Here is a 56,735-nt window from a genome sequence, read left to right on the forward strand (position 1 = left end):
TCCGGCACTCCGCTTCGCTCCGTGCCGTCATGAGGCACCACCGCACTGAGCCCGATGATTCGTTCGCTGCGCTCACTCATGCCGGCACTCCGCTTCGCTCCGTGCCGTCATGAGGCACCACCGCACTGAGCCCGATGATTCGTTCGCTGCGCTCACTCATGCCGGCACTCCGCTTCCACCTCGTAGCTGCCCGCAGATCGTACCGGTCGGCGTGACGTAGCCGACATCCCGCCCGGCGTCAGGCATTGGGGCGTACCGTCCGGGCAGCTCAGGCGGGTGCGGCGTCGCCGGCGCGCTCGCGGGCCTCCTGGCGGTCCAGCTCGCGGTCGACCCGGCGGGCCTCCCGCTCGGACTGCTTGATCCACTGCACCACCAGCACCGCGAGCATTGTCACACTGACGAACTCACCACCGGCCCAGAGGATGCCGCCGGCGACCACCTGGTCCGCCCGGGGGTCAGACCAGCTCAGGTTGAGTGACGGGTACCAGTCGCCACCGAGGAGGGTGGTGCTCTGCATGATGGTGAGGCCGAGCACTGTGTGGAACGGCACCGAGAGCAGCATCAGGAGGGCCCGCGCCGGGTACGGCCAGCGGCCGGGCAGCGGGTCGAGGCCGAGCAGCGGCCAGAAGAACACACAGCCGGTCATGATGAAGTGCGCGTGCACCAGCTCGTGCGCCCAGGCGTGTTCGAGGGTGAACTGGTACAGGTTGCTGAAGTACAACACGAACGGGTTGACCACGAAGATGGCGAACGCCACAAGCGGGAAGCTGTAGATCCGGGCGACCCGACTGTGCACGATCGCCAGCAGGCGTTTGCGTGGCCCGACCGGCAGGGTGCGCAGGGCCAGGGTCATCGGCGCGCCCAGCGCCAGGAAGATCGGCGCCACCATGGACAGCACCATGTGCTGGATCATGTGCACGGACAGCAGTGCCGTGTCGTAGGCGTGCAGCCCGCTGACCGTGACCAGCGCGATGCCGCCCAGCCCGGGGCCGAGGAAGAACACCGTACGGGCGACCGGCCAGCGGTCGCCGCGCAGGCGCAGCCGGTACACCCCGTAGAGGTACAGGCCGGCGGCGAGCACCAGGCCGAGGGCCAGCCAGCTGTCCAGCCGGGTCTCGGTAAGCACCGCGCCGACGGTGAACGGCGGCGGTGCCGAGGTGGCGGCGAAGATCGGATCGACGTGCAGCACGCTTTTCAGGCTAGGCCAGGCGAACCGGACCCTGACGCTCGGGCCACGGAAGGCGCAGGTTTGCCACCCCGCTGATCGCCGGCCCCGGTCAGGGGCAATAATGACGGCGTGACTGCGGCCCCAGCCATTGACAAGAGCCGGATCCACTCTCTGACCCGACCGAACATGGTCAGCGTCGGGACGATCGTGTGGCTCTCCAGCGAACTCATGTTCTTCGCGGCGCTGTTCGCGATGTACTTCTCGATCCGCGCGGCTGCGCCGGAGCAGTGGGAGAAGCACACCGAGGCGCTGAACATCCCGTACGCGACCACCTTCACGGTGATCCTCGTGCTGTCCTCCATCACCTGCCAGCTCGGCGTCTTCGCGGCGGAGAAGGGCGACGTGCACGCGCTGCGGCGCTGGTTCACCGTCACCTTCGTGATGGGCCTGATCTTCGTGCTCGGCCAGCTGAACGAGTACCGGCACCTGGTCGAGGACGGCATCAAGATCAACGGAGACGGCTACGGGTCGGTGTTCTACCTGACCACCGGCTTCCACGGCCTGCACGTGACCGGCGGCCTGATCGCCTTCATCATCTTCATGGTCCGTACCACCATGGGCCGGTTCACCCCGGCGCAGGCGACCTCGGCGATCGTCGTGTCGTACTACTGGCACTTCGTTGACGTCGTGTGGATCGGGCTGTACTTCATGATCTACTGGCTTCAGTGATCTTGCGCGTCACATCCCGCGCTGCTGCTCCGTCCCCTGAGACAGGTCCAACCGGTTAAGGACACCGCTCATGACTTCTGACAACGACCGCCGACGCGGTCTGCTCGCGCGGTTGCGTGAGCGGCCCGCCGCGCGCAGCAGGGGCCGCCGCCGGCTGGGCGCCGCGGTCCGGCTGATCGCCGCGCTGATGCTCGCCGGCGGCGCCTACACCGTCTTCGCCCCGGGTGCCCAGGCACAGGACAACCCGCCGCTGACCGGTGCCGCCGCCGAGGGCAAGGCGCTGTTCGACGTGAGCTGTGTGACCTGTCACGGCCGTAACGCCCAGGGTGTCGAGGGTCGCGGGCCGAGCCTGATCGGCGTCGGCGCGGCCTCTGTCGAGTTCCAGGTCAGCTCCGGGCGGATGCCGCTGGCCCGCCAGGAGGCCCAGGCGCACCGCAAGCCCCCCGTCTTCACCGACGAGCAGACCCGTCAGCTCGCCCAGTACATCCAGGAGCTCGGTGGCGGCCCGGTCGTGCCCGAGGGCGACGACCTGCGCGAGGACGGCAACGTCGCGGCCGGCGGCGAGCTGTTCCGGATCAACTGCTCGCAGTGTCACGCGTTCGGCGGTGGCGGCGGCGCGCTCTCCTCGGGCAAGTTCGCCCCGAGCCTGCACCCGGCCACCGACCGGCAGATCTACGCGGCGATGTTGAGCGGCCCACAGAACATGCCGGTGTTCGGCGACAACCAGCTCCGGCCGGAGCAGAAGGCCGACATCATCGCCTACATCCAGGAGACGCTGAAGCACGACCAGGACCCGGGCGGGTTCAACCTCGGGCGGTACGGCCCGTCCACCGAGGGCCTGGCGATCTTCCTGGTGGGCATCGTGGCGCTCGTCTTCGCCAGCCTGTGGATCGCGGGCAAGTCGTGACCGGGCGGATCAACCGATTCAGTGCTGTGGCGCCGCTCGGCGCCACCCGTAGCGAGGTGACGGCATGAGCACCCACACCGAGCACCAGGCCCCGCAGGGCCGGGAGCCGCTCGACGTGAATGACCCCAAGCTGACCCGTTTCGACATCGTTCGCGAGGGTGCGCGTCGGGACGACATCGAGATCGTCCACTACGAGCCGCAGGTGCAGCCCGGCACCAAGGCGGAGCGTCGGCTGACCCGGGTGGTCGCCGGGTTCTTCCTGATCACCGGTCTGGCCGCGACCGCGTTCCTGGCCATCTACATCTGGTGGCCGTGGCAGTACGAGCCGGGCCGTGGCGGCGACAAGTGGTATACCCCGCTGCTGGGCGCCACCCTCGGCATCGCCCTGCTCGCCGTCGGCTTCGGCATCCTGACCTGGGGCAAGAAGCTGCTGCCCAAGGAGGTCTCGATCCAGGACCGGCACGAGGGGCAGGTGGACTCCGAAGGCCGCACCATCACCGGTCAGACCATGCTCTACATGGCGGACGAGCTGGGCGTGAAGCGTCGCCCGTTGCTCGGCATCTCGCTGCTGGCCGGTCTCGCGCCGGTCGCCGCGGTCGCCGCCGCGCCGCTGGTCGGCGGTCTGATCTCCCAGCCGCACAAGAACAACCAGATGTTCACCACCGGGTTCGCCGCGGCCGATGGCGGCGACCGGATCCGCCTGGTGCGCGAGGACGGCCGGCCGATCCGTCCGGCGGACATCAGCGCCGGTGGCCAGTTGACCGTCTTCCCCGGCATCGAACACGGCGTGAGCAACCGACACGCGGACTCGCCGACGCTGCTGATCCACCTCCGGGACTCCGACGCGCAGGAGTCGCGTCGGGCCAACGAGAGGATCGGCCACGGCGACTACATGTGGGGCAACTACGCGGCCTTCTCCAAGATCTGCACGCACGCCGGCTGCCCGGCCAGCCTGTACGAGCAGCAGACCAACCGGCTGCTCTGCCCGTGCCACCAGTCCCAGTTCCTGATCACCAGGAACGCCGAGCCTGTCTTCGGCCCGGCCAGCCGGCGGTTGCCACAGCTGCCGATCGAGGTGGACTCCGAGGGCTTCTTCGTGGCGAAGTCCGACTACACCGAGACCGTTGGGCCTGACTTCTGGGAGCGGCCATGAAGCGTCGAAAGTTTGACCTTGCGGCGACACCGGGCAAGGCCGCGGTGGGAGTGGACGACCGCTTCCAGGTGGCCACCCCGCTGCGCAAGCTGCTGAACAAGGTCTTCCCGGACCACTGGTCCTTCCTGCTCGGCGAGATCGCGCTGTTCTCGTTCATCGTGCTGCTGCTGACCGGTGTGTTCCTCACCTTCTTCTTCGAGCCGGCGATGACCGAGGTGGTCTACAACGGCAGCTACGCGCCGTTGCAGGGCACCCCGATGTCCGCCGCCTACGCCTCCAGCCTGGACATCTCGTTCGACGTCCGGGGCGGTCTGGTGATGCGCCAGATGCACCACTGGGCGGCGCTGCTGTTCATGGCCGCGATCGTCGTGCACATGCTGCGGGTCTTCTTCACCGGTGCCTTCCGCAAGCCGCGCGAGACCAACTGGATCATCGGTTCGCTGCTGTTCTGGGTCGGCTTCCTGGCCGGCTTCACCGGCTACTCGCTCCCGGACGACGGCCTGTCCGGCACCGGCCTGCGGATCGCCTCGGCGATCATGCTGTCCATCCCGGTGATCGGCACCTGGGTCACCTCGTCGATCTTCGGTGGGGAGTTCCCGGGCACGATCATCATCAGCCGGTTCTTCATCGCCCACGTGCTGCTCATCCCCGGTCTGCTGTTGGCGCTGATCAGCGTCCACCTCGGCCTGGTCTTCAAGCAGAAGCACACCCAGTGGCCCGGCCCCGGCCGGACCAACAACAACGTGGTCGGCGAGCGGATGTTCCCGCGGTACGCGCTGAAGCAGGGCGGCTTCTTCATGGTCGTCTTCGGCGTCATCGCGCTGATGGGCGGTCTGTTCCAGATCAACCCGATCTGGCTGTTCGGCCCGTACGAGGCGTGGGTGGTCTCGGCCGCCAGCCAGCCCGACTGGTACGTCATGTTCCTCGACGGTTCGACCCGACTCATGCCGGCCTGGGAGATTTCGATCCCGCTCGGTGACGGGTACGTCATCCCGCCGCTGTTCTGGCCGACTGTCGTGCTGCCCGGCATCCTGGTGGGCCTGTCGACGATGTACCCGTTCCTGGAAGCCCGGCAACTCAAGGACCGCAAGAACCACAACCTGCTCCAGCGGCCCCGCGACGCGCCGGCACGCACCGCGGTGGGCGCCATGGCCGTCGCGTTCTACATCGTGCTGACGCTCTCCGGCGCCAACGACGTGATCGCCGACAAGTTCCAGATCAGCCTGAACGCGATGACCTGGGCCGGCCGGATCGGTCTGCTCGTGGTCCCGCCGCTGGCGTACTACGTGACGTACCGGCTCTGCCTGGGTCTGCAGCAGCACGACCGGGAGGTGCTCGCGCACGGCGTGGAGACCGGCATCATCCGGCGCCTGCCGGACGGTCGGTTCGTCGAGGTGCACCAGCCGCTCAGCGCGTCGGACGGGCACGCGGACGGCCACGGCGAGTTGGAGTACGTCGGCTGGGTCGTGCCGAAGAAGATGAACCGGCTCGGGGCACTCGGCCCGGCCATCCGGGGCTTCTTCTACCCGATCGAGAAGCCGGTCGAGGCGCCGGTCTCGCCGGGGCACCCGCCGGTCGAGGCCCGGCCGGAACGCGAGGAGATCGCCAGCGGCGACAGCCGCCGCTGACCAGCCTGAACGCACCAGCACGTGGCGCCCGCCGGATTCCGGCGGGTGCCACGTCGTCTGGGCACCCACCGCCCATCCGGCCAGGAGTCGGACGGCCACGGCGGGACCGGTCGACCCCGTGCGACTGGTGATCGCAGGAATAACCCCGGTGAGCCGGGTATCCGTGCGGTCCAACGTCTCAAGGGGGGGAAGCATGTTGGGTATCAAACGCCTCGGCCTGTTGGCCGCGCTGGTACTGGTCGGGGTCGCGCCGGCTGCGGCCGCGCAGGCCGCGGCACAGCCGTCAACGCAGGACACCCAGTACCTGCAGGCGGTACACCAGGTCAACCTGTTCGAGATCACCGCCGGTGACCTGGCCCAGCAGAAGGGCCACGACCAGGGGGTCAAGGACCTGGGCGCGATGCTGAAGACCGACCACACCCAGCTGGACCAGACCGTGCAGCAGACCGCGTCCCAGCTCGGGGTGGAACTGCCGAACGAGCCGAACGCCGATCAGCAGGCGGTCATCGACAAGCTGAACAACGCCAGCGGCGCGGAGTTCGACCGGCTCTGGGTGACAAGTGAGCTGGCCGGCCACGTCCAGGCCATCCAGGCCACCCAGACGGAGATCTCGCAGGGCTCCGAGCAGTCGGTGGTCCAGTTGGCCCAGACGGCCCTGCCGACGCTGCAGGCGCACTATGACGAGCTGGTGCAGCTCGCCAACAAGCTGGGCATCCCGGTTCCGCAGACCAGCGCCAGCGGTACGCCCAGCCCGGGTGGCACCGGCACCGAGTCGCCGGCTCCGGGCGGCACCGGCACCGAGGCCCCGGCTCCGGGTGGCGGCACCGAGGCTCCGGCCCCGGGTGGCGGCACCACCGAAACGCCGGCTCCCAGCGAGAGCTGACGTAGCGACAGCAGACGGCCGGTCCACGCCTGCGGGGGTGGGCCGGCCGCCGTGCGTGTGCTCGTCAGTCGGCGCTGGAGAGGCCGATCGCGAACGCCTCTTCCAGGTCGTGCTGGGAGTACGCCCGGAACGCGATGTGCGACTCGGTGTTGAGCACGCCCGGCACCTTGGAGATGCTGCCGGCGATGACCTGGGCGATCTGGTCGAACTCGCGGACCCGGACGATGGCGATGAGGTCGACGTGCCCGGCCACCGAGTAGACCTCGCTGACACCGGGAAGGCTGGCCAGGGTTTCCGCCACCTCGGGGATCGCGTCGGTGGCACAGTCGATCAGCACGATGGCGGTGATCACGGGACATTTCTCCGTTCGTCGGCGTCGTCGCCCATGCTAGATGTTCCGCCGCCGCCCGTCGGCGGCCGGGATTAAGTAGCGGCGTCACCGGCCCGCCGGCCAGCCGGCTCGGGTCAGCCGGGAGCGGTGGCGGGCACTGTCAGGTCCCCGGCCGCCCGGATCACGTCCCGCAGCCGTTCGCCGACGCGCACTGTCGCGCCCGGCCACACGACCGTCCGGCACACGTCGCCGTCCACCCGCGCGCCCGCGCCGACCACCGACTCCGCACAGCGACCGGTCACCGTGGCGGACGGGTCGACGAGGGCGCTGCCGTTCGCGGCGTGCAGGTTGGCTGCCAGGTAGTCGGCGGGGGTGCCGGTGTCGTAGAAGGTGCCCGGATACGGCACCACCTCCAGCGCACCCGCCGCCTCCGCCGGGCGCCAGAGGACGCGGACCAGGTCGGAGAAGACCACCGGCAGGTCGCGGACGAGCCGCCAGGGCAGCAGCGAGAAGCCGGTGAAGCTGTGCCCGGCGAAGGTGCCAGGTGCCGCCGGGTCGGCGGCGGCCTGACCGAGCAGGCGTACGGTGTGGCCGTCCCACCCGTCGAGCAGGGCGGCCACGTCCGGGCCCGGCGGAGCGGCCGGGTCGGCGAGGTACGCGTCGGCGTTGCCGACAAGCACCGGCCGGCCGTCGATCCAGTCCCGCAGCTTGGCCACCCCACCCGCGGTGCCCAGCGGCTCGCCCGGCTCGACGGACAGGTGTGCGCGGTCGCCGACGTGCGCGACCACCTGGTCACCGAGATAGCAGGCGTTCACCGCGACCCGGGCGGAGCCGACCAGGCCGAGCCCGGCGAGCCGGGCCAACGCCCGATCCAGCAGCGGGACGTTGCCCACCGGGCAGAGCGCCTTGGGCACCTGTTCGGTGAGCGGACGCAACCGGGTGCCCTCGCCGGCGGCGAGCACCACCGCGCACAGCTCCGTGGGCACCGCAGCCGCCCCGGTCATGGCAGATCGTCGGGGACCGGCGGCGGGAACTTCCCGGCCAGCGGCCCGATGTTGTAGTAGGCGAGCAGCCGGGCGGTCGGCCAGGTCAGCTTGGGTAGGTCGTCCAACGGGTGCCACCCGGCCTCGAAGACCTCCGCGCCGTCGACAGTCAGCTCAGTGCCCGACGCCGGCACCTCCGTCTCGAAGACCATGTCCACCCAGCCCTTGGCGTGCACTATCGCGTTCGGCACCGCCGGACGTAGCCGGGACGGGGGGAGCCGGATGCCGGACTCCTCGAACAGCTCGCGGGCCGCGCCCACCACCGGGGTCTCGCCACGGTCCAGCAGGCCGGCCGGCAGCGACCAGCCTTTGCCCGGCGGCTGGCGCAGCATCAGCAGCCGCCCGGCGCCCGGTGCCTCGGAGTCGCGGACCAGGGTGACCGCACCGACGATGTACTTCGGCATCGCCAGCTTGACCAGGCGTCGACGCACCGGCAGCGGCAGCCGGTAGAACGCCTGGTAGAAGATGGCCCGACCGGTGGCGCGGGAACGGGGGATCATGACCCCAGGCTAGTGGTCACGAATGTCCCTCGGACGCGCTGGGCCGGCCCGGTCACTGTCGATGGTCGACCAGGTCGATGAGCTGGCGTACCACGGTGTCCGGTTCGATCACCCGGTCGAAGACGGCGACCAGCAGGGTCTCCAGGTCGGGGTAGCCCAACTCCTCGGAGAGGCGCAACAGCGGCAGGTCGCTGGCGAGGCCCCGGTTGTGCTGGCGCAGGGTGAGCCCGATGGTGGCCCGCCCGAGACGGACCTTGTCGCTGATCGTGATGCCCGGCTCGGTGTGCTCGGCGAACCACTTGTTGATCTGCATCTGCGCGTGCGGCGACTTGACGAAGCCCAACCACTCCCGGCGGGGGCCCCGCGAGGCGACCCCGGCCTCGAAACCGTTGTCGCCGTCGTTCTCGGTGAAGATCTCCACCACGTCGCCCTCGTCCAGCTCCGAGCTCAGCGGGGCCAGCCGACCGTTGATCCGCGCCGCGAGACAGTGGTCGCCCCGCTCGTTGCCCAACTCGTACGCGAGGTCGACCGGGGTGGCGCCGCCCGGCAGCACGACCTGCCGCCCCTCGGCGAAGACCTGGATCTGGCCCTCGGCGAGGTCGCAGCGCAACGACTCGAGGAACTGCGCCGGGTCGGCGGCGGCCGGCTCCCAGTCGAGCACCCGACGCAGCCAGTCCAACTGCTCGGCGCGGGCTGCCGCGCTGCTGCTGCCCGAGCGGGGAAAGCGGAAGTCGGCGGCGATGCCGTACTCGGCGGAGCGGTGCATCTCCTGGGTGCGGATCAACACCTCCACCGTGCGGTCCTGCGGGCCGCAGACGCTCGTGTGCAGCGAACGGTAGAGGTTGTTCTTCGGTGAGGCGATGAAGTCCTTGAAACGGCCGGGAATGGGCCGCCAGGTGCCGTGGATCGCGCCAAGCGCGGCGTAACAGTCGGTGGCCGGACCGTCGACCACCACCACGATGCGGGGCAGGTCGAACGGGGCGGTGTGGCCGCCGGCGACGGTGTCCTTCCAGATCGAGTAGAGGTGCCGGGGGCGGGGGCTCACCTCGGCGTCGACCCGGCTGCGCTTCAGCGCCACCCGGGCCCTGTTGACCACCGCGTCGAGGTACGCGTCCCAGCCCGGCCGGTCGTGCACGTGCCGGGCCAGCCGGGCGTGCTCGTCCGGCTCCAGGTGCAGCAGCACCACGTCGTCCAGTTCACGCTTGAGGGTCTGGATGCCCAGCCGGTCACAGAGCGGGACCAGCACCTCCTGGGTCTTGCGGGCGATGCGCTCCCGCGACGACGCCGAGCGCACCCCGAGCGTGCGCATGTTGTGCAGTCGATCAGCCAGTTTGATGATCAGCACCCGGACGTCCTTGGCGGCCGCCACGATCATCTTGCGGATCGTCTCGGCCTCGGCGGCCTTGCCGTAGAACGCCTTGTCGAACTTGGTCACCCCGTCGACCAGGTGGGCCACCTCGTGGCCGAAGTCCTCGGCGAGCGCCTGGAGGGTGTAGCGGGTGTCCTCCACCGTGTCGTGCAGCAGTGCCGCGACCAGGGTGGTGGTGTCCATGCCCAGCTCGGCGCAGATCTGCGCCACCGCGAGCGGATGGGTGATGTACGGCTCACCGCTCTTGCGGAACTGCCCGCGGTGCATGTTTTCCGCGATCGTGTATGCCCGGCGCAGCACCGCGGGATCGGTGCCGGCGTGGATGCCCCGGTGGGTGCGAACCAGGTGGGTGACCGGATCGGAGTCGGTGGTGGGCCAGCTGAACAACGACCGCAGCCGGCGGGCGAGCGGCAGCTCGCCCGGCTGTGTCGGCAGGGCGCCCCCCAGGGCGGCGCCGTGTCCGGCGTCGACGTCCACGAGGGACACCTCCTCACCCCGGCTCCGCCACGCCGGGACCCGGCGATCGGAGCAGGCCCACGAATCGGGCAGGACTGCACTTCTCTAACAGCCTAAGCGAGTCGACGTAGTCCGATCGGTCAGTTGGTCATGAGCGTTCGGTCGAGAGTTGGTGGGACGCGCCGCTCTCGGCCTTCGCCAGCAGGTCACGGAACCGCCCCGCGCCTCCCACCGGGGAGGACCAACCGGAGGACATCTCGACAAGTCGGGTCTCCGGTCGTTCCAACCAGGACAGGATCCGCTCGGACTCCTCGGCGGTCGCCGCCGGCACCGGGCCGTGTCCGCCCGCCACCGTCTCGGCCGTGGCCCGGATGGCGGTCAGCGTCGGTCGCGGGTGCACGCCGGGCGGCGACACCCCCGCGCCGGCCAGCCGGCCGTGCCGCACCAACGCCAGCTCCCAGCCGCCCCGGGCGGCCGGCCGGGCCGCGGCCAGCTCGACGATCCCGGTCAGCGCGGCCAGCCGCTGCATCCGCACGGTGGCCCGCAGCACCGCCGCGAGCCGGGACCGCACCACCGCGGCCTCCTCGTAGCGCTGGTCGGCCGAGAGCACGTCGATCCGGGCGAGCAGCGCGTCCACCACCGGCTGCGGGTCGCTCGTGGTGGCGGTGCGGAAGGGTCGGGCCGCGCTGTCGTCGTACTCCTCGGGGGTGATCTTGTGTTCGCAGGGTGCCGGGCAGCGACCCAGCTCGGCCAGCGCGCAGGCCGGCGTGACGGTGCGCAGCGAGAGCCGGTGCGTGCACTGGCGCAGCGGCACCGCGTCGTGGAAACCGGCGGCGGCCAGCTCCGCGGCACGCCGGGAGGTGAACGGCCCGAGGTACGCGGTGTCGGTGGGGGAGAGGTCGCGGACGATCGAGAGCCGGGGATAGGGACCGTCGGTCAGCTTGAGCCAGACCATCCGCTCCGGGTATTTCGACCGCCTGTTGTACGGCGGGGCGTGCGCGGCGATCAGGCGCAGCTCGCGGACCTCCGCCTCCAACGAGTGGGCACACTCCACCGCCTCGACCCGTTCGGCCGCGGCGAGCATCTCGGAGATCCGCGCCCGCTTCTCGCCGGCGGTGAAGTAGCTGCGCACCCGGGTGGCGATGTCGACTGAGGTGCCCACGTAGAGCGGACGGTCGTCGGCCGCCCGGAAGATGTAGACCCCGGGGACCTTGGGCAGCCCCTCGGCCAGGTGCCGCTTGCGGCGTTGCGTCGGGGTGACCGCCCGGGCGAACTCGATGGCGTCGCCGACCGTGTCCACCCGGTGCCCACCGAGCCGACCGATCAGCCCGTGCAGCACGTCGACGGTGGCCTTCGCGTCGTCCAGGGCACGGTGGGTGGGCTGGGTGGCGGTGCGGAAGTAGGCGGCCAGGGTGCCCAGCTTGCGGTTGGGCACCTCGTCGCTGGTGAGCACCCGGCGGGCCAACGCGGCAGTGTCGAGCACCCGGGGGTTGGGCCACCGGTAGCCGTGCTTGACGCAGGCGGCCTTGAGGAAACCCACGTCGTACGGGGCGTTGTGGGCCACCAGCACCGCGTCGGCGATGAACTCCAGGAAGCTCGGCAGCACCTGCTCGATCGGCGGCGCCGGCACCAGCATCGCCTGGGTGATGCCGGTCAGCACGGTGATGAACGGCGGGATCGGCTGCCCCGGGTTGACCAGGGTGGCGAGCACCCCCAGCTGCTCGCCACCGCGCACCCGCACCGCGCCGATCTCGGTGATGCCACCGCCGTCCGGCGCGCCGCCGGTGGTCTCCAGGTCGACCACCACGAAGGTGGTCGCGTAGAGCGGCAGCGCCGGATCCACCCCGCCCGCCGTCGGGTCGAGACCGGCAAGTGACTCCTGGACGTACTCCGCCTGTGCCATCGCCGGCACGTTAACGCGCCGGTCCGACACTCCCGTCACAGCCGTCTCACCAGTCACCATGGGGCTAGGATGAGAGATCGGCTCACTCACCGGGCGGTGGGCCCGGTCGCGGTGGGAGACTTGCCACATGCCCCTCACCGAGCCGTCCGACGACCACCTCCCGCAGGAGGATCTGGTCGCGTACGCCGGTGCTGCGGGCAATCCGGACGACAACGTCGTCAGCGCGACATCCGGCGCAGCCGACCCGACGGAGGCAGCAGACGGCGCCGCTGCCGAGCCGGAGCCGGCGCTGCCCGAGCCGGTCCGACAGCGAATCGTGACGCTCACCGCCGCGGTGCTGCCCACCCTGCCCGCCGACGAGGTGCCGGTGCCGTTGCGACGGGTGGCCAAGTTCGCCCCGAACCGGCGGGCCCGGCTCGGCGCCCCGGTCATCGCCGCCCAGCTCACCGCCGACCCGCTGTTCCGGCAGCGGGTCACCGCCCGGGTCCTGAGCGACGCCGGCGACCTCGGGGCCGCCGTCGTGGCGGGCACCGCGCCGGCCGCCGCCGATCCGGTCGAGGTCGCCGCGCTCGCCTACCTGGCCCGGCCGCGCGGCTGGCGGGAGCTGATCGACGCCAGCGGCGCCGCCGTGCGCGCCGAGGCGGACAGCGCTGTCGTCGCCGAACTGGTCCGGGAGGCCGAACAGCGGGCCACCCGGGCCGAGCACGACCGGGCGGTGGCCCGGGTCGAGGCGGAGAAGCTGCGTGACGAGCTGGCCCGCGTCCGCGAGGAGCTGGGTCAGCTCCGCGAGGAGTCCCGGCAGGTCGCCCGTACCCTGCGGGAGACCCAGGCCCGCGAGCGCAAGGCCACCGAGTTGCTTGCCACCGAGCGGGGCCGGGCCGCCCGCGCCAGCGCGGACGTCGACGCCGAGCTGCGCCGCGCCCGCGCCCGACTGGCCGAGGCGGAGGCCGCCGCCGGGGTGGCCCGAGCCAGCGCCAAGGAGGCCCGCTCGGTCGACGACGCCCGGCTCTGGCTGCTGCTGGAGACGATCGGCCAGGCCGCCGTCGGGCTGCGCCGCGAGCTGGCGCTCGACCCGGTCGACAAACTCCCCGCCGACTTCGTCGCCGACGCGTTCGCCGAGCAGCCGGGCACCGCTCCGGCCAGCCCCGCCGCCCGGGCGCGGGACACCGACGACCCGGCCCGACTCGACCAACTGCTCGCCCTGCCCCGGGCGCACCTGGTGGTGGACGGCTACAACGTCACCAAGCGCGGCTTCGGCGAGATGTCCCTGGAACAGCAGCGCAAACGCCTGATCACCGGCCTGGGCGGGATCGCTGCGCAGACCGGCGACGAGGTCACAGTGGTCTTCGACGGTGCCGAGCGGATGCACGGGCTGCCACCCGCGCCACGCGGCGTACGGGTGCTCTTCTCCCGCAAGGGCGAGACCGCCGACGAGCTGATCCGTCGGCTGGTGCGCGCCGAGCCCGCGGGTCGGCCGGTGGTGGTGGTCTCGTCCGACCGCGAGGTCGCCGACGGGGTACGCCGGCACGGCGCGTACCCACTGGGCGCGGACTCGCTGTTGCGGCGGCTCGCCCGCTCCTGAGGTGCACCGGTTCGAGCGGGTAGGCGCGCTGCTCCGAGAGGCGGTCACCGATCTGGATCCTGGTTCTCTTCTTCTGGCGGCCGATGGTCCTGTCGTAGCCGAGCGTTAGCATCGCCGCTATCGCCGCCGGGAGGAGGGTCGCCATGACCCAGGACAACGTCAAGGTCTTCGTCGACAAGGACCTGCGAGGTGCCCGGTTCACCAGGTCGACGCTTGCCGGTGCGGTGCTGCGCGGCGTCGATGTGAATGCGCTGGACATCGATGCGCCGTGGCTCGCCAAGGGCACGCTCCTGGTCAACGGCGTCGATGTCGCGCCGCTCGTCGAAGCCGAGCTCAACAGCCGGTTCCCCGGGCGCGAGCTGCGGCAGGCCACGGATCCCGACGGGCTGCGCCGGGCGTGGGCGGCGCTCGAAGGGGCCTGGGCGGCGGCGCTCGACCGGGTCCGGTCCATGCCCCCGGGGGCGGTCGACTTCTCGATCGACGGGGAGTGGTCGTTCGCGCAGACCCTGCGCCATCTCGCGTTCGCCGCCGACACCTGGCTCGGCAAGGCGATCCTGCGCCTGCCGCAGCCCTTCCACCCGTTCGGCCTGCCGCACGTCGAGTACGAGACCGACGGCTTCGACATGTCGATCTTCGCCGCGGAGCAGCCGACGTTCGCCGAGACCCTGGAACTGCGGGCCGAACGGCAGGCGATGGTGCGCGACTTCGTCGCGGCCGTCACGCCGGACCTGCTCGCCGAGCCCCGACCGGCAGCCTGGTCGCCCGAGCACCAGGTGTCCGTCCTGCACTGCCTGCACGTGATCTTCGACGAGGAGTGGCAGCACCTCCGCTTCGCCCTGCGGGATCTCGACGCGCAGCAGTGAGTCAGGTGACCGGTAGCCGACGGGCCAGCTCACGACGCAGCACCTCGCGGTCCGGCGTCATCCAGGCGAGCTGGACGACCAACTCGTAGCGTCCGCGTCCGAGCGCCGACCACTGGCCGGGCCGCATCGGCGGGCGGGTCTGCTGAGGGTCGATCGGTGTGACCACGAGCCTCGGCTCCAGTCGGCCACGGATCTCGGCGCTGGCCAGGTTGGCCCAGTCGATGCTGAGCGTGGTGCCGTCCGGTCCGGTCAGGTGCAGCGCTTCGTCGGTCAACCGCAGCGGCAGACGAGGCCGCCGGCGCAGTTGCCAGGCGGTGGCCAGCGCGACGACGACGCCGATCGTGCCGAATCGCAGCAGCACCTGCCACCACGGCTTGTCGAACAGCGCCGAGTAGGCGGCGAGGAGAGCGGCGGCGCCCAACAGGACGACGAGCATCTGGGCGGCGCGGTGTCGCGGCGAGTAGCGGAAGTCCACGACTGACGACGCATCATCGAGGGTGGCCACCGCCACTCGGTGCCCGAGCGGCCCGCCGACTAAACGACGTCGGCGCCCGACGACACGAGTTCCTTGAAGTCGGGCGTTCCGGCCGGTCCGGATGGCCCGATTTCACTGAGCTGGAGTCGATCTCGACCCCAAACGGTCGGTCGGACGTGGTTTCTGTCGTACCCGGTGGTTAGCGTCGATGTCACCGATGGTGTTCGGATGGCGACGATCGGGCGCGAGCGGGCACCGCGAGCCGATCAGGAGGGGCAATGCTCATCGACTGTGACGGGTGCGCACAGCGGGTCGACGGCTGTTCCGGCTGCCCGCTGACCGCCCTGTTCGACGAGACGTCCCCGGCGGCGGCGCTCGTCGCCGCCGAGGTCGAGGCCATCGAGGTGTTCGCCCGGGCCGGCTTCGACGTGGAGGTGCTGGCCGCGCCGGCGCGCCCCGAGGTGCGCCGCCGTGCTGTCCGCCGGATCGCCTGAGCCCCACACCGCGCCCGGAAGCGGGCTCCGCGCGGGCCATAGGATGAGCGGTCACGACGGGAGGACGGCGCGATGAGCGGGACACGACGGGATGACGGCGGGCTCGTCGGGGCTGGGTGCGGCGGCGCGGCGTGCCGTACGGCGGTGTCCCGTTGACCCCGCGCGGGTGGGCGCTGCTGACCCTGGCCGGGTTGACCATCGCGCTTGTCGTGATCGCCGCGCTGCTCATCCCGTGGCACCGACCGCCGGCCCCGCGGGCCGATCAGCTCGCCGCGCTGCGTGAGCTGCCGGCCGAGCAGGTGGCCAAGGGGCGGGAGTTCCGAGCCGCGCTGCGTCCGGGCGGTTACGCCGCGCTCGCCGTGGGGCTGGTCGTCGCTCTCGGGCTCGGGCTGACCCCGCTGGGCAGCCGCCTGGTCGAGCTGGTGGGCCGGCCGTTCGGCGGGCACTGGGCCGCGCAGGCGGTGCTCGGCGGGCTGGCCGTGCTGCTCGTGGCCGACCTGGTGACGCTGCCGTTCGCCGCCTGGCGCCAGAGCGTGCTCACCCGCTACGGGATGAGCACCAACGGCTGGAGTGGCTGGACGGTCGACCTGCTCAAGTCGTACGCGGTGAGCGCGGTGATCGGCGCGGTGGCGCTGCTCGGCTTCTACGCCGTGATCCGGTTCGCGCCGCGCTGGTGGTGGGCGTTCGGCGCGGCGGGCGCGGCCCTGCTGGTGGTGCTGCTGTCGTTCGTGCTGCCGGTGCTCGTGGAGCCGGTGTTCAACAAGTTCACCCCGATGGAGCAGGGCCCGCTGCGCACCGAGCTGATGAGCATGGCCGCCCGCGACGGGGTGCCCGTGCGTGACGTGCTGGTCGCCGACGCGTCCCGGCGCACCAAGGCGGTGAACGCGTACGTCTCCGGTCTGGGGCCGACCCGGCGGGTGGTCGTCTACGACACGCTGCTGCGCGAGGCGACCCCGGCCGAGGTGACGGCGGTGGTGGCGCACGAGTTGGGGCACGCGAAGGACTCCGACGTGACAGTCGGCACGTTGACCGGGGCGCTGGGAGCCGCAGCCGCAGTGGTGGCGCTCTATCTGCTCGGCTCGTGGGTGCCGCTGCTGCGGCTGGCCGGCGTCGACTCGGTCGCCCAACCCCGCGCCTTTCCGCTGCTGCTGGCACTCGTCACGGTGGCCGGGCTGGTCGCCGCGCCGGTGCAGGCGCTGATGTCGCGACTGGTGGAGGCTCGGGCCGACGCACACGCGCTCGCGCTGACGCGTGACCCGCAGGCGTTCGAGTCGATGCAGCGCCGGCTCGGTTCGGTGAACCTCGGCGACCCCGATCCGCCGCGCTGGGAATACCTCTACTCGGCCTCGCACCCGTCCACCGTCGAGCGGATGGCCGCCGCCCGCGCGTACGCCCGGGAGGCCGGCCGATGAGCCGCACGCTGTTGATCACCAACGACTTTCCGCCCCGTCCGGGTGGCATCCAGTCCTTCGTGCACAACCTCGCGGTGCGGCAACCGGCCGGCTCGGTGGTCGTCTACGCGTCGAGCTGGCGCGGGGCCGAGAAGTTCGACGCCGACCAGCCGTTCGAGGTGGTCCGGGAGCGCACCCGGGTGCTGTTGCCCACCCCGTTGATCGCCCGGCGGGCGGCCCGGTTGGCGCGGGCGTACGACTGCGACACTGTGTGGTTCGGTGCGGCGGCCCCGTTGGGGTTGCTCGCCGCCGGCCTGCGTCGGCGCGCCGGCGTCCGCCGGGTGGTGGCGCAGACCCACGGCCACGAGGTTGGTTGGGCGGCGGTGCCGGCGGCCCGGCCGGCGCTGCGCCGCATCGGTCGGGGTGTGGATGTCACCACCTATCTCGGCGAGTACACCCGCAGTCGGCTGGCCCGGGTGCTGGGCGGGGTGACCGAGCTGAGTCGGCTCGCCCCCGGGGTCGACGTGGACACCTACCACCCGACGGTGGACGGCGAGCAGGTCCGGGCCCGGCTCGGGTTGACCGACCGTCCGGTGGTGGTCTGCGTGTCCCGGCTGGTGCCGCGCAAGGGTCAGGACATGCTGATCCGGGCACTCCCGGAGATCCGTCGTCGGGTGCCCGAGGCGGCACTGCTCATCGTCGGTGGCGGACCGTACCGGGCGACCCTGGAGAAGCTGGCCCGACAGACCGATGTGGAGCGGGACGTGGTGTTCACCGGTTCGGTGCCGTCGGCGGAGTTGCCGGCGCACTACGCGGCCGGCGACGTCTACGCGATGCCGTGCCGCACCCGCAACCGGGGCCTCGACGTGGAGGGGCTGGGCATCGTCTACCTGGAGGCGTCCGCGACCGGCCTGCCGGTGGTGGCCGGTGACTCCGGGGGCGCGCCGGACGCGGTCCGCGAGGGCGAGACCGGGTACGTGGTACGCGGGCGGGACGTGGCCCAGCTCGCCGACCGGGTGGCCCGACTGCTCGCCGACCGGGATCTGGCCCGCCAACTGGGCGCTGCCGGCCGGGCGTGGGTGGAGCGGGAGTGGCGCTGGGAGGCTCAGGCGGAACGGATGGCGACGCTGCTCGCCGGCTGAGCGCCCCGCCGGTCAGCTCTCCCGGGCCGGCGCGTAGTGCGGCACGTACTCCTGGCCGGTCAGCTGCTGGATCGCCGGGGCCTCGAATCCGAGGTGGATGGTGGGGCCCGGAAGGTCAGCGGATGCGGGCCAGGATCCGGTCGGCGGGGGCCGGCCGCCCGAAATGCCAGCCCTGGCCGGCGTCGCAGCCGATCGCCCGGAGCCGCTCGGCCTGCCCGGCGGTCTCCACACCCTCGGCGGTGACCGTCAGGTCCAACGCGTGCGCCAGCGAGACGAGCGACGCGAGGATCCGTTCGTCGGTGCGGCCGACCGAGGGCGACCGCAGGCCGGCGACGAACTCCCCGGCGACCTTCAGTTCGGTCACCGGCAGGTCCCGTAGATAGGCCAGGTTGCTGTAACCGGTGCCGAAGTCGTCGATGGCGATCCGTACCCCGAGGTCGGCCAGCACCCGCAGGGCGCGCACCGGCTCCTTGGCGGTGCTCATCATCGTGCTCTCGGTGATCTCCAATTGGAGCCGCTCCGGCGGCAGGCCGGTCTGCCGCAGCAGGGCACGAACCTCCTGCACCAGCCCGGGCCGGTGCACCTGCCGTACCGCCAGGTTGACGCTGACGAAGGGGGCGGCGACGCCGCCGGCCGCCCACGCCTCCGCCTCGCGGCAGGCCTCGGCCAGCACCCAGCCGCCCAACTGGACGATCAGGCCGGTCTCCTCGGCCAACCCGATGAAGCTGTCCGGATGCAGCACCCCCAGCTCCGGGTGGCGCCAGCGGACCAGCGCCTCGACGCCGACCAGGCTGCCGTCGCGCAGTGAGGTGAGCGGCTGGTAGTCGAGGTAGAACTCGCCCCGTTCCAGTGCGGCGGGGATTGCCGCGGAGAGCGCGTACCGTGTCAACTCGCGCTGGCTGCGCTCGGCGTCGTACAGCGCCCAGCGTGCACCGCCGGCCGACTTCGCCCAGTGCAGGGTGCTGTCCGCGGCCCGCATCAGGTCACTGGGGTCGGCCCCGGCCACCTGACGCTCGACGATGCCGATGCTCGCCGAGATCTGCAGCTCGTGCCCCTCGACGAGCGCCGGTGTCCGGACCGCGACCAGCGCGGTCTCGGCCACCGCCACCATGTCGTCGGTGCCGCCGCTGCGTTGCACCAGGATGACGAACTCGTCCCCGCCGAGCCGGGCAACCAGGTGCTCACCCATGGCCTGGCGCAGCCGTTCGGCCACCGTGACCAGCAGCCGGTCACCGATCTGATGTCCCAGGGTGTCGTTGACGACCTTGAAGCGGTCCAGGTCCAGGAAGCACACCCCGACCCGCTGCGCGCCCCGGCCGGGCTCGTTGAGCGCCGCGGTGAGCCGCTCGGTGAACAGCGTCCGGTTGGGCAGGCCGGTGAGCGGGTCGTGGGTGGCCTGATGCCGGAACCGGGCCTCGCTGGCGCGCAGCGCCCGCTCGGCCTGCGTCCGGGCCCTCATCGCGGCCCGGCGGATCGACTCCTGCTCGTCGAGAGTGCGGTCGCGCAGCGCGCGGGCGTAGCCGGTCGCCACGGCCGCCAGCAGGCGGGCCATCCGGTCCTCGACCTCCTCGGCCACCAACCCGAGGTCGCGCACCAGCCGAAGCTGGATGACCTCGACGGTACGACCCAGCCCCTCCGCCGAGGCGATGTGCGCGGCGACCAACTCGGCACCGACCCGGTGCCCGGCGCGCAGGTCGAACGGTTCGTTGAGCAGCGCGGCGGCCAGTTGCCCGGTGAGCCGGTCCAGCATGGTTTCCAGCTGGGCCTGGGTCATCGGCAGGTAGCTGGTGCCGGAGACCGCCTTCGCCCAGGCGCGGGCGAACGTGCCCGGACGGGCGGCCGCCTCGGGCGGCTCAGCCACCGAGTCGCCCGACGCCGCCCATGAAGACCGCGCGCTCGGCGTTCTGCGCGCTCTCCGGGGTGTCCGGTCGCCACTGGGGCACCCACACCACACCGGGGTCGAGCAGCTCGAACCCGTCGAAGAGCGCTGTCAACTCGGCCCGACCGCGTATCCACAGGGGATTGTCGGTGCGCCGGTAGACCCGTTCCGCCTCGGCCCGTTCGTCGTCGCTGCGCCCGTCGTCGCTGGCCTGCGACAGCACCAGATAGCTGCCGGGGGCCAGTGCGTCCCGCAGCGTGCGCAGCAGCTCGGCCGGTCGGTCGTCGTCCGGGACGAAGTGCAGGACGGCCACCACCATCACGGCCACCGGTTGGCTCAGGTCGAGCAGCCTGTGGACCTCCGGGTGGGCCAGGATCGCCTCCGGGTGCCGCAGGTCCTCCTGCACCACCACCGCCCGGTCGTTGCCGGCGAGGATCTCGCGGCTGTGCGCCACCGCCACCGGGTCGACGTCCACATAGACCACCCGCGACTGCGGGTCGAGCCGCTGGGCGATCTCGTGCACGTTGCCGACGGTCGGGATGCCCGAGCCGATGTCCAGGAACTGCCGGACCCCGGCCTCGGCGAGGTGGTGCACGGCCCGGCGCAGGAACGCCCTGTTGGCCTGGGCCATCAGCGGCGCCTCCGGCACCGCCGCGACCATCGCCTGGGCCGCAGCGCGGTCCGCGGCGAAGTTGTGCGAGCCACCAAGGTAGTAGTCGTACATGCGGGCGACACTCGGGCGCTCGATGTCGATGGTGTCGGGTGCCCAGTCCGGCCGCTGCATGCGATTCACCCCTTGAGTCCGCGCCGCGGACGTCGTCGCCCGCGCGGGTATTGTGCACCCCGTCACGTACGCCAGACCATAGCGTGCGAGAGGGTGCCCGCCGACGTCAGCCGATGCGCGACGGCCCGCGCCGGCCGAAGCTGGCACGGACCGTCGGTGGTGAAGTCCCGCTGCCCGAGCGGGGCAGGTCAGAACTTCGGCGCGTCCGGTGCTTCGAGCAGGCCGAGCCGCAGCGCGGTCATCAACGCCTGGGCCCGGTTGGCCGCGCCGAGCTTCTCGTAGAGCTTCGAGATGTGCGTCTTGGCGGTGGACTCGCTGACGAACAGCTGCTTGGCGATGCCGGCCACGCTCATCCCGTCGGCGAGCAGCCGCAGCACCTGCCCCTCCCGGGGAGACAACTGCGGGCCGGACGGCGCGAGGCGGCGCTTCATCGCCTCGGCCAGGTCGGCGGCGGTGAACGCGCTGGGGGAGGAGGCGGCGTGCCGCGCGGCGGCCACCACCTCGTCGGCCGGGGCGGTCTTCGGCACGAAGGCACTCGCACCGGCCTCCAGGGCACCGAAGAGCTGGTCGTCGCCGGCGTACATGGTCAGCACCACGATGCCCATCGACGCACTCGACTTGCGCAGCGCACGGGTGGCCTCCAGGCCGCTGCCGTCGGGCAGCCGCAGGTCCATGATCACCACGTCCGGCTGGAGGGCGCCGGCCTGGCGTACCCCCTCTGCCGCCGTGGCGGCCTCACCGACGACCTCGAACTGCCGGTCGCGCTCGAAGGCGTGGCGCAGGCCCTTACGAATCAGGTCATGATCGTCAACAAGGAGGACCTTGGTGCGGGTGGCCGGTGTCGGACTTGTGGTCATCCTCGGGTTACTCCCCTTCTGGTGCTGCGCTGTCGCGCACGTTATCTCGGCGGGACGAGGTGCCGACAACCACGGCCACTGTCGTGCCACTGGGTTGCCGCGGCCTGATCTCCAACCGGCCCCGGATACGTTCCGCCCTCTCGGCCATGATCGCAAGACCGTACCGTCCGTCGGGGCGCTGGTCAGCCATCCCCTGACCGTCATCCGACACTTCTATTTGCGCGTACGGGGGGTCGACCTCGCAGGTGACCCACAAATTCGAGGCGCCGGCGTGCTTGCGCGCGTTGGTAACCGCCTCCTGGGCGATGCGCAGCAACTCGGCCTCGGTGGCGGCCGGCAGCCGGGCGGTGGACTCGTCAAGCGAGAGGTGTACGCGCAGCCCGCCGGACGCGCCCACGGTGCGCGCGTACTCGGCGATGGCCGCGGCCAGCCCACCCTGCCGGTCCACCTCACTGCGCAGCTCGAAGAGGCTCAGCCGCAGCTCGGTGATCACCCGGGTCACCTCGCCGCGCAGCGTACGCAGGGCCTCGGCCGTCTCGTCGGCGTCGTCGAAGACGGTGGCCATGGCGTTGTCGATGCCGTAGCCGACCATCACCAACTCCTGCGCCACCCCGTCGTGGATCTCCCGGGCCAGCCGCTGCCGTTCCTCGTTGGTGGCCAGCGAGCGCACCTCGTCGAAGAGCAGCGCCGCCTCCAACCGCAGCGCGGCCGGGCGGGTCAGCGCGGTCACCCGGGACACCACCGGCGGTGGGTACGCCTGCGCGACGTCCGCCTCCAGCACCACCAGCCCCACAGTGCGCACCCCTGCGACAAGCGGAACGATGAGCGCTGACACGTCCGGCCCCCGGTGCGAGCGGGACTGCGAGCGGGCGGCCGTCGTGGCCTGCTGGCTGGCCCAGGCGTCGGCGATCGCCGAGTCCGCGTCGAGCGTCGTCTCCCAGTCCACCCGGTCGACGCCGGATTGGGCGAGCACCACCAGCCGGCCGCCGCCGCTTGCCGACAGCACCGCGCCGCGGTCCGTCTGGGCCACAGTGCGCAGCTCCTCCAGCAGGTGCTCGGAGATGCCGCCCGGATCCAGGGTGGCGCCGGGCAGCTGGCGGGCCACCGTGCGCAGCTGGGTCAGGAGCCGGGTCGCCTCGGCGTACGGCTGGGGCTTGCCCTCACCGCGGACCACCATCACCCGGTGCAGGGTGCCGGCCGCGTAGAGGCCCAGTGCCGCCAGGATCAGCCACTGCGCGCAGACCGCGAGGTATCCCGGCTGGCCGAGCTGGAGTTCCCCGCCGACGGTGGTGAGCGCACCGCTGACCAGCAGGGTGACGGCGGTGACGGCGAGCAGGGCGGCGCCTTCGCGGAAGTGGCGGCGCAGCGCGGTGACGGTCACCGGGACCGCCAGGTAGGGCAGCACCGCCGAGGCGCCGAGCCCGTCGACGGTGCCGATCGACGCCACAGCGGCCACCTGGCTCGCGGCCAGGCCCAGCACCACCACCTCGGCCACCCGACTCAGCGGGGCGATCAGCCGGTGCTGCGGGGCCAGCAGGGACGGCAGCCCAGCCACCGCCAGCAGCGCGATCCACCACAACTGGGTGACGTCGCGGGTGGCGAAGAGGGTCAGGATGGCGACCAGCGCCAGCATCACCAGGCGGGCGGCCGCGGCGAGGGGATGCGGGTGCGGTGCGGTGGCTGTGGATGCGGGCACGTGACGGATGGTAGTCAGCCTCGGTAGATATCGGCGATGTCCGCCGCGTACGTCTTGTGGACGACCTGGCGCTTGACCTTGAGCGACGGGGTCAGCTCGCCGGTCGCCTCGGTGAAGTCGCGCGGCAGCACCCGGAACGTCTTGATCGCCTCGGCCTTGGAGACGGCCTGGTTCGCGGTGTCGATCGCGGTCTGGATCTCCTTACGCAGGGCCTCGTGCTCCCGTAGCCGCTCGACCGGGGTGTCGGCGGGCATCCCGGCGCCCTCCAACCAGGCCGGCAGCGCCTCCTCGTCGACAGTGACAAGCGCCGCGATGAACGGCTTGCGGTCACCGACGACGACACACTGGCTGATCAACGGGTGCGCCCGGACCAGGTCCTCAAGCACCGCCGGGGCGACGTTCTTGCCGCTGGCGGTGACGATCAGTTCCTTCTTGCGCCCGGTGATGCTCAGGTAGCCGTCGGCGTCGAGCTGGCCCAGGTCGCCGGTCCGGAACCACCCGTCGGCGCTGAGCGCCTCGGCGGTCGCCGCCTCGTTGCGCCAGTAACCCTGGAAGACCAGTTCGCCGGAGATCAGGATCTCGCCGTCGTCCTCGATCCGCACTGTCACCCCGGGCAGTGGGCGGCCGACGGTGCCGATCCGGGTGCCGCTCGGCAGGTTCGCCGCGGCGGCGGGTGAGGTCTCGGTCAGGCCGTAGCCCTCCAGGATCGTCACGCCGATGCCTCGGAAGAAGTGCCCGAGCCGGGCGCCGAGCGGCGCCCCGCCGGAGATGGCGTCACGGCACCGCCCACCGAGCGCGGCGCGCAGCTTGCCGTAGACCAGCCGGTCGAAGACCACGTGCTGGGCGCGCAACGCCAGGCCCGGTCCGCCCGGGGTCTCCAGAGCCTCGCTGTACGCGATGGCCACCTGCTCGGCACGGGCGAAGATGCCGCCCTTGCCGTCGGCCTCGGCCTTCTGCTTGGCGGCGTTGTAGACCTTCTCGAACACCCGGGGTACGGAGAGCACGAAGGTGGGCCGGAACGCCTGCAGCTCGGCGACCAGGTTCTTGGTGTCGGAGCAGTGCGCCATGGTGGCCCGCGCCTGCACGACGCCGATCTGGATCAGCCGGGCGAAGGCGTGCGCCAGCGGGAGGAAGAGCAGGGTGGACGCGCCGGCGTTGAACAGGTTCGGCAGCACCGGCACCGCGTTGGCGATGTCGGCGTACATGTTGCGGTGGGTCAGCACGCAGCCCTTGGGACGGCCGGTGGTGCCGCTGGTGTAGATGATGGTGGCCAGGTCGTCGGCACCGACCGCCTTGCGCCGCCGCTCGACCTCGGCCAGCTCGACAGTGGCGCCGGTGCTGACCAGCTTGTCGACTCCGCCGAGGTCGATCTGCCAGACCTGGGCCAGCTCGGGCAGGCGCTGTCGGACACCGGCGATCAGGGCGGCGTGCGCAGCGGTCTCCACCACGACGGCGACCGCGTTGGAATCCTCGATGATCCACGCGGCCTGTTCGGCGCTGGACGTCTCGTAGATCGGCACGGTGACCGCTCCGACGGTCCAGATGGCGTAGTCGAGCAGCGTCCACTCGTACCGGGTGCGGCTCATCAGCCCGACCCGGGCACCCGGCTCGATGCCGGCGGCGATCAGTCCTCGGGCCACCGCGGCCACCTCGTCGCGGAACTGCCGGCAGGTCACCTCGGCCCAGGCGGTGACGGTGCCCTCGGCGCCGGGGACGGGGCGGGCGAACTGGACGACGTCGGGCGCGGCCTCGGCGTTGTCCCAGACCGGATCGGTGAGGTTGGCCGCGTCGCCAACTGTGACGATCGGCGGGACGGAGAACTCGCGCACCTGCACTCCTTCGTGCTCGCACTGGCCGGGCCGGCCACCGCCGATGGACGATGGCTGTGTCGAAACCTACCCGGTGAGCACCGGCACACTGCCAAGGCCCGGCGCGGTCCCGGCCTCCGGCGGGCCCCGGGCGGCCCGGCGGGTGCGCGGCGACGCGGCGGGGCGAGGCGGCGCGAGACGGCGCCGGGCGGGGGCGCGGGGCAAGACGGCGCGGGGCGAGACGGCGCGCGGCGGCGCGGCGAGGGCGGCGCGGCGTGCGGCCGCGGCCCGCCGGGTAGCCTCCCCCCATGGCGGACTCCTCCACCCAGTCGATCATCATCGGCGCCGCACCGGAACGGGTGACGGCGGTCATCTGCGACTTCGCGGCCTACCCGGAGTGGACCGACGCGGTCCGCCGTGCCGAGGTCGTCGAGGAGTACGAGGACGGCTACGCCAGTCAGGTGCGCTTCACCATCGACGCCGGGGTGATGGCCGACGAGTACGTGCTCGCCTACGAGTACGCCGAGGACGTCTCCCGGATCGAGTGGCACCTTGTCGCTCCCTCGAAGATGCAGAAGTCCCAGCGTGGTTCGTACGACCTGGTGGGTAACCCGGACGGCAGCACGACGGTGACCTACACGCTTGAGGTCGACCTGTCGGTGGGGATGCTCGGGATGTTTCGGCGCAAGGCCGAAAAGATGATCATGGACACCGCGTTGAAGCAGCTCAAGCGCCGGGTAGAAGCAACCGGTGCGGCGCAGTGACGGGTCCGGTGGCACGGTAGAGGAGCCGAGGGTGGGCGGAACGGATCCGGGTTCGGCCCGGGAAGAGGCGGAGCGCTTGGTCGCCACGCTGCTCGCGGGGGCGCGACTGGCCTCCGCCGGCTCGGCGGGCGGCGCGTTCGGCTCGCTGGGCGGGGTGTTGGCCGGTGTCCTCGGTCACAGTGACGACGCGGACGGGCGGCGCGGCACCGGCGGCACTTTCGCCACCGGATCGCCCGAATGCTGCGTCTGCCCGGTCTGTCGGGGCATCTCCGCATTACGTGAGCCGAGTCCAGAATTCGCCGAACGGCTCGCGACCGGCGCCGGTGATCTCGCGGCGGGCGTCGCCAGCCTGCTCCGCGCGTTCTCCCCGGTGTCGGCGCCCCCGACGAGCCCACCCGGTTCGGGCCCCGAGCCGACCACCGCGCGACCGTCGGCACCCGCCGCGAGCACCGAGGACGTGCTCTCCGAGCCAGCCCCCGACGACAGGTCCCGCGGGACCGGCGACGAACACGTGTGGCGCGATGCCACCCGCAGCGGGCATGATTCTCAGCCGGCGCCGGAGCGGGATGTCTGGTCGGTCGCCACCCGGACGGCGGACCCACTCGCCCCGGCCGCCGTACCACCCGTCGACGACGCCGGGCCGGCGACCGTACCGGCACCGACCACTCATCCCGCGGTGCCCGCTTCGCGGGTGCCGGACGACACCGGAGCGCAAGCTCCGGGCGACGGCGCCTGAGCGCGGGACATCCCGACCCGGACCGGCATGCCGCCGGGACACGGGCCGGACAGTAGAGGGGAGCGGCAGCGGTGACGCTGACCATCGGAGTCGACGTCGGTGGCACGAAGGTGGCCGGCGGTGTCGTGGACGACACCGGCACGGTCCTCGTGCAGACCCGACGGGACACCCCTGCCGATGACGTCGGCAAGACCCGCGACGTCATCATCGAGCTGGTCGGCGAACTGGCGGCCGGGCGGACGATCGAGGCCGTCGGCATCGGCGCGGCCGGCTGGATCGACGCCAGCCGCTCGACTGTGCTCTTCGCCCCCAATCTGGCCTGGCGGGACGAACCGCTGCGGGAGTACGTCAGCGAGGCCGTCGGCCTGCCGGTGATCGTGGAGAACGACGGAAACGTGGCCGCCTGGGCCGAGTTCCGCTACGGCGCGGCCCGCGACGCCGACGACTCGATGATCATGTTCACGATCGGTACGGGGGTGGGTGGCGGCATCGTCCTCGGCGGCGACCTGATGCGCGGCGCGCACGGCATCGCCGCGGAGCTGGGCCACATGCTTGCCGTGCCGGACGGGCACCAGTGCGGCTGCGGCCGGCTCGGCTGCATCGAGCAGTACGCCAGCGGCAGTGCCCTGGTGCGCTTCGCCCGAGCCGGCGCCCGGCAGGAGCCCCACCGGGCCACCGCGCTGCTCGACCTGGCCGGCGGTGAGGCCGAGGCGATCACCGGGCCGATGGTGACCGCCGCCGCGCAGGGCGGCGACCCCGTCTCCGCCGAGGCGTTCGCGCAGATCGGCCGATGGCTGGGCACCAGCCTCGCCGACATGGCGCAGATCCTCGACCCGCAGACCCTGGTGGTCGGCGGCGGTGTGATCGACGCCGGTGACCTGCTGCTCGGCCCGACGCGCCGCTCGTACCTCGACGCGCTCTCCCAGCGCGGTCGCCTGCCGGTGGCCGAGGTGCTCCCGGCCGAGCTGGGCAACAGCGCCGGAGTGATCGGCGCCGCCGATCTGGCCCACCGGATCTGAAGCGGTCCGCGATGGGTGTGCCGCTGCGCGTGGTGTCGTACAACATCCACAGCCAACGCGACGACACCGCCGCGCTGGCGGCGGTGGTCCGGGCCGCGCGGCCCGACGTGGTGATCGTGCAGGAGGGGCCGCGCCGGTTCCGGTGGCGGCAGAAGTCCGCCACGCTGGCCGAGTCGTTCGGTCTGGTGGTGGCCGCCGGTGGGCTGCCCGCGCTTGGCAACCTGCTGCTGACCAGCCTGCGGGTGCGGGTGTCGGGCACCCGGTGCCAACGCTTCCCGCTGACCCCCGGCCGGCACCTGCGCGGCGCCGCGTACGCCGACTGCCGGATCGGCGACGCCCGGTTCACAGTGGCCGGCTCGCACCTGTCCACCGACCCGGCTGAGCGGCCCACGCAGGCCGCCGAGTTCAAGCGCGGCCTGGACGCGGCGACCAGCCCGGTGCTGGCCGGGGCGGACCTCAACGAGGGCCCGGACGGGCCCGCCTGGGCCACCGTGTCGCGTGGGTTGACCGACGCCGCGGTGGCGGCCGACCGGGCCGAGCGGCTCACCTACTCCTGCGCCGACCCGCGCCGACGCATCGACGCGCTCTTCGTCGACCCGCGGATCACCGTTGTCGACTACGACGTGGTGGACACTCCGCAGACCCGCCGGGCCAGCGACCACTTCCCGGTCCTCGTCGACCTGCTGCTGCCCACCACCGGCTGACCCCCGACCGGCTCGACAGTCGACCCATCCGGGCCAGGACTGGACATCCGGCCCGGTTGTGGAGAGGATTTCGCGGCGACCGGCACGCCTGCCGTACCAAAAGGAGATGTCCCGGTGTCCACCTCCACCGACCACGGCCGGCCCGACCCGGAGGCGACCTCCTCCGCGCCCAGCGGCGACGGCCGCCCGATCTCCGACCGGGGCGACACGGTGTGCGTCATCGGGGCCGGGGCCAGCGGCCTGACGGCCATCAAGAACCTGCGCGAGCACGGCTTCGGCGTGGACTGCTACGAACGGGAGACGGGCGTCGGCGGCGCCTGGAACTGGCGGCACGACCGCAGCCCGGTGTACGCCAGCACCCACCTGATCTCGTCGAAGCCGTTCACCCAGTTCCCGGACTTCCCGATGCCGGACTCCTGGCCGGACTACCCGCACCACAGTCAGGTGCTGTCGTACTTCGAGCGGTACGCCGACCACTTCGACCTGCGCTCGCACATCTGGTTCGGCACCGAGGTGGTCCGGGTCGAGCCCGCCGAGGGGGAGCGGTGGGACGTGACCACCCGCTCCACCGGCGGATACGGCCCGGAGCGCACCTCCCGGTACGCCGCCGTGGTGATCGCCAACGGGCACAACTGGTCGCCGAAGCTGCCCCGCTACGAGGGCCTTGAGGAGTTCCGCGGCGAGATCATGCACGCCTCGTCCTACAAGGACCCGGCGCAGTTGCGCGGTAAGCGGGTGCTTGTGGTCGGCGCCGGCAACACCGGCTGTGACATCGCCGTCGAGGCCGCCCAGCAGGCGTCACGTTGCTGGCACTCGACCCGGCGCGGCTACTGGTACGCGCCGAAGTACGTGCTCGGCCGCCCGGCCGACCAGGTGAACGACAGCCTGCTGGCGCTGCGCGTGCCCCTGCGGGTGCGGCAGTGGCTCTACCACTGGACGCTGCGGTTGACCGTCGGCGACCTGACCCGCTTCGGCCTGCCCAAGCCCGACCACCGGGTGTACGAGACGCACCCGATCGCCAACAGCCAGCTCGTCTACTACGTGGGCCACGGCGGGATCGGCCCGGTGCCGGACATCGCCCGGTTCCACCCGTACGCCGTGGAGCTGGCCGACGGCCGCGAGATCGACCCCGAGGTGGTCATCTTCGCCACCGGCTACCTGCCGCGCTTCGAGTTCCTCGACGCGTCGGTGTTCGCCGACAGCGCCGGGGCGGGCCGGCCCACCCTGTGGCTCAACGCGTTCACCCCGGGGCACCCGACGCTTGCCGTCGCCGGCCTGGTGCAGCCGGATTCCGGGTTGTTCACCCTGTCGCACTGGCAGACGGTGCTCTTCGCCCGGCTCCTGCAAGCCCGCCGGGATCGGCCGGAGCGGGCCGCCGCGTTCGCGCGGCGGGTGCGGGAGCGGGCCGGGGAGCGCTACTCCGGTCAGGTCAAGGAGAGCAGCCGGCACTGGTTCGAGGTCGGTCACGCCGACTATCTGCGCGCGGTGCAGCGCGCGCTTGTCGAGCTGGAGGGCAAGTGAACCGGACCGGTAGTCGCGAACGAAGGGCAGACAAGTGACTGAGCTGCGGATCATGCGGGGCCGGGAGTGGTCGCGTCCGGTCCGACCGGCTCGGCGGGAGGTGCTCAGCGCCGTCCCCGAGGTGGAGCAGGGTCGACCTCCGCTGCTCTTCGTTCCCGGGTTCGGGCACGGCGCGTGGGTGTTCGCCGAGCACTGGCTGGGTCACGCGGCGTCGCGGGGCTTCCCGGCGTACGCGGTGAGCCTGCGCGGGCACGGGGGCAGTGAGCCGGCGCCGGAGGCGACGCTGCGCGCGTACGCGCACGACGTGGTTCAGGTGGCCGCGAGCCTGCCACGGCAGACGGTGCTGGTGGGGCACGGCGCCGGGGCGCTTGTGGTGGCGCACGCGATGGCCCGTTATCCGGCGCGCGGCGCGGTGCTCGTGGCGCCGGTCTTCGGCGGCTGGGGAGCGTTGGGTACGGCGTTGCGCCGCAACCCTGGGGGCACGTTGCCGGCGGTGTTCGGTGGGCCGTTGCGGCTCAACAGTGGGCAGTTGTTCAGCCGCGAGTTGCCCGACGAGGAGGCCCGGAGGTACGTCGGACGACTCGGTCGGGCGGGCCGGCGGGCGCAGTGGGAGCTGCTGGGCGAGCCGGCGGCCGAGCCGGCCGTGGGCAGCCCGCCGGTGCTGGTGCTGGGCAGCCCGGACGACCGGGTGGTGCCGGCGTCGACGTTGACCCGGGTGGCCCGCCGGTACGATTCGGCCCCGTTGCTCTTTCCCGGGATGGGCCACGACCTGATGCTCGACGCGCGGTGGGTGGAGCCGATCGACGCGATCCTGGACTGGCTGGAGAAGGAACCCACCGCGCACTGAGCGCACGGGCCGGTCAGCCGCTGCTCTGGCGGATGGCCGAGCCGGCGGTGGGGGTGGCGGGTCGGGGCACCACGGCGTCGCCGGCGGAGGTGGCGGCGTCCGGGTCGACGTCGCCGGGGATGACGCCGCCGGGATCGACGTCGGTGCTGGTCAGGCGGTTGACCAGGGCGCCGTGCTCATCCAGCGCGTGCAGGTAGGAGCGGGCCCAGGCCCGGATGTCGTGCTCCTCCAGGTGGGCGCGCATGGCCCGCATCCGTTGCGTGGTGTCGGCCGGGTCGGCCCGCAACGCCGCGCAGAGGCCCTGCTTGAGCCCCTCCAGATCGTGCGGGTTGACCAGGTACGCCTGGGAGAGTTCGGCGGCGGTGCCGGCGAACTCGCTGAGCAACAGGGCACCGGTGTCGTCCACCCGGGCGGCCACGTACTCCTTGGCGACGAGGTTCATCCCGTCGCGCAGCGGGGTCACCGCCATCACGTCGGCGACCCGGTAGAGCGCGGCCAACTCGGCTCGGTCGAAGGGCTGGGTGAGGTAGTGGATCGCCGGCTCGCCGACCCGGCCGAACTCGCCGTTGATCCGACCCACCTCGCGCTCGATCCGCTCCCGCAGGATCTGGTATTGGCCGACGCGTTCCCGGCTCGGCATCGCGACCTGCACCAACACCGTGTCGCGGACCTTGACGTCGCCGCTGGCGAGCAGTTCGCTGTACGCCTTGAGGCGCTGCTCGATGCCCTTCGTGTAGTCCATCCGGTCCACGCTGAGGATGACCTGCCGGGGGTCGCCGAGGTCCTGGCGTAGCCGGCGGGCGCGGGCGGCGACGTCCGGGCGGGCGGCGAGCGCACCCATCTCGGCGGTGTCGATGGAGACCGGGAACGCGCCGATGCGCACGACCCGGTCGTCGATGCCGATCCGGCGGTCGGTGGCCGGCAGCTCAAGCACCCTGGTCACCAGTTGGGCGAAGTTGTGCGCCGCCTGCACGCGCTGGAAGCCGACCAGGTCGGCACCGAGCATCCCGCGCAGCAGTTCGGCCCGGCGCGGCAACTGCATGAACAGCTCCGGCGGCGGGAACGGCACGTGCAGGAAGAAGCCGATGCGCAGGTCCGGACGGAGCGTGCGCAGCAGACCGGGGACCAGTTGCAGGTGGTAGTCCTGCACCCAGACCACCCCGCCCTGCTCGGTGACCTCGGCGGTCGCCTCGGCGAAACGTTGGTTGACCCGTTGGTACGCCTCCCACCACCGCCGGTGGTGCTGCGGCTGCTCGACGGCGTCGTGGTAGAGCGGCCAGAGGGTGGCGTTGGCGAACCCCTCGTAGTGGTCGCGGAGGTCTTCCGGGCTGAGTGCGACGGTGTGCATCCGGACGCCGTCGACGTCCGGTAGGGCGGGGGCCGGGCCGGTGCCGCCGGCCCAACCGACCCAGGTCGCCGGAGTGTGCCGCAGGAGTGGATGCAGCGCGCTCACCAACCCGCCGGGGCTGCGCCGCCACTCGCAGGCCCCGTCGGGTGCCTGGCTGTCGTCGATGGGGAGGCGGTTGGCCACCACCACGAGAGAACTCTGTCGCATCTCGGGCATTCCGATCAGCAGAGGACTGACCGCCACGAGGAAGGGAAAACCGGTCAGTCAGCGGGGGAAGTGACGTACAGCGGTATTCCTACTGACAGTAAGTTACACCACTGTTACGCGATCGGCGGGTCTGCGCCGTCCCGGGATGCGGGCCGGGATCAGACGACGGCGCCGTTGTCCGGGTCGTCCTCGTCCTCGTCGCCCGGGCGCAGCCGCCAGATCAGCGTGACGAAACCGGCCAGGATGCCGGTGAACCCGAACAGGGTGACCGCCGAGCGGTCCACCGGGAGCAGGCCCGGGAAGAGGAAGAGCACGAACCCGACGATCACGCCGAGCGCACCGACCACCGCGTACTTGCTGACCCGGGGCAGCGGCGGCGGCGGGGGCGGGTGGTAACCCTCGTCGTCCTCGTCGTCGGGCAGGTCGGCCCCGAAGGTGTCCAACCCGTCCAGCAGCGACGGCTCGTCCGGCCGGGTGCCGCGCCCCACCGAGATCCCGGAGATGTCGGTGGCGGAGGGCAGCCGGCGGGTGTCGGTGGCGGTCGGGCCGGGCTCGTCGGTCCCCGAGCGGGTCAGCGGGCCGGCGGTCGGCTCGTCCCGTTCGTCGACGTTCTCCGCGGCCGGCCACGGGTGCTCGCCGGTGGTGGAGGAGGTGTGGAAACTCGCCACGATCCGCGCCCACTCGGCGTCGATGTCCGGTTCGTCGCGGGCGGGCGGCTGCTCGGGGGTGGTCTCGTCGGCGAGCTGGGAGAGATAGTCCCGGGCGGTGGTCAGGTGCGAGCGGTCGACGTAGAGCCTGTCGACCGGCCGGGCCGGCACTGTGGTGGTGCGGGTGACCGGATTGAGATCGGCCGAGGGTTGCAGGTAGGCGGCGATCCCACCGGCGGCCAGCACGTCGAGCAGGTGCTCACCGACGCGCGGATCGACGTCGCCGACGACGGCGTACTCGTTCGCGTCGAGCCCGTTGTCCCGCCGTCCCCGGCGGGCACCACCCGCTGACACCCGGACATCCCCCTTAACGCGCCTCGCGGCGCGACCCTCGACGCCCGTCCGCACGCCGTGCTCTGAATCGTGACACGTCAGGGCATGGTTCCGGGAGTGCGTTGTGTCGCGTCTTCCAAAGTCACGGCCGCCGCCGCAGGTCGTGACCGGGGTTCTTTGTCCGTTCTTGCGCGACCAGCGCCATCTCGGTGGCCGTTGGCATACCGGCGGCCGACGCCCCGTTCGACAGCTACCGGCGGGGCCGGGACCCGCCCGCTCAGCAGGCCAGCGCCGGTCCGGTCGGGCTGATCGGCCGACCGGCCAGGGCGAGCAGGCCGGGGGCGTCGTTACGCAGCGCGAAGGTGCGTACCTCCGCGCGGGTCGCCCGCGCGCCGGCCGGGTCGCCGGCACGGGTCAGCTCCGCCGCCGCGAGCGCGAGCGCCAACACCTGGTCGCTGACGTCCGGGATCCGCCCGTAGGTCTCGGCGGCGGCAAGGTGCAGCTCGGCGGAGCGCCGGTGGTCGCCGTCCGCCGCGGCCAGGGCCGCCGTCACGGTCCGCAACGCCGCCTCCGACCAGGGCGTGCGGTGCCCGACCCGGCCCAGCATCGTGCGGACCCGCACCGCCGCGCTCCGACCGCTCAGGGCGGCGGCGTACGCGGCCGCGGCGATCCACTCGCCACTGGCCAGGGCCGGCACCGCCGACCAACTCGTGTCCAACTCCTCGATCAGCTCCGCCGCCTCGGCGTCGCGCCCCTGCAACGCCCGACACAGCGCGGCCATGCTCAGCATCGTCCAGAGCAGCCGGTAGAACCCGCTGCGCCGCGCGGTGTCCAACGCGTCGATCAGGTCGTCCGGATCCTCGTCGTCGCGCAGCACCAACAGACAGCAGCGCAACCCGCGCACCTGCATGTCCCAACTCCCGGTGGGCGTGTCCACGAACGCCTCCGCCGCGGCGAAGAGCCGACCGAAGTCGCCGTCGAACCAGGCCCGCATCGCCTCCGCCGAGTAACTGGTGGTCAGGGTCTGCCCGCTCGCGGTCCGCGCCGGCGCGGCCGAGAGCAGGGCGTTCGACCGCAGCCAGTCGCCCTCCTCCCGGATCGCCCAGGCGAGGTTCTGGGTGGCCCGGGGCAACGCCAGCAGTTGATTGGCCCGGGCGAACTCGACGATCGCGTGCAGCTCGTCCAGGCCGGCCCGGTCTCCGGACTGGTAGCGGGCGGTGGCCGCGGTGATCCGGGCGTTGGTCTGGGTCTCGGCCAGACCCAACTGCTCGGCGATCTCGGCGGCGGTGTCCGCCGCGGCGACGGCCGGGTCCCGCTCGTAGTTGAGCATGTGCAGCCGGCCCATCTCGGCGTACGCGTCCGCCTTCTGCGGACTGTCAGGTAGTGGCTCGAACAGCTGCACCGCGCGCTCCAGGCAGGCAAGCGCGTCGCCGCGGTCGGCGCGCAGCCAGGCGGCCTGGCCGAGCAGCGTCCACGCCCGCGCCGCGCAGGCGTTGTCGCCGTGCGACAGCAGCCGGTCGGCGAGGGTGTGCACCTGCTCCGGCCCACCGCCGGAGAGGAACGCGTTGCCGTCCCGGTAGAACGAGATCTCCGTGCTGAGCAGCTCCAACTGGAGCCGGTCCACCGGGTCGCTGTCGTCGGCCAGGCCGAGTGCCCGCCCCGCGTGGCTGGCCGCCGCGTCCAACCCGTGCAGCGCGTACGCCCGGCGGGCCGCCCGGTGCAGCGCCTGCCGCGCCGGCCCGGCGTAGCGGCGCACCTGCATGCCCAGCGAGCGGGCGATCTCGTGCGCCGCCCAGCGGTGGTGCGCGAGCACCTCGGCCAGGTCGGTGTCGCGGGAGTGCGACAGCGCGTCGAGCCAGTCGGCGGCCCGCTCGTGCCGGGCCACCCGTTCGGTGCGCGGCAACCGTTGGTAGCAGACGTCGCGGACCAGCACGTGGCGGAACCGGAACTCCGCCTGCCCGGCCATCGTCGACCCGGCCTGCTCGTGCACGAAGTCGCGTTGTTCGAGTCGGCGCAGCGAACGCTCGACCGACTCGACCTGTTGCCCGAGCGCGGTGGCGACCGCGCCGGGCCAGAACTGCACGCCGACCACCGACGCGGCAAGCAGCACCGCCCGGTCCTTGGCGTCCAGCAGGTCCACCCGGTTGGCGATCACCGCGTGCACGCTCTCCGGCATGGCCAGTTCGAGTTGCTTGTCCAGCGACCACCCCCGCCCGGACTGGCGCAGCGCCCCCTGCTCGATGAGCATCCGGACGTACTCGTGTGCGTAGAGCGGGTTGCCGCCGGCCACCTCGACCAACGGGGTAAGCATGTCGGCGGAGAACGCCGCCTGGCCGAACAGGTGCGCGTACAGCGCGGCGATGCCGGTGTCCCGCAGGGGCGGCAGGGTGATGGTCACCGAGCCGGTGATGGTTCCGGCCCAGCTCGGGTCCCGGTCGACAAGCTCCGGGCGGGCGGTGCAGAGCAGCAGCAGCGGCACGTCGCGGGCCGCCGCCCCGAGCAGCTCCACGAAGCGCAGCATCGCGTCGTCGGCCCAGTGCAGGTCCTCGAAGACCAGCACTGTGGGACGCTGGGCGGCCAGCGCCAGCAGGAAGCGACGCCACGCCGACTCCGCCTCCTCGGCCGGCAGCGGCGTGCCGGGCAGCCCGACCAGCGGGCGCAGCGCGTCCACCACCCGGTCCCGCTCGCCCGGGCCGACCAGCTCGCCGACGGCGGCGGTCAGCCGCTGCGCGGCGCTCGTCGCCGGGTCGGTGTCGAGGATGCCGGCTTCGGACTTCACGATGTCGGCGAGCGCGGCGAAGGTGACGTTCTCCCCGAACGGCGGGCAACGCCCGGTGCGCCAGGTCAGCGGCTCGTCGACCAGCCGGCCGGTGTGCCGGTAGAGCTCCCGCAGCAGCCGGCTCTTGCCGATGCCGGCCCGGCCGAAGATGGTGACCACCTGCGGTCGCCGATCGCGCAGCGACCGGTGCAGGGCGTTGACGAGCATCCCCAGCTCGTGTTCCCGGTCGACAAGCGGTGTGGTGTCCGGCTCCCGGTCGGTGGGTTGGCGACGCAGCGGGGACAGGGCGAGCCACACCTCGGTCGGCGACGACCTGCCGCGCAGGGTGACCGGGGGCTGCTCCTCGTAGCGGATCGCGTCCTTGGTGAGCGCGTGGGTGGTGCCGCAGACCAGCACCCCGCCGGGTGGGGCGACCGACTGCATCCGGGAGGCCGTGTTGACCACGTCGCCGGCCACGATGGCCTGTCCGCCGTCGCGGGCGGCGGCCACGTCGACGAGCGCCTCCCCGGTGGACACCCCGACCCGGAACCGCAGCTCGGCGCTGCCGGTCGGCGCGAACCGGGTGAGCACCCGTTGCAGTTCCAGGCCGGCCCGTACGCAGCGCAGCGCGTCGGTCTCGGTGGCGATCGGGGCACCGAAGAGCGCCATCACCGCGTCCCCGATGTACTTCTCCACCACCCCGCCGTACTGACTGACCACCCGCCGGGCGGCGGCGAAGAACCCGGTCTGCATGCCACGGACCTGCTCCGGGTCGGTGCGCTCGACGTACGGCGTGAAGTCGATCAGGTCCACGAAGAGCACGCTCACCCGGCGGCGGTCCTCCTGCGGGCTGACCGCGGCCGGTCGGTCCGCGCCCGGTCGCGGCGACCCGCAGGACGTGCAGAACGTGACGTCCGAGGCGAGCGGGCGCAGGCAGTGCGGGCACACCGCGCCCAGCTCGGCGCCGCAGCCGCCACAGAAGCGGTCTCCGTCGGCGGCCGTGCGTCCACAGCGTTCACACTGCGCGGCGATGACATCCCCCCGAGAGGAACGGGTCGACGCCGACGGCGTCCCCTGACCGGAATTATCGCCCCTCGGCCGTTGCCAGCCACCAGCCTGTTGGTTTGTGGACAGTCACCGACGGTGTTGACCGACTAGATTCAGGCGGCCAGATATCGATCAGGGACCGGAGGGGACAGGGCAATGGTGTACGTCAAGCTGGAAAGTGACTGGACCGACGGCAACGGGGTCAACCACTCTGCGGGCGACTCGGTGGACGTCGACGCCGCCACGCTCGCCACGTTGGAGGCCAAGGGCATCGTCAGCGAGCAGACCCACGGCCCGGGTGGCGACGGCAAGGGCCCGGACAAGTGGGCCGGGCCGGGCAGCTCCGGGGTGTGACAGTACGTCCATGACGCCGAACCGGCCGGGTCGCCAGCGGGCGGCCCGGCCGGTTCGTGCTGTCGGTGGGTGTCAGCGGTCGTTCATGCCGGCGCGGCGGCGCAGCGCGGCCACGTCGGTCACCACGATCCGGCGCCCCTCGGTACGCAGCCAGCCCCGGCTCGCGAACGAACCGATCGCCTGGTTGACGCTCTGCCGAGAGCCACCTGCCATCTCGGCCAGTTGACTCTGGTTGAGCTCGATCGTGATCATCGGTGCCTGGCTCTCGCCAGCCAACCGGACAAGCGTCTTGGCCACCCGGCCCGGCAGGTCGAGGAAGACGTGGTCGGCGTTCTGCTCGGTCAACCGACGGATCAGCCCACCCAGTGAGCGCATCACCGCGTCCAGGATGCGGGGGTTGGAGTGCACCAGCTCCATGAACGCGCCCCGCGACAGGGCGAGCGCCGCGCAGTCCTCGATGGCCTCGGCCGAGGCGGACCGGGTGGACGCGTCGAGCAGGGAGACCTCGCCGAGCACGTCGGGTGGACGGATTACCGACAGCACGGCCCGCTCGCCGGTGGGTGCGGTGCGGAAGACGGCCACCGCGCCGCGGCGCAACACGATGAGCGACTCACCCGGGTCGTTCTCCACGAAGAGCAGCTGGCCCTTGCGGTAGGTGCGCGGAACGGCGGCGGCGATGACGCGCTGCCGCACCTCGGGCTCCAAACCAGCGAACATCTCGACACCCGTGAGCGCGTCACCCGGCTCTGGCAGGCGCATCTCCACGGCCCAACCCCTCCCCGGTCATGGACCACAAACTCGCTCACCGGGTGAACCTGATGGCCCTGACAAGGTGAACTGACACCGATTCGGCATCCGGTAGCGGTACACATCAGATCATGACGGTCCGGTCGCTTGCTGTACACCCCTCGAAGCACTTCCGTAACCGTCGCGCGTCGCGGCGGCCCGTCACCAGCGGTTCGACGGCCCCCGCCGGGCGCGGCCGGGGGACGGTGGGCGAGGATGGCCGGAATGGTCTACCGCTATTTCTACGACTGCGAGTTCATCGAGGACGGCACGACAGTCGACCTCGTCTCGATCGGTGTCGTCGACGAGTACGGCCGCGAGTTCTACGCGGTCTCCACGGAGTTCGACGACTCCCGTGCCGTGCCCTGGGTCCGGCGCAACGTGCTCGACAAGCTGCCGTCCCCGGCGGACCGGGCGTGGCGCTCGCGTGAGCGCATCCGCGACGACCTGTACGACTTCCTCGTCGAGCCGATCCGGGACCGGCCGGGGGAGCAGTTGGAGCTGTGGGCCTGGTACGCCGCGTACGACCATGTGGTGCTCGCCCAGCTCTGGGGTGCGATGCCGGCGCTGCCCCGGGAGATTCCCCGCTACACCAAGGAGCTGCGGCAGCTCTGGGACGACCGCGGGCGCCCGACCCTGCCGGACGCGGACGCGGCCCGGCACGATGCGCTCGTCGATGCCCGGCACAACCTGGCCCGCTGGCGGGCGATGACGCCTGGCGGGCGGTGACGACCCGCTCAGCGGCGGCCGTACCGTCGCGGGTTTGACCGGTTCTGTCCCGGGCATCGGTTCGACCAGCCGATCCGAGGGAGAGTGCAATGAGCAACCAGCCGACAAGCGCCGCCGACGCTCGGGCCCGGGTCACCGAGCTGGCCCGGGCCGCGCGCATCTGCATGCTCACCACGACCGCGCTGGACGGGCGGCAGGTGAGCCGGCCGATGGGGCTCCAGGAGGCCGAGTTCGACGGCGAGCTGTGGTTCTTCGCCAACGCCGACTCGGCCAAGGTCCGCCAGCTCCGGGTCAACCCGGAGGTCAACGTCGCCTTCTCCGACCAGAAGCACAACGCCTGGGTGTCGATCTCCGGCACCGCCACCGAGGGGTTCGACCGGGCGCGGGCCGAGCGGTTGTGGAACCCGCTGCTCAAGGCATGGTTTCCTGATGGGCTGGACACCCCGGGCCTCACCTTGATCAAGGTGCACGCCAGCTCCGCCGAGTACTGGGACTCGGCCAGCAGTGCCGTGGTCAACCTGCTCGGCTACGCGAAGGCCGCCGTCACCGGCCGGCCGCCGGAGGGCGGCGAGAACCGCGAGGTGACGTTCTGAGCAGCGCTGGTCGGCCCGTCGACCCGGGGCGCGCTGTCGTCGCACCGGCGGGCCGACTACAGTGCGCAGTGACGGCCCGCCCCGGGCCGGCAACGGCGCCGATGGTCTGATCTGACACATATCCTGGGGCAATTCGGGCTTTACCTGATGCTCCAGGAGGATGAGCGGATCATGCGTATCGGCGTGCTCACCGGCGGCGGCGACTGCCCCGGTCTCAACGCGGTCATCCGGGCGGTGGTCCGCAAGGGCGTCGCCACCTACGGTCACGAGTTCGTGGGCTTCCGGGACGGTTGGAAGGGCCCGCTCGAGGGTCTGTCCCGTCCCCTGGGCATCGCGGACGTCCGTGGCATCCTGCCCCGTGGCGGCACCATCCTCGGTTCGTCCCGGACCAACCCGTTCAAGATCGAGAACGGCGTCGAGCGGATCAAGGACAACCTGGCCAGCCAGGGCGTCGACGCCCTGATCGCGATCGGCGGCGAGGACACCCTCGGCGTGGCCACCAAGCTCTACGAGCTGGGCGTGCACGTGGTCGGCGTGCCGAAGACGATCGACAACGACCTCGGCGCCACCGACTACACCTTCGGCTTCGACACCGCTGTCAACATCGCGATGGAGGCCATCGACCGGCTGCACACGACCGCGGAGAGCCACCACCGCACCCTGGTCGTCGAGGTGATGGGCCGGCACGCGGGCTGGATCGCCCTGCACGCCGGCCTGGCCGGCGGCGCCAACGTGATCCTGCTGCCCGAGCGGCAGTTCGACGTCGACCAGGTGGCCGGCTACGTCGAGAAGCGCTTCCAGCACCAGTACGCCCCGATCGTCGTGGTCGCCGAGGGCGCCCAGCCGCTGGACGGCCAGATGGTCCTCGCCAACCAGGAGCTGGACTCGTTCGGCCACGTCCGCCTCGGCGGCATCGGCCAGTGGCTCGCCGAGCAGCTGGAGGCCAAGACCGGCAAGGAGGCCCGCACCGTGGTGCTGGGCCACATCCAGCGCGGTGGCACCCCGACCGCCTTCGACCGGGTGCTCGCCACCCGCCTGGGCCTGCAGGCCATCGACGCGGTGAACGACGGCGACTGGGGCAAGATGGTCGCGATGCAGAGCACCGACATCGTCCGGGTGCCGCTGGTCGAGGCCACCCGCGAGCTGAAGACCGTGCCGCTGGAGCGGTACGCCGAGGCCGAGGTCTTCTTCGGCAGCTGATCGACGGTTGGTGGCACGGCGGGCCGGCGGGTCCGCCGTGCCACGAACCAGACGCGAGGGGGTACGGGCCGACATGTCCGCCGGGATGCACACTGTCGCGGTCATTGGCGCGGGCAAGATCGGCGAGCTGATGCTCTCCGGGCTGCTGCGCTCGGGATGGCCGGTGGACCGGCTGCTGGCCACCGCCCGCCGGCCGGCCCGCGCCGAGGAACTGACCGCCCGCTACGGGGTACGGGTCGTCGACAATCTGACAGCGGTGGACGAGGCGGCGGTGCTCGCGATCTCGGTGAAGCCGCAGGACGCCGCCGCGCTGCTCGACGAGATCGGCCCCAAGGTGCCGGCCGACAAACTCGTCATCTCGCTCTGTGCCGGCCTGACCAGCAGCTTCTTCAACCGCCGGCTGCCCGAGGGCACCCCGGTGGTCCGGGTGATGACCAACACCCCGGCGGTCGTCGACGAGGCCATGACGGCGATCTCGGCGGGCGCGTACGCCACCGGGGCCCACCTGGCGTTGGCCGAGGAGATGTTCAAGCCCCTCGGCCGGACGATCAGGGTGCCCGAGTCGCAGCAGGACGCGGTCACGGCGCTCTCCGGCTCCGGACCGGCCTACTTCTATCTGCTGGTCGAGGCAATGATCGACGCGGGAATCCTGCTCGGCCTGCCCCGACAGGTGGCCCACGAGCTGATCGTGCAGACCGCCATCGGTGCCGCCGTGATGCTGCGGGATTCCGGGGAGCACCCGGTCAAGTTGCGCGAGGCGGTCACCTCGCCGGCCGGCACCACCATCTCCGCGATCCGCGAGTTGGAGAAGCACGGCGTACGGGCGGCGCTGCTGGCCGCGCTGGAGGCCGCCCGGGATCGCGCCCGGGAGCTGGCGGCACAGGCCGACTGACTCCGGTCGCCGGGCCGGGGTGATTGGCCGCATTCCGCGTGGGTGGCCGTCGGGGTGCGTCGCGGGGCCGGGTGTGCCGCATACTTGCCCGGTGTTCACACTTGCCCAGGCCCGGCACCTGGTGGCCACCCTCCAGCCGCGCGTCGACGAGTTGATCCGGGTCCGGGCCGACCTGGCTGAGCTGCGCGTCGACCTGGCCGACCACGGGGTCAGCGCGCTCGGCGGGCGGGCCGAGGTCAAGGGGCTCGAAGCTCGACTGCACGCCATCGTCGACGAGCTGCACCAACACGACATCCAGGTCAAGGGCATCGCCCCGGTCCTGCTCGACTTTCCCGGCGAGCGCGCCGGCCGCGCCGTGCTCTGGTGCTGGCTGGAGGGCGACTCCGACGTGCGCTGGTACCACCGCGCCGAGTGCGGCTTCGCCGGCCGCCGCCCGCTCTGACGCCACCCGCCGGTCTGCCGCCGCCGGCCGGTCTGCCCGCCCCCGGTCTGCCGCCGCCGCCCGCTCTGACGCCACCCGCCGGTCTGCCGCCACCCGCCGCTCTGCCGCCGCCGGCCGGTCTGACGCCGTCCGCCGCTTGGCGTCGGCGCGGTGGGGGCCCGGCTGAGCGCTCGATCCACTCGGGCTCCTGCAAGTCGCGGTATCAGAGCCCGCCGGACACCGCGACTTCTGGGAAACCGAGTTGATCAAGCGTGCGGCGGGCGTCGGGGGCCCTGGTCAGCCGGCGGCGGAGTCCGGCAACCCCGCACTGGCGGCCTCGGTGACCGCGAATACCACGATGTTGTCCCGGTAGTGCCCGCTCCGCCGATCGAAGTCACCCCCGCAGGTGATCAGGCGCAGCTCCGCGCCGGGCGTCGGCCCGTAGACCGCCGCCGTCGGGAAACGGTCTTTGCGGGTACGCAGCGAGCCGGTCACCCGGAACGGCAGCCGCTGCCCGCCGCGCCACACCTCGACCCGGTCGCCGGGGCGTAGCTCGCCGAGCCGGGCGAACACCGCGGGTCCGTGCCGCGAGTCCAGATGCCCGGCGAGCACTGCCGGGCCGGTGTCGCCGGGGGCCGGGCCGCCGCCGTACCAGCCGGCGGTGCCGAAGTCGACCGGCGGGATCAGCGCACCTGCTGAGTCCAGGCCGAGCACGGTGAGGGCGGAGTCGACACCGATGCGCGGCACGCGTACCCGCGTGGGTGGACCGTGTGGCGCGGGCGCGACGGCCGTCGGTGAGCAGTCGTCGGTGCAGCCGGGGTGCCAGGTCGTTACCGGCGGCGGCGGATCGACGTCGGCCAGCCCGACGCCGGCGCCGACGGCCAGGCAGACCGCCGCGCCGGCCGCGGCCAGCGCGGCCGGCGGTATCCGGCGGTCACGGTGCCGCCGGATCGACGGGTCCGGCCCGGGGTTCACCAGGTGGTGCGCCGCCGCCGGCGCCACAGCAGCAGGGTCACCGCGACGGCCGCCGCGGCAAGACCACCGGCCACCAGGGGGTACGCGCCGAGTCCGGCACTCGCGGTGCCGCCGGCGCCGGTGTCCACCCCGCCGGCGGGAACGACGGTGCCGCCCTCGGCGTCGCGGCGCAGCTCGGCGGTGAGCCCGCCCTGCTTCGCGTCGAGCACCAGCAGCGAGTAGACCGCACCGCCGGTGAGCCGCACCTCGGCGTCGGTGCTCGGCCCGTCGGCACCCGCCAGCCGCAGCCGCCAACTGCCCGGCTCGACCTGTTCGTAGTCGGTGGTGGAGGCGAACTGCACGTCCTCGGCGATCATCGGACCGTCCGCGGCGGCCACGTCCAGCACGGGGGTGCGCACGGAAGCCTGCACGACCCGCACCTTGGCCCGGCCCTGCGCGGGCGCGCTGAGGTCGTCGTTGAGCACCCGCAAACCCAGGTCCGCGTGCCGGCCCACACCGGCCACCGTGTACGCCTCCCCGCTGGTGACCGCGACCTCGGTGGTGAGCACCGGCGGGTCGTTGGCCGGAGCGCCGGCCTCCCGCATGGCCACCGCGTACCGGCCGGGCGCCAGTTCGAGGTAGTCGGAGACCACGCCGTAGCCGACCCCGGGGAAGACCCTCGGTTTCGCGGCATTCGGCGCGGCCAGGTAGACGTCGACGGCCGGGGTGTCCGGGGAGAGGTGGGCGAGCCGGACGTATCCGACGGTGTCCGCGCCGGTCGCGGCGCCAGCCGACATCGGCGTGCCGGCGACGAGGGCGGTGCTGAGGAGAAAAGCGCCGGAGCCGGCGAGGAGCCGGCGGGGGGCGGTACGGAGCGTCAACATGTCGCCTCCGGAGGCACGTTTGGTGAGCGGGCGGCAACCCAGAGAACAGGGTCCCGTGCGCGGGACTGCGAGGCAAGTTGCCGACGAGATGTTTCTCGACGTGTCGGCCGGCGAGCGCAGCGGCGGACGCCGGGTCCGTTCCCGCGAGAGCGGCTGCCACCGCCACGGGTCACCGCGGGCGATGGTGCCCGCATATCCTCGACCGATGCGGGATCGCCGGGTGACGCTGGTGTGGACGGTCTTCGTCGTCGTCGCGCTGGTGTCCTGCGGGCTCGTCCTGCGGCGCGCGGACCGCCTCTCCGACCTGCACATCTACTACGGCGCACTGTCCGATCTGCACGCTGGCCGCCCGCTGTACGAATTCCGGGCGGCCAACGGTGGGCCGTTCACGTATCCGCCGTTCGCCGCGCTCGTGCTGGGTCCGATCACCGTGCTGAGTGAGGGCGTACTGCAGGGGATCTGGCTGGTGGCGACGTGCGCGGCGGTCGTCGCCATCGCCGGGGCGGTCGGTGTCGCGCTGACCACCCGGCCGTCCCGCCGACCGCTGGTCGTGGCGGTGGCCGCCACGGTGCTGATGCTCTCCGCGCCGGTGCAGAGCAACCTGCGCTTCGGTCAGGTGAGCGTCTTCATCGTGCTGATGGCCCTGCTCGACGGGGTGGGTGTCGGTCCGCCCCGGCTGCGCGGGATGCTGGTGGGGGTCGCCGCGGCGATCAAGCTGACCCCGCTGCTGTTCGTTGTCTACTTCCTCGTCACCGGCCGCTACCGCGACGCCGGCCGTGCGGTGGTGACGTTCCTGGCCTGCGCGGGGCTCGCCGCTGTGGTGTTGCCCGCCGAGAGCTGGACGTACTGGACCGAGGCCGTGCGACAGACCTCGCGGATCGGCGATCTCGCCTCGCTTGGCAATCAGTCGGTGCACGGGATGTTGCTGCGCGTCGGCGTCGACGAGACGACACTGCCCCTGCTCTGGGCCGGCCTGGTGGCGCTCGTGTGCGCGGCGGCGCTGCTGCGCGCTCGCCAGCTGACCGTGGGTGGCCGCCCGGGGCACGCGGCGGTGCTCGTCGGTTGCGCCACCGTCGCCGCGTCCCCGGTGTCCTGGACCCACCACCAGGTCTGGCCGGTGCTCGCCGCGATGCTGCTGATCGGCGCGTCGGGTGTCACCCAGCGGGCCGCCGGTGTGGCGCTGCTCGCCGCCACTGTCGTCTCGTTGGGTGCGGTCCTCAGCCCGGTGTCGACCCGGCCCGGCGTGCAGTTCCTCTTCGAGAACGCCCGCGCGATCGGGGTGGGCCTGCTGTGCCTGGTCGGCTTCGGCGGTGTGGCGGTGGCCGCCAGCCGGACCGCTCGCCGACCGGCCGGCGGACGGGGCTGGTTGCGGGTGGGCGTCACCGCCACTGTGGCGCTGGCGTTCTTCGCCGTGCAGCCGTTGCCCGCCGGGGCGGACCCCACCTTCAAGGCGTACGCCCTCGACGACGTGGTCAACCCGCGCTACTTCTTCGTCTGCCGTGGCCCGGCCGAGTGCGCCGCCTACGGCACCGACGCGCCGGTCACCTTCGGCACCCGCGCCGAGAAGACCAAGGTCCGGGTCAACGGTGTGGTAGCCGCGCAGGTGACCCGGCTGGAGTACTATTCCGCGCCCGGCGGGGCGCCCCGGGCCATTCCGCTGCTCGACGCGTACCCGGGCAGCCGCACGTTCTCGTTCCGCTCGGCGAACATGGCACAGGGTCGGCTCGTCGCGTACGGCGCGGACGGCCAACCGATCGCGAGCTACGACGAGGAACTCGCCGCCGCCCTCCGGACGGCCACCCGGTAGGTGGTCGCGGGGAGGGCGGCGGGGATGTTCAGCGGGTCGCGGCGGCCAGCGCGGCGCGCAGTTTCTCCGCGCCGCCCGGTGCCGGGTGCTCCCAGTCGGTCGGGCTGGCGGAGTAGAGCACGCCGTACGCCGGGGTGTCGGGCTGGTAGCGCCACCCCTCGGCGAGCGGGCCGACATCCACCGCGTCGTAGCCGATGCGGTCCAGGAAGGCCGTCACCTCGGCCTTCGCGGCGGCGTCGTCGCCGGCGATCGCGAGGGCGCTGCGGTCGGCGGCACCGGTCGGCCGGGAGAGCGCGGCCAGGCCCTTGAAGTAGATGTTGTTGAAGACCTTGACGACCCGGGAGTCCGGCAGGTGCCGCTGGAGCAGCTCGCTGCTTGTGGTCTCGCCCGAGTCCAGTTCCGGGAAGGCCCCGTCGCGCTGCGGGTAGTAGTTGTTGGTGTCGATGACGATCTTGCCGGCCAGCGGCTCCACGGGCACCGCGCGGTACGCCTTCAGCGGCACGGTGACCACCACCAGGTCACCGACCTGCGCCGCGTCCTGTGCCGTGCCGGCGCTGGCGTGCTCGCCCAGCTCGTCGACCAGGTCCTTCAGCGTCTCCGGGCCGCGTGAGTTGCTCAGCACCACGTCGTAGCCGGCGTCCACGGCCAGCCGGGCCAACGTGCCGCCGATGTTGCCGCTGCCGATCAGTCCCACAGTTGTCATGCTGGTCCCAACTCCGTCCACCCACGACGCATTCCGACAGTGGTGGCGGTCATGTCCGGTTGCCCGGCCTCGATCGGCTGCGCGGACGTGCCGGGCCGCCGCCCGTCCGGCCCAACGTACCGCTCACGCCCGTCGCCGACCGGCTCCTCCCGCGAAGGCGACCCTTCCCGGCGACGAGCGGTGGTCCGTCCGCGGCATGTTGATCAAGAGGTTCGGGTCAGGGGCGGCCCCCGGACGGGGTGCATTGCGCGGATCAAGAAATCGAAACATGCGCATCTTGACGAAGTGATGACACGGTGAGTACCGTCTCACCATCTCTTTGGAAAGTTTCCTAACAGTTCGGGAGACGCCTTATGAAAAGATCGCTCCGCCGGGCCCTCTGGGCCGGTGCCGTGGTCGCCGTGACCGTCGCGGCGGTGCCGGTGACCACCGCGTTCGGCGCCGGCAGTGTCACCACCACGTTCACCAGAGCACAGGACTGGGGGACCGGTCACGAGACGAAGGTGACGGTCACCAACGGGTCGAGTGCCACCGTCGCCACCTGGCGCATCGAGTTCGACCTGCCGTCGGGCACCACCATCAGCAGCTCCTGGGACGCCGACGTGACAAGCAGCGGCAACCACTACGTCGCGGTCAAGAAGAGCTGGGCCGGTGGCCTCGCCCCGGGTGCCTCGTTCAGCTGGGGTTACAACGGCACCGGCGCCTACAAGGCACCGCTCAACTGCACTGTCAACGGCGCACCCTGCGGTGGCGGCACCCCGACCAGCCCGCCGACCACGAGCGCGCCGACCACGGCCCCGCCCACCACGGCCCCGCCCACCACCGCGCCACCCACCACGCCACCTCCGACCACCACCCCGCCGACCACCGGCGGCAAGAAGGTCGTCGGCTACTTCGCCGAGTGGGGCGTCTACGGGCGCAACTACCACGTCAAGAACATCCAGACCAGCGGGTCCGCCGCCAAGCTGACCCACATCCTGTACGCCTTCGGCAACACCACGGGTGGCCGCTGCACCATCGGTGACAGCTACGCCGACTACGAGAAGGCGTACACCGCGGCGGACAGCGTGGACGGCGTCGCCGACACCTGGGACCAGCCGCTGCGCGGCAGCTTCAACCAGCTGCGCAAGCTCAAGCAGCTGAACCCGCACCTCAAGGTGATCTGGTCGTTCGGCGGCTGGACCTGGTCCGGCGGCTTCACCCAGGCCGCGCAGAACCCGGCCGCGTTCGCCGAGAGCTGCTACAACCTGGTCGAGGACCCGCGCTGGGCGGACGTCTTCGACGGCATCGACGTCGACTGGGAGTACCCGAACGCCTGCGGTCTGAGCTGCGACACCAGCGGCCCGAACGCGTTCAAGAACGTGATCGGCGCGCTGCGCTCGAAGTTCGGCTCCAACGCCCTGGTCACCGCCGCCATCACGGCGGACGGCAGCAACGGCGGCAAGATCGACGCCACCGACTACGCCGGCGCCATCGGCAACCTCAACTGGCTGATGCCGATGACCTACGACTACTTCGGCGCGTTCAACGCCCAGGGCCCGACGGCGCCGCACTCCCCGCTCACCTCGTACACCGGCATCCCGCAGCAGGGCTTCAACTCCGACGCGGCGATCCAGAAGCTCAAGAGCAAGGGCGTCCCGGCAAGCAAGCTGCTGCTCGGCATCGGCTTCTACGGCCGGGGCTGGACCGGTGTCACCCAGGCCGCACCGGGCGGCAGCGCCACCGGCGCGGCACCGGGCACCTACGAGGCGGGCATCGAGGACTACAAGGTCCTCAAGAACACCTGCCCCGCCACCGGCACTGTCGCCGGCACCGCGTACGCCAAGTGCGGCAGCAACTGGTGGAGCTACGACACCCCGTCGACGATCAACGGCAAGATGACGTACGCGAAGAACCAGGGCCTCGGTGGCGCGTTCTTCTGGGAGCTCTCCGGTGACACCAGCAACGGCGAGCTCATCGGCGCCATCAAGGGCGGTCTCGGCTGAGTCGGAGGCCGGCGCACCACCTACCCGGCGGGGAGGGGCCCGCACCGCCCCTCCCCGTCCGTGATCCGACGGCCCGGTCGACGCCAAGCGTCGACCGGGCCGCCGTCGTTGGGGTCCGGTCGGCTCGATGTGGCAGACTCGCGGCTCGGCAGGTCCCGATCTCACAGTCGACGGAGGTGGTCATGCGTCCGACCCACCGCAGGCTGGCGGCGACCGCCGCCGGGCTGGTGCTGCTGCCGGTCGCCCTGGTCGGCTGCGGGATCGGCGACGACGCCAAGGACGAGCCGCCGGCCAAACCCGAGCGGGCCCCCGCCGAGGAGGCCGCCGCCCGCTCCCGGGAGCGCGTGCAGGCGTACCTCGACGCGATGACCGCGAAGGACGTCGCCGCCGGCCGGAGTCAGCTCTGCGCCCTCCTGCACGACGGCTTCGACCTGGCCGCCACCGGCCCCAACGGCGACTTCGCCGATCACTTCCAGGTGCCCGAGGCGGCCATCACCGACATCCGGTCCGGTCCGCTCGGCCAGGAGGTGAGCGTCTCGGTCTCGGTCACCGCCGGCAAACGCACAGTCGCCCGGCCGTTGGTGTTCACGGTGACCCGACAGGGCGGCGACTGGTGCATCGCCGGGGAGTCGCCGGGCGGTGACCCGCCCGCCAACCCGACGCCGAACGGAGTCACCCCCGCCCCCGCGTCCTGACCGGCGTCCGGCGCGTTGATCTCCCATCTGCCGGAACCGTCCCCCTCGCCGCCCGGGCACTCCGAGCGTCGCCGTACGCTTTCTGTCATGCGCCATGAGTGGCATCAGCTGAGCCATCCCGCGGTGGGCAGCCCGGGCCTGCAGACCAGTCGACCGACTGTCGACTCCGCCGAGGACGCCGCGCTCGGTCTGGACCGATGGCGGGAGTTGCCCCGCGAACAGATCCCGCCGTGGTCCGACCCGGCGGCCGTCGCGGCGGTCTGCAAGGTCCTCGACACCGTGCCGTCGGTCGTCGCGCCCTACGAGGTGGACCAGCTCCGGCAGAAGCTCGCCCTGGTCTGCGAGGGCAAGGCGTTCCTGCTGCAGGGCGGTGACTGCGCGGAGACGTTCGTCGACAACACCGAGAGCCACCTGCTGGCCAACGCCCGCACCCTGCTCCAGATGGCGATCGTGCTCACCTACGGCGCGTCGCTGCCGGTGGTCAAGGTCGCCCGGGTCGCCGGGCAGTACACCAAGCCCCGCTCCCTGCCCACCGACGCACGCGGCCTGCCCGCCTACCGCGGCGACATGATCAATTCGCTGGAGGCCGACCCGGCCGCCCGGGTCGCCGACCCGCAGCGCATGATCCGGGCGTACGCCAACTCGGCGGCGGCGATGAACATGCTCCGGGCGTACCTCGCCGGTGGGCTCGCCGACCTGCACGCCGTGCACGACTGGAACAAGGGCTTCGTGAAGACCTCCCCGGCGGGGGAGCGCTACGAGGCGATCGCCCGGGAGATCGACAGGGCGCTTGCCTTCATCCGGGCCTGCGGGATGACCGACGACGAGGCGCTGCGGACCGTCACGCTCTACTGCTCCCACGAGGCACTCGCCCTGGAGTACGACCGGGCGCTCACCCGGGTTTCCGACCGCCGGGCGTACGGGCTCTCCGGGCACTTCCTCTGGATCGGCGAGCGCACCCGGCAGATCACCGGCGCGCACATCGACTTCATCTCCCGGATCGCCAACCCGATCGGCGTCAAGCTCGGCCCGACCACCTCCCCGGACGAGGCGATCGAGCTGTGCGAGAAGCTCAACCCGGACAACATCCCCGGCCGGCTCACCCTGATCAGCCGGATGGGCAACCACCGGGTCCGCGACGCCCTGCCGCCGATCGTCGCCAAGGTCACCGCCGCCGGTGCGAAGGTGGTCTGGCAGTGCGACCCGATGCACGGCAACACGCACGAGTCGTCGAACGGCTACAAGACCCGGCACTTCGACCGCATCGTCGACGAGGTGCTCGGCTACTTCGAGGTGCACCGGGGGCTGGACACCCACCCCGGTGGCCTGCACGTCGAGTTGACCGGCGAGGACGTCACCGAGTGCCTCGGCGGTGCCCAGGGCATCGAGGACCTCGACCTGCCCGACCGGTACGAGACCGCCTGCGACCCCCGACTGAACACCCAGCAGTCGTTGGAGTTGGCGTTCCTCGTGGCGGAGATGCTTCGTGGCTGAGGTTGCGAGACCCGCGACCGGCAGTCGAAAGGATGACAATGGCTGAGCTGTTCGTGGACCTGCGGTCCGACACGGTGACCCGACCCACCGCCGGAATGCGGGAGGCGATGGCCACCGCCGAGGTCGGTGACGACGTCTACGGCGAGGACCCGACAGTCAACGCGCTGGAAGCCGAGGTCGCCGCGCTGTTCGGGCACGAGGCGGCGCTGTTCGCCCCGAGCGGGTCGATGGCCAACCAGATCGCCCTGCAACTGCTGGTGTCGCCCGGCGACGAGCTGCTCTGCGACGCCGACGCGCACGTGGTCACCTACGAGATCGGCGCCGCTGCCGCGTACGGCGGCATCTCCTCGCGGACCTGGCCCGCGGTCGGCGCGGACATCGACCCGGAGCGGGTGGCCGCGATGGTCCGACCGGACGGCTACTTCGCCGTCCCCACCCGGGCGATCGCCGTCGAACAGACCCACAACCGCGGTGGTGGCGGGGTGATCCCGCTGGCCACTCTGCGGGACCTGCGCGAAGTCGCCGACGACGCGGGCGTCGCGTTGCACTGCGACGGCGCCCGGATCTGGCACGCGCACGTCGCCGACGGGGTGCCCCTGATCGAGTACGGCCGGCTCTTCGACACGCTGTCGGTGTGTCTCTCCAAGGGCCTCGGCGCTCCGGTCGGCTCGCTCGTGGTGGGCAGCGCGGAGAAGATCGCGCAGGCCCGGATGATCCGTAAGCGGATGGGCGGCGGCATGCGGCAGGCCGGCATCCTCGCCGCCGCCGGCCGGTACGCTCTCGCGCACCACATCGATCGGCTGGCCGACGACCACGCGCGGGCGGCCCGGCTGGCCGAGGCGGTGGCGCCGTTCGGCGTGCTGGCCACCACGGTCCGCACCAACCTGGTCGCCCTGGACCTGACGAAGCACGCCCTGGACGCGCGTGCCCTGGCCGCCGCCGCGCGGGCCGAGGGTGTCCTCGTCTCGGTGCTCGGCCCCCGCACCGCCCGCCTGGTCACCCATCTCGGCCTCGACGACGCGGACATCGACCGCGCGGTAGCGGCCCTGCCCCGCATCCTCGCCGCGTCCTGACCTCCGGCCGGCGACCGACCACCACCCGGTGATCAGGAGGTTCGGGTCAGTTTCCGGCCTCCGGACGACGCAGCCCTCCTGATCACCGAGGTGGGGTCAGGAGGGTGGCGGTCAGGCGGGTGGGGTGAGGCGGGTCAGGGTGGCGATGTCGGCGGCGTGGCCCAGCTGCTTCTCGCTCGGGGTCTCCACCACGATCGGGACGCCCGCGGTGGCGGGGTGGGCCATCAGCTCGGCGAAGGCGGGCTCACCGATGGTGCCCTTGCCGATGTTCTCGTGCCGATCCCGGGTGGAGCCGCACAGATCCTTCGAGTCGTTGGCGTGGATCAGCCGCAGCCGGTCCGCGCCGACAGTGGCCACCAGGGTGTCAAGCGTCGCCGTCATGCCGCCCTCGGCCGCCAGGTCGTGGCCGGCGGCCCAGGCGTGGCAGGTGTCGAAGCAGACCCCGAGCATGGGGTGCCGGTCCACCGCGTCCAGGTACGGCCCGAGCTGCTCCACCCGGGACGCCAGTGACCGGCCGCCACCGGCGCTCGGCTCGACAAGCAGCATCGGCCCGCCGGCATCGGCGGCCCAGTCGAGCAGCGGCAGCAACTCCCGGCGGACCTGTCGCATCGCCGTCTCGGCGTACCCTTCGTCCACCGCACTGCCGGCGTGGAACACCACCGCCCGCGCGCCGGTCGCGACGCCCCGACGGAGGGCGTGGGCCAGGGTCTGCGCCGACTTCTCGACGGTCGCCGGGGTGGGCGAGCCGAGGTTGACCAGCAGCGAGGCGTGGATGAACGCCGGGATGCCCCGCTCGGCGCACCCGTCGCGGAACAGGGCGTCCTGCCCGGGGTCACCGTTGGGCAGCGCCCAGCCCCGGGAGTTGGAGACGTAGACCTGGATCACCTGGGCGCCTGTCGCGTCGGCGTACGGCAGGGCGGCCTTGGCCAGCCCACCCGAGGTCGGTGTGTGCGCGCCCACCGGACGCGAGGTGGCCGCCGACATCAGAAGCACGTGAGGGTGACCGGGGTGCCCGGCGGCACCTGCGAATTCTCGCCCGGGATCTGGATCCGGACTACGGCGTTCGGGTTGACCGCGACCGTCACCGGGAAGCCCTGACTCTCCAACGCCTGCTTGGCCTGCTGGCACGGCAGGTCGATCACCCGGGGTACGACGACCGCGGCCGGGCCCTTGCTGACGTCCACCTTGACCTGGGTGCCCTTCTCCACGCCGGCGCCGTCGGCCGGGCTCTGGCCAAGGATCTCATCCCTGGGTTTGTCGGAGTCCTTGTAGGTCTCCGCAAGCACCAGGTTGAGCTGGGCCAGCGCGGCCCGCGCCTCGTTGAGGTTCTTACCGACCAGGTTCGGCACCGTCACCGGTGCCCGGCCCCGGCTCAGAATGAGGGTGATCTTCGCGCCGGGTTTGACCTCGGTGCCCACCTTGGGGGAGGTGTCCAGCACGACTCCGGCCGGCAGGTTGTCGTCGTAGCGGGCGGCGCCCTTCGCGACCACCAGCTTCACGTTCGCCAGGTCCGCCTCGGCGAGCTCGAACTCCTTGCCGATCACGTCCGGGACGGGGAAGCGTTCCGGGCCGAGGGAGAGGGTCAGGGTGATCGTGCCACCCTTGACGATCTTGGTGGTGGACGCCGGGCTCTGCCCCAACACGCTGTCCTTCGGGGCCTGCTCGTCGAAGCGTGGCTCGCCGTACTTCAGGGTGAGCCCGGCGCGGTCGGCCCGCGCCTGCGCCTCGGCCTTGCTCAGGCTCACCAGCTGCGGGGCGTCCGTGTAACGGCCGACGCCGAACCACCAACCCCCGATCGCGGCCACCAGGCCCAGCGTCACCACCACCGCCGCGACGGCCAGCCGGCCGCGCGGGCTCGCCAGCAGCGTGCCGCGCAGCGCCGCGAGCCGGGACAGCAGCCCCGCCGCCGCGGGTTCCGGAACGGCCCGTCGCCGACCCGGCCCCTGGCTGGCGCCCTCGGGCAGCCGCGCCCAGGCCGGACGGTCGGCCGGGCGGACGGTCGCGACCATCATGGTCGGCTGGGCGAGTGGCTCGCCGCTCACCGGGCGGAGCACCGCGGTGTGGCTGTTGGCGTCACCCAGCCGATCCCGGGCGATCTGCACCTCGGCCAGCAGTGCGCCGGCGTCGGCGGGCCGCGCGTTGGGATCACGCCGAGTGGCGCGTTGCACCAGGTCGTCGAGGACCGACGGTAGGCCGGGCACCAGCGTCGAGGGTGCCGGCACGTCCCGGTCGACGTGCTGCCAGGCGACGTCCACCGGGCGGTCCCCGTCGTAGGGCACCCGGCCGACAAGCATCTCGAACAGCACGATGCCGGCCGAGTAGACGTCGGTGCGGGGATCGGCACGGCCCTCGGTGACCAACTCCGGGGCGACGTACGCCACGGTGGCCATCAGCTGGTTGCCCTGTTCCTCGTCGGCGCTCGCCTCGACCGCCCGGGCCAACCCGAAGTCGGCCACCTTGACGACGCTGTCGACCAGATTGGCGACCCCGCCGGTGGGGGCCTCGGCGACCAGCACGTTCTCCGGCTTGACGTCGCGGTGCACCAGCCCGGACCGGTGCGCGGCGGCGATCGCGGCGAGCATCTGCTCGGTGATGGCCAGCGCCTCGTCCGGGTTGAGCCGGCGTCGCTCGGCCAGCACGTCGCGCAGCGTACGGCCGCGCACGTACTCCATCACCAGGTACGGCAGACCGGCGTGCGTGCCCTGGTCGTAGACCGCCACCACGTTCGGGTGGGTCAGCCGGGCGATGGTTTTCGCCTCGTCGGTGAACCGGGCCACGAAGTTGGCGATCCGGGCCCTGGCCTCGGGGGCCTGGGTCGGATGAATGATCTTGACAGCGACGGTGCGCTCGAGGCGTTCGTCGGTGGCGGTGTACACGGTCGCCATGCCACCACGGGCCACGCGACCGCGAATGCGGTAGCGCCCGTCGATAAGCGAGCCAAGCAACGTGTCGGCGACCTGAGTGTCCATCGGCAGGGAGTCTATGTGTCCAGGGGGTGAAGGTTGAACCGGATGCTACAGCCGGACGCCGAACGGGTCCGCCCCGCTGCGCTCGCCGCTGCCTGATCCGCAGGTCGCGGCGCTCAGGAGAGTGGGCTCCGCCCGGTCGTACGGGGTGCCGGTGGCCCGTCGCCACTGTGGCGTGGCAGGGTGGTCGGGTGACCGAACCCGTACCCGACCAGGCCGCGCCCAGCCTGGAGCTCGCCGGACCCGCCGACCCGGCCGATTGGCTGACCCTGCCCGACGTCGCCGAGCGCCTCGACGTGTCGATCAGCAAGGTGCACCAGATGATCCGCGACCGGGAGTTGCTGGCGGTCCGCCGCGACGGCGTGCGCCGGATCCCGGCGGACCTGGTCGCCAACCAGACAGTGCTCAAGCACCTGCCCGGCGTGCTCAACCTGCTCGCCGACAACGGCTACGACGACGAGGCCGCCCTGCGCTGGCTGTACGAGCCGGACGGCACCCTCCCCGGTGGCACTCCGGCCTCCGCCCTCTCCGGCGACCAGGCCCGCGAGGTAAAACGACGAGCCCAAGCCCAAGCCTTCTAACCCCAACCCCCCTGCCCCCGCCCCCCACCCTCTGTTCGTCGATCATGAAGTTGTTGTCACGACACGCCGATGCGAGTGGCAATAACTTCATGATCGACGCGGGGAAAGGGGGGTGGGAGGGGGTGGGGGTGGGGGTGGGGGAGGGGAGCGGGGGTTAGTCGGAGCGGCGGGTTGCGGCTATGGCCAGGTCCACCAGGGCTTGGCGGGCCTCGGTGTCGAGATCGACAGCGGTCAGCGCCGCGAGCGCGGCGTCGGTGAGCGTCACGATCCGCTGCTCGGTGCGGGCCAACGCCCCGCTCGCCGTGATCAGCTCGCGGAGCCGAGCCACGCCCCGCTCGTCCAGTTCCGGATTGCCGAGTTGGCTGAGCAGCAGCTCGCGGCCGGCTTCGTCGGTGGTCTCCACGGCCGCCGCCACCAGGTAGGTGCGCTTGCCCTCGCGCAGGTCGTCCCCGGCCGGCTTGCCGGTCAGCCCCGGGTCACCGAAGACACCGAGCACGTCGTCGCGAAGTTGGAACGCCTCACCCAGCGGCAGCCCGTACGCCGAGTAGGCCGCCCGTACGTCGGCCGTCGCGTCGGCCAGCGCGGCACCGAGCAGCAGTGGACGCTCGACCGTGTACTTCGCCGACTTGTACCGGGCGACCTTGCTGGCCCGTTCCACCGAGGTGTCGCCGGTGGCCTGCGTCAGCACGTCGAGGTACTGTCCGACGGTGACCTCGGTGCGCATCTCGTCGAAGACCGGCCGGGCCCGCGCCAACGACCACAGGTCCAGCCCCGCGGAGTGCAGCAACTCGTCGGACCAGACCAGGCACAGGTCGCCGAGCAGGATGGCGGCGGCGTCGCCGAAGCCGTCCGGGTCACCACCCCAGCCGGCCTCCCGGTGCCGTGCGGCGAACCGCCGGTGCACCGCGGGCTCGCCGCGTCGGGTGTCGGAGCGGTCCATCAGGTCGTCGTGGATCAGGGCGCTGGCCTGGACGAACTCCAGCGCGGCCAGGGCGGTGAGCACCTGGTCGCCGTCGAGCCCACCCGCGCCCCGGAAGCCCCAGTACGCGAATGCCGGTCGCAGCCGCTTGCCGCCCCCGAGCACGAAAGCCTCGATCGCCTCGGCCACCGGAGCCAGGGCGTCATCGACGGCGGCGAGCCGCACCCGTTGGCCGGTCAGGAACTCGCTGAGGGCTTTGTCGACCCGCTGCCGTAGGCCGGCACGGTCGACGGGAGATACGGGAGCAGCGTGGGTCACGCACCGACGCTAGCGGGTCGCCGTGGTCCGTGCCGTACCGCCACGCATAGTCCCGTCGGTGCGACCAGGGCCGCTGCGCCCCGCCGGTCGCGTACCGGGCGTCGCCGGGCGGCCCGACCCGGGGGCGGTACGCGTCGCGCCGGTCCGGCGGGCGCCCGCGGCGGCCTCGGTGAGCGTCACCAGCGGCACGTCCAGGACCACGGCGAGCCAGCCGAGCCAGAACGCGCCGGGAACCCGACGCTGTCGTTCCCACCGGGACACCTCGTGTCGGCTCAATGTCGGCACCCCGGCCGCGGCGCACAACTCGGCGGCGGCGCGCTGCTGGCTCCAGCCACGGGCCAGCCGGCACCGGGCCAGCAGCGGGCCGAGCTGCGCCGGGCGCGGCGATCGGGGCGGGGTCATCGGTCCT

At 72.1% G+C, this 56,735-nt stretch carries 49 protein-coding genes and 2 pseudogenes; 28 read left to right on the plus strand and 23 right to left on the minus strand.

Features of this window, described 5'->3' with window-relative positions:
* Positions 1-268: 268 nt before the first annotated feature.
* The gene (locus AB0B86_RS18015) at positions 269-1,198 is read right to left on the minus strand and encodes a cytochrome c oxidase assembly protein (protein WP_357411018.1); all 930 of its coding nucleotides are present in this window, start codon (positions 1,196-1,198) and stop codon (positions 269-271) included.
* 99 nt (positions 1,199-1,297) lie between these two features.
* On the opposite strand from AB0B86_RS18015, the gene AB0B86_RS18020 reads away from it, so the two are divergent.
* The 5 genes from AB0B86_RS18020 to AB0B86_RS18040 all read left to right on the plus strand — a co-directional run bounded on the left by AB0B86_RS18020 (position 1,298) and on the right by AB0B86_RS18040 (position 6,468).
* Positions 1,298-1,897 carry a heme-copper oxidase subunit III gene (locus AB0B86_RS18020; RefSeq protein WP_357410901.1) on the plus strand — a complete coding sequence of 200 codons (600 nt, stop codon included), beginning with the start codon at positions 1,298-1,300 and terminating at the stop codon, positions 1,895-1,897.
* Between the two features lie 70 nt (positions 1,898-1,967).
* Complete coding sequence (locus AB0B86_RS18025; protein ID WP_357410899.1) at positions 1,968-2,804, plus strand: cytochrome c; 837 nt, start codon at positions 1,968-1,970, stop codon at positions 2,802-2,804.
* 64 nt (positions 2,805-2,868) lie between these two features.
* A complete protein-coding gene (locus AB0B86_RS18030; RefSeq protein ID WP_357410897.1) occupies positions 2,869-3,957 on the plus strand; it encodes a Rieske 2Fe-2S domain-containing protein in 1,089 nt (362 codons plus the stop codon).
* Complete coding sequence (locus AB0B86_RS18035; RefSeq protein ID WP_357410895.1) at positions 3,954-5,585, plus strand: cytochrome b N-terminal domain-containing protein; 1,632 nt, start codon at positions 3,954-3,956, stop codon at positions 5,583-5,585. The genes AB0B86_RS18030 and AB0B86_RS18035 overlap by 4 nt, the downstream gene beginning before the upstream one ends.
* A gap of 193 nt (positions 5,586-5,778) precedes the next feature.
* A complete protein-coding gene (locus AB0B86_RS18040; RefSeq protein ID WP_357410893.1) occupies positions 5,779-6,468 on the plus strand; it encodes a DUF4142 domain-containing protein in 690 nt (229 codons plus the stop codon).
* A 64-nt stretch (positions 6,469-6,532) separates the two neighbouring features.
* Here the strand turns inward: AB0B86_RS18040 and AB0B86_RS18045 are convergent, their stop codons facing one another.
* The 5 genes from AB0B86_RS18045 to AB0B86_RS18065 all read right to left on the minus strand — a co-directional run bounded on the left by AB0B86_RS18045 (position 6,533) and on the right by AB0B86_RS18065 (position 12,070).
* Positions 6,533-6,820, minus strand: a complete 288-nt coding sequence (locus AB0B86_RS18045; RefSeq protein WP_357410891.1) for an Lrp/AsnC ligand binding domain-containing protein — start codon at positions 6,818-6,820, stop codon at positions 6,533-6,535.
* Between the two features lie 113 nt (positions 6,821-6,933).
* Entirely contained in the window at positions 6,934-7,803 is an 870-nt protein-coding gene (locus AB0B86_RS18050) for a sugar phosphate nucleotidyltransferase (RefSeq protein ID WP_357410889.1), read from the minus strand.
* Positions 7,800-8,342, minus strand: coding sequence for an NUDIX domain-containing protein (locus AB0B86_RS18055; protein ID WP_357410887.1), 543 nt, complete (start codon positions 8,340-8,342; stop codon positions 7,800-7,802). Before AB0B86_RS18055 ends, AB0B86_RS18050 begins: the two co-directional genes overlap by 4 nt.
* 52 nt (positions 8,343-8,394) lie before the next feature.
* Positions 8,395-10,188 carry an HD domain-containing protein gene (locus AB0B86_RS18060; RefSeq protein ID WP_357411016.1) on the minus strand — a complete coding sequence of 598 codons (1,794 nt, stop codon included), beginning with the start codon at positions 10,186-10,188 and terminating at the stop codon, positions 8,395-8,397.
* 127 nt (positions 10,189-10,315) lie between these two features.
* Positions 10,316-12,070 carry a DEDD exonuclease domain-containing protein gene (locus tag AB0B86_RS18065; RefSeq protein WP_357410885.1) on the minus strand — a complete coding sequence of 585 codons (1,755 nt, stop codon included), beginning with the start codon at positions 12,068-12,070 and terminating at the stop codon, positions 10,316-10,318.
* 127 nt (positions 12,071-12,197) lie between these two features.
* Between AB0B86_RS18065 and AB0B86_RS18070 the strand changes: the two genes are divergently transcribed.
* Together AB0B86_RS18070 and AB0B86_RS18075 are read left to right on the plus strand one after the other, a co-directional pair.
* Complete coding sequence (locus AB0B86_RS18070) at positions 12,198-13,652, plus strand: NYN domain-containing protein (RefSeq protein WP_357410883.1); 1,455 nt, start codon at positions 12,198-12,200, stop codon at positions 13,650-13,652.
* A 143-nt stretch (positions 13,653-13,795) separates the two neighbouring features.
* The gene (locus tag AB0B86_RS18075; protein WP_357410880.1) at positions 13,796-14,515 is read left to right on the plus strand and encodes a DinB family protein; all 720 of its coding nucleotides are present in this window, start codon (positions 13,796-13,798) and stop codon (positions 14,513-14,515) included.
* Between the two features lies 1 nt (position 14,516).
* Here the strand turns inward: AB0B86_RS18075 and AB0B86_RS18080 are convergent, their stop codons facing one another.
* The gene (locus AB0B86_RS18080) at positions 14,517-15,020 is read right to left on the minus strand and encodes a hypothetical protein (protein ID WP_357410878.1); all 504 of its coding nucleotides are present in this window, start codon (positions 15,018-15,020) and stop codon (positions 14,517-14,519) included.
* A 248-nt stretch (positions 15,021-15,268) separates the two neighbouring features.
* Between AB0B86_RS18080 and AB0B86_RS18085 the strand changes: the two genes are divergently transcribed.
* From AB0B86_RS18085 to AB0B86_RS18095, 3 genes are all read left to right on the plus strand, one after another.
* Complete coding sequence (locus AB0B86_RS18085) at positions 15,269-15,484, plus strand: hypothetical protein (protein ID WP_357410876.1); 216 nt, start codon at positions 15,269-15,271, stop codon at positions 15,482-15,484.
* 152 nt (positions 15,485-15,636) lie between these two features.
* Complete coding sequence (locus AB0B86_RS18090) at positions 15,637-16,896, plus strand: M48 family metallopeptidase (RefSeq protein WP_357410874.1); 1,260 nt, start codon at positions 15,637-15,639, stop codon at positions 16,894-16,896.
* Positions 16,893-18,017, plus strand: a complete 1,125-nt coding sequence (locus AB0B86_RS18095; protein WP_357410872.1) for a glycosyltransferase family 4 protein — start codon at positions 16,893-16,895, stop codon at positions 18,015-18,017. Before AB0B86_RS18090 ends, AB0B86_RS18095 begins: the two co-directional genes overlap by 4 nt.
* Before the next feature lie 115 nt (positions 18,018-18,132).
* Here AB0B86_RS18095 and AB0B86_RS18100 read toward each other — a convergent pair whose 3' ends face one another.
* From AB0B86_RS18100 to AB0B86_RS18120, 5 genes are all read right to left on the minus strand, one after another.
* Complete coding sequence (locus tag AB0B86_RS18100; protein WP_357411013.1) at positions 18,133-19,791, minus strand: bifunctional diguanylate cyclase/phosphodiesterase; 1,659 nt, start codon at positions 19,789-19,791, stop codon at positions 18,133-18,135.
* A gap of 79 nt (positions 19,792-19,870) precedes the next feature.
* Positions 19,871-20,680, minus strand: coding sequence for an SAM-dependent methyltransferase (locus AB0B86_RS18105; protein WP_357418679.1), 810 nt, complete (start codon positions 20,678-20,680; stop codon positions 19,871-19,873).
* A gap of 188 nt (positions 20,681-20,868) precedes the next feature.
* A complete protein-coding gene (locus AB0B86_RS18110; RefSeq protein ID WP_007072219.1) occupies positions 20,869-21,537 on the minus strand; it encodes a response regulator transcription factor in 669 nt (222 codons plus the stop codon).
* A 7-nt stretch (positions 21,538-21,544) separates the two neighbouring features.
* The gene (locus AB0B86_RS18115; protein WP_357410868.1) at positions 21,545-23,233 is read right to left on the minus strand and encodes a GAF domain-containing sensor histidine kinase; all 1,689 of its coding nucleotides are present in this window, start codon (positions 23,231-23,233) and stop codon (positions 21,545-21,547) included.
* Positions 23,234-23,247: 14 nt separating this feature from the next.
* Positions 23,248-25,062: an AMP-dependent synthetase/ligase gene (locus AB0B86_RS18120; protein WP_357410866.1), complete on the minus strand. Its 1,815-nt coding sequence runs from the start codon at positions 25,060-25,062 to the stop codon at positions 23,248-23,250.
* A gap of 287 nt (positions 25,063-25,349) precedes the next feature.
* Between AB0B86_RS18120 and AB0B86_RS18125 the strand changes: the two genes are divergently transcribed.
* The 6 genes from AB0B86_RS18125 (at position 25,350) to AB0B86_RS18150 (ending at position 30,632) form a co-directional block, all read left to right on the plus strand.
* Positions 25,350-25,805, plus strand: a complete 456-nt coding sequence (locus tag AB0B86_RS18125; RefSeq protein ID WP_357418681.1) for an SRPBCC family protein — start codon at positions 25,350-25,352, stop codon at positions 25,803-25,805.
* Positions 25,806-25,836: 31 nt separating this feature from the next.
* Positions 25,837-26,541 (plus strand): hypothetical protein, encoded by a 705-nt coding sequence (locus AB0B86_RS18130; protein WP_357418683.1) that lies wholly within the window; start codon positions 25,837-25,839, stop codon positions 26,539-26,541.
* A gap of 71 nt (positions 26,542-26,612) precedes the next feature.
* Positions 26,613-27,560: an ROK family glucokinase gene (locus tag AB0B86_RS18135; protein WP_357418686.1), complete on the plus strand. Its 948-nt coding sequence runs from the start codon at positions 26,613-26,615 to the stop codon at positions 27,558-27,560.
* 11 nt (positions 27,561-27,571) lie between these two features.
* Positions 27,572-28,264, plus strand: coding sequence for an endonuclease/exonuclease/phosphatase family protein (locus AB0B86_RS18140; RefSeq protein ID WP_357418688.1), 693 nt, complete (start codon positions 27,572-27,574; stop codon positions 28,262-28,264).
* 114 nt (positions 28,265-28,378) lie between these two features.
* Positions 28,379-29,785, plus strand: a complete 1,407-nt coding sequence (locus AB0B86_RS18145) for an NAD(P)-binding domain-containing protein (protein WP_357418690.1) — start codon at positions 28,379-28,381, stop codon at positions 29,783-29,785.
* Positions 29,786-29,837: 52 nt separating this feature from the next.
* Positions 29,838-30,632 (plus strand): alpha/beta fold hydrolase, encoded by a 795-nt coding sequence (locus tag AB0B86_RS18150; RefSeq protein ID WP_357408562.1) that lies wholly within the window; start codon positions 29,838-29,840, stop codon positions 30,630-30,632.
* 142 nt (positions 30,633-30,774) lie between these two features.
* On the opposite strand, the pseudogene AB0B86_RS18155 reads toward AB0B86_RS18150, so the two are convergent.
* The 3 genes and pseudogenes from AB0B86_RS18155 to AB0B86_RS18165 form a co-directional block, all read right to left on the minus strand.
* Positions 30,775-32,187: pseudogene (locus AB0B86_RS18155) on the minus strand (trehalose-6-phosphate synthase); the annotation flags it as partial.
* Between the two features lie 158 nt (positions 32,188-32,345).
* Complete coding sequence (locus AB0B86_RS18160) at positions 32,346-33,188, minus strand: DUF308 domain-containing protein (protein WP_357408379.1); 843 nt, start codon at positions 33,186-33,188, stop codon at positions 32,346-32,348.
* Positions 33,189-33,444: 256 nt separating this feature from the next.
* Positions 33,445-36,957: an adenylate/guanylate cyclase domain-containing protein gene (locus AB0B86_RS18165; protein WP_357408564.1), complete on the minus strand. Its 3,513-nt coding sequence runs from the start codon at positions 36,955-36,957 to the stop codon at positions 33,445-33,447.
* Positions 36,958-37,128: 171 nt separating this feature from the next.
* Between AB0B86_RS18165 and AB0B86_RS18170 the strand changes: the two genes are divergently transcribed.
* Positions 37,129-37,326 carry a hypothetical protein gene (locus tag AB0B86_RS18170; RefSeq protein ID WP_357408381.1) on the plus strand — a complete coding sequence of 66 codons (198 nt, stop codon included), beginning with the start codon at positions 37,129-37,131 and terminating at the stop codon, positions 37,324-37,326.
* Between the two features lie 72 nt (positions 37,327-37,398).
* Here AB0B86_RS18170 and AB0B86_RS18175 read toward each other — a convergent pair whose 3' ends face one another.
* The gene (locus AB0B86_RS18175) at positions 37,399-38,091 is read right to left on the minus strand and encodes a Crp/Fnr family transcriptional regulator (RefSeq protein WP_007463121.1); all 693 of its coding nucleotides are present in this window, start codon (positions 38,089-38,091) and stop codon (positions 37,399-37,401) included.
* A 246-nt stretch (positions 38,092-38,337) separates the two neighbouring features.
* Between AB0B86_RS18175 and AB0B86_RS18180 the strand changes: the two genes are divergently transcribed.
* The 5 genes from AB0B86_RS18180 (at position 38,338) to AB0B86_RS18200 (ending at position 41,968) form a co-directional block, all read left to right on the plus strand.
* The gene (locus tag AB0B86_RS18180; RefSeq protein WP_357408566.1) at positions 38,338-38,841 is read left to right on the plus strand and encodes a polyadenylate-specific 3'-exoribonuclease AS; all 504 of its coding nucleotides are present in this window, start codon (positions 38,338-38,340) and stop codon (positions 38,839-38,841) included.
* 89 nt (positions 38,842-38,930) lie between these two features.
* Positions 38,931-39,434 (plus strand): pyridoxamine 5'-phosphate oxidase family protein, encoded by a 504-nt coding sequence (locus AB0B86_RS18185; protein WP_357408383.1) that lies wholly within the window; start codon positions 38,931-38,933, stop codon positions 39,432-39,434.
* 171 nt (positions 39,435-39,605) lie between these two features.
* Complete coding sequence (locus tag AB0B86_RS18190; RefSeq protein WP_357408568.1) at positions 39,606-40,634, plus strand: 6-phosphofructokinase; 1,029 nt, start codon at positions 39,606-39,608, stop codon at positions 40,632-40,634.
* A gap of 73 nt (positions 40,635-40,707) precedes the next feature.
* Entirely contained in the window at positions 40,708-41,526 is an 819-nt protein-coding gene (gene proC, locus AB0B86_RS18195; RefSeq protein ID WP_357408571.1) for a pyrroline-5-carboxylate reductase, read from the plus strand.
* A gap of 91 nt (positions 41,527-41,617) precedes the next feature.
* Positions 41,618-41,968 (plus strand): DUF2203 domain-containing protein, encoded by a 351-nt coding sequence (locus tag AB0B86_RS18200; RefSeq protein WP_357408385.1) that lies wholly within the window; start codon positions 41,618-41,620, stop codon positions 41,966-41,968.
* A gap of 276 nt (positions 41,969-42,244) precedes the next feature.
* Here AB0B86_RS18200 and AB0B86_RS18205 read toward each other — a convergent pair whose 3' ends face one another.
* On the minus strand, positions 42,245-42,949 hold the full coding sequence (locus AB0B86_RS18205; protein ID WP_357418692.1) for a class F sortase: 705 nt from the start codon (positions 42,947-42,949) through the stop codon (positions 42,245-42,247).
* The gene (locus AB0B86_RS18210) at positions 42,919-43,785 is read right to left on the minus strand and encodes a DUF4397 domain-containing protein (RefSeq protein ID WP_357408389.1); all 867 of its coding nucleotides are present in this window, start codon (positions 43,783-43,785) and stop codon (positions 42,919-42,921) included. Before AB0B86_RS18210 ends, AB0B86_RS18205 begins: the two co-directional genes overlap by 31 nt.
* A gap of 205 nt (positions 43,786-43,990) precedes the next feature.
* Between AB0B86_RS18210 and AB0B86_RS18215 the strand changes: the two genes are divergently transcribed.
* Positions 43,991-45,592 carry a glycosyltransferase 87 family protein gene (locus AB0B86_RS18215; RefSeq protein WP_357408391.1) on the plus strand — a complete coding sequence of 534 codons (1,602 nt, stop codon included), beginning with the start codon at positions 43,991-43,993 and terminating at the stop codon, positions 45,590-45,592.
* Between the two features lie 28 nt (positions 45,593-45,620).
* Here the strand turns inward: AB0B86_RS18215 and AB0B86_RS18220 are convergent.
* A pseudogene (locus AB0B86_RS18220) lies at positions 45,621-46,382 on the minus strand (NADPH-dependent F420 reductase); the annotation flags it as partial.
* 266 nt (positions 46,383-46,648) lie between these two features.
* Between AB0B86_RS18220 and AB0B86_RS18225 the strand changes: the two are divergent.
* From AB0B86_RS18225 to AB0B86_RS18240, 4 genes are all read left to right on the plus strand, one after another.
* Positions 46,649-48,280 carry a glycosyl hydrolase family 18 protein gene (locus AB0B86_RS18225; protein WP_357408393.1) on the plus strand — a complete coding sequence of 544 codons (1,632 nt, stop codon included), beginning with the start codon at positions 46,649-46,651 and terminating at the stop codon, positions 48,278-48,280.
* Between the two features lie 182 nt (positions 48,281-48,462).
* Entirely contained in the window at positions 48,463-48,975 is a 513-nt protein-coding gene (locus AB0B86_RS18230; RefSeq protein ID WP_357408395.1) for a nuclear transport factor 2 family protein, read from the plus strand.
* A gap of 87 nt (positions 48,976-49,062) precedes the next feature.
* Entirely contained in the window at positions 49,063-50,469 is a 1,407-nt protein-coding gene (locus tag AB0B86_RS18235) for a class II 3-deoxy-7-phosphoheptulonate synthase (protein ID WP_357408397.1), read from the plus strand.
* Positions 50,470-50,507: 38 nt separating this feature from the next.
* A complete protein-coding gene (locus tag AB0B86_RS18240; RefSeq protein ID WP_357408399.1) occupies positions 50,508-51,542 on the plus strand; it encodes a GntG family PLP-dependent aldolase in 1,035 nt (344 codons plus the stop codon).
* Positions 51,543-51,653: 111 nt separating this feature from the next.
* Here AB0B86_RS18240 and AB0B86_RS18245 read toward each other — a convergent pair whose 3' ends face one another.
* Both AB0B86_RS18245 and pknB read right to left on the minus strand, forming a co-directional pair.
* Positions 51,654-52,526, minus strand: a complete 873-nt coding sequence (locus tag AB0B86_RS18245) for a deoxyribonuclease IV (protein WP_357408401.1) — start codon at positions 52,524-52,526, stop codon at positions 51,654-51,656.
* Complete coding sequence (gene pknB, locus AB0B86_RS18250; RefSeq protein WP_357408403.1) at positions 52,526-54,511, minus strand: Stk1 family PASTA domain-containing Ser/Thr kinase; 1,986 nt, start codon at positions 54,509-54,511, stop codon at positions 52,526-52,528. Before pknB ends, AB0B86_RS18245 begins: the two co-directional genes overlap by 1 nt.
* Before the next feature lie 188 nt (positions 54,512-54,699).
* Here pknB and AB0B86_RS18255 point away from each other — a divergent pair, with 188 nt between their 5' ends.
* Positions 54,700-55,089, plus strand: a complete 390-nt coding sequence (locus AB0B86_RS18255) for an Rv2175c family DNA-binding protein (RefSeq protein ID WP_357418695.1) — start codon at positions 54,700-54,702, stop codon at positions 55,087-55,089.
* Positions 55,090-55,243: 154 nt separating this feature from the next.
* On the opposite strand, the gene AB0B86_RS18260 is transcribed toward AB0B86_RS18255, so the two are convergent.
* Positions 55,244-56,326: a polyprenyl synthetase family protein gene (locus tag AB0B86_RS18260; RefSeq protein WP_357408407.1), complete on the minus strand. Its 1,083-nt coding sequence runs from the start codon at positions 56,324-56,326 to the stop codon at positions 55,244-55,246.
* Positions 56,327-56,335: 9 nt separating this feature from the next.
* Entirely contained in the window at positions 56,336-56,728 is a 393-nt protein-coding gene (locus AB0B86_RS18265) for a helix-turn-helix domain-containing protein (protein WP_357408409.1), read from the minus strand.
* Positions 56,729-56,735 lie beyond the last annotated feature (7 nt).

This window comes from Micromonospora sp. NPDC049047, from assembly GCF_040649135.1.
Taxonomy (GTDB): Bacteria; Actinomycetota; Actinomycetes; order Mycobacteriales; family Micromonosporaceae; genus Micromonospora.

Coding starts and splice junctions, on each gene's coding strand:
- AB0B86_RS18025 (WP_357410899.1), top strand. CDS start 1,968: ATGACTTCTGACAACGACCGCCGACGCGGTCTGCTCGCGCGGTTGCGT.
- AB0B86_RS18030 (WP_357410897.1), top strand. CDS start 2,869: ATGAGCACCCACACCGAGCACCAGGCCCCGCAGGGCCGGGAGCCGCTC.
- AB0B86_RS18035 (WP_357410895.1), top strand. CDS start 3,954: ATGAAGCGTCGAAAGTTTGACCTTGCGGCGACACCGGGCAAGGCCGCG.
- AB0B86_RS18040 (WP_357410893.1), top strand. CDS start 5,779: ATGTTGGGTATCAAACGCCTCGGCCTGTTGGCCGCGCTGGTACTGGTC.
- AB0B86_RS18050 (WP_357410889.1), bottom strand. CDS start 7,803: ATGACCGGGGCGGCTGCGGTGCCCACGGAGCTGTGCGCGGTGGTGCTC.
- AB0B86_RS18055 (WP_357410887.1), bottom strand. CDS start 8,342: ATGATCCCCCGTTCCCGCGCCACCGGTCGGGCCATCTTCTACCAGGCG.
- AB0B86_RS18065 (WP_357410885.1), bottom strand. CDS start 12,070: ATGGCACAGGCGGAGTACGTCCAGGAGTCACTTGCCGGTCTCGACCCG.
- AB0B86_RS18070 (WP_357410883.1), top strand. CDS start 12,198: ATGCCCCTCACCGAGCCGTCCGACGACCACCTCCCGCAGGAGGATCTG.
- AB0B86_RS18075 (WP_357410880.1), top strand. CDS start 13,796: ATGACCCAGGACAACGTCAAGGTCTTCGTCGACAAGGACCTGCGAGGT.
- AB0B86_RS18085 (WP_357410876.1), top strand. CDS start 15,269: ATGCTCATCGACTGTGACGGGTGCGCACAGCGGGTCGACGGCTGTTCC.
- AB0B86_RS18095 (WP_357410872.1), top strand. CDS start 16,893: ATGAGCCGCACGCTGTTGATCACCAACGACTTTCCGCCCCGTCCGGGT.
- AB0B86_RS18100 (WP_357411013.1), bottom strand. CDS start 19,791: ATGACCCAGGCCCAGCTGGAAACCATGCTGGACCGGCTCACCGGGCAA.
- AB0B86_RS18105 (WP_357418679.1), bottom strand. CDS start 20,680: ATGCAGCGGCCGGACTGGGCACCCGACACCATCGACATCGAGCGCCCG.
- AB0B86_RS18110 (WP_007072219.1), bottom strand. CDS start 21,537: ATGACCACAAGTCCGACACCGGCCACCCGCACCAAGGTCCTCCTTGTT.
- AB0B86_RS18125 (WP_357418681.1), top strand. CDS start 25,350: ATGGCGGACTCCTCCACCCAGTCGATCATCATCGGCGCCGCACCGGAA.
- AB0B86_RS18140 (WP_357418688.1), top strand. CDS start 27,572: ATGGGTGTGCCGCTGCGCGTGGTGTCGTACAACATCCACAGCCAACGC.
- AB0B86_RS18150 (WP_357408562.1), top strand. CDS start 29,838: ATGCGGGGCCGGGAGTGGTCGCGTCCGGTCCGACCGGCTCGGCGGGAG.
- AB0B86_RS18170 (WP_357408381.1), top strand. CDS start 37,129: ATGGTGTACGTCAAGCTGGAAAGTGACTGGACCGACGGCAACGGGGTC.
- AB0B86_RS18180 (WP_357408566.1), top strand. CDS start 38,338: ATGGTCTACCGCTATTTCTACGACTGCGAGTTCATCGAGGACGGCACG.
- AB0B86_RS18185 (WP_357408383.1), top strand. CDS start 38,931: ATGAGCAACCAGCCGACAAGCGCCGCCGACGCTCGGGCCCGGGTCACC.
- AB0B86_RS18190 (WP_357408568.1), top strand. CDS start 39,606: ATGCGTATCGGCGTGCTCACCGGCGGCGGCGACTGCCCCGGTCTCAAC.
- proC (WP_357408571.1), top strand. CDS start 40,708: ATGTCCGCCGGGATGCACACTGTCGCGGTCATTGGCGCGGGCAAGATC.
- AB0B86_RS18210 (WP_357408389.1), bottom strand. CDS start 43,785: ATGTTGACGCTCCGTACCGCCCCCCGCCGGCTCCTCGCCGGCTCCGGC.
- AB0B86_RS18215 (WP_357408391.1), top strand. CDS start 43,991: ATGCGGGATCGCCGGGTGACGCTGGTGTGGACGGTCTTCGTCGTCGTC.
- AB0B86_RS18225 (WP_357408393.1), top strand. CDS start 46,649: ATGAAAAGATCGCTCCGCCGGGCCCTCTGGGCCGGTGCCGTGGTCGCC.
- AB0B86_RS18230 (WP_357408395.1), top strand. CDS start 48,463: ATGCGTCCGACCCACCGCAGGCTGGCGGCGACCGCCGCCGGGCTGGTG.
- AB0B86_RS18235 (WP_357408397.1), top strand. CDS start 49,063: ATGCGCCATGAGTGGCATCAGCTGAGCCATCCCGCGGTGGGCAGCCCG.
- AB0B86_RS18240 (WP_357408399.1), top strand. CDS start 50,508: ATGGCTGAGCTGTTCGTGGACCTGCGGTCCGACACGGTGACCCGACCC.
- AB0B86_RS18245 (WP_357408401.1), bottom strand. CDS start 52,526: ATGTCGGCGGCCACCTCGCGTCCGGTGGGCGCGCACACACCGACCTCG.
- pknB (WP_357408403.1), bottom strand. CDS start 54,511: ATGGACACTCAGGTCGCCGACACGTTGCTTGGCTCGCTTATCGACGGG.
- AB0B86_RS18265 (WP_357408409.1), bottom strand. CDS start 56,728: ATGACCCCGCCCCGATCGCCGCGCCCGGCGCAGCTCGGCCCGCTGCTG.